Genomic DNA, 56,282 nt, shown 5'->3' on the forward strand with positions numbered 1-56,282 from the left:
GGCGATGTCGAGAATGTCGTAGCCGCGATAGTGCAGGTCGTTGCCGGTCTTGCCGACGGTGCACAGCGCCGTGTTGCCCGCGGTCACGCCGGACAGCGCGACGGACTTTTTCGGTTTGAACGCGCCTGCGTTTGCCGTGTTCGCGCTGTTGTCTGCTTCGCTCATCGGTGTGTCTCCAGATGCTTTGGGGGGTTGGGTTGACCGCGGCCTTAAACGCAAGGAATGGGCCACCGCTGCTGGCATACGCTAAGTGCCTGATTTGGCAAACGAGTTCTGTGCACCCTGGCCGTCGCCGTTTCACAAGCGAAATGGCCGCATTTCATTTTTGAAACGCAAGCGCGCATAATACGCGGACCTTCACCTTCGCACACACCCTTTCGCGAGTTGCAACCGTGAGCACCCCACCGTTCGACGCCGCCCCGCGCCCGCGCATCTGGGCGCTCAGCATCAGCCGCCTGCGCGATCTCTTTCTCGACATCGCCGGCGAATATGGGGAGCGCGCCGATTTGCGCATTGTCGCGCGAGGCTTCGAAGACGCCGTCCGCGAAATCGAAGCCGCCGGCGCGGGACGCCCCGACGTCGTCATTGCCGGCGGCTCGAACGGCGCGTATCTGAAGACGCGCGTCGCCGTGCCGGTCGTCATGATCACCCCAACGGGTTTCGACGTGATGCATGCGCTCGCCCGCGCCCGCCGCGACGGCGCGAAGGTCGCGCTGGTCATGCACGGCGACACGCCCGACGAAGTGCGCCGTTTCGTCGCCGCATTCGGGCTCGACGTGACGTTCGCCTCGCACCAATCCGCGCAGGACGCGGAGAGCGTCGTGCTGGACCTGCGCGATCGCGGCATCGACGTGGTGGTCGGCCCCGGACTCGTCACCGACCTCGCCGCGAACGCCGGCATGGGCGCGGTGTTCCTGTACTCACGCGCTTCGGTGCGCGCCGGCTTCGAGACCGCGCTCGAAGTTGCGCAGGCCACGCGGCGCGAAACGCTACGCCGGCAGCGGCTCGACAATCTGCTGCAACATCTGCGTGACGGCGTCGTCGCGCTCGACGCCGAAGGACGCGTCGAGGCGATGAACCAGCGCCTTGCCGCCGTGCTCGGCATCGACGCGGCGAATGCAGCCGGCCGGGCGCTGCTCGAACTCGCGCCGGATCTCGCCGGCAGCCTGCCCGACTCGGACGGCGACGCGTTCTGCACCGTGCGCGGCGCGAGCTACGTCGTGCATCGCGGACCGCTTGCGAGCGGCGGCGCGGCGGCGGGCACCGTGTTGACGTTTCAGGAGTCGCGCGCGGTCGAGCGGCTCGACCGGACGCTGCGCTCGCGTCAGCGCGTGCAGCAGTTCAGCGCGCGTTACCGGCTGGAAGAAATGGTGGGCGCCTCCGAACCCATGCAACGCGTGCGCGCGCTCGTGCAGCGTTACGCGAGGTCCGACGCGACCGTGCTGATTCTCGGCGAGAGCGGCACCGGCAAGGAAATGGTCGCGCAGAGCATGCATCAGTTGAGCGCGCGGCGCGACTTCGCGTTCGTCGCGATCAATTGCGGCGCGTTTCCGGAGGCCTTGCTGGAAAGCGAACTGTTCGGCTACGAAGAAGGCGCGTTCACCGGCGCGCGCAAAGGCGGCAAGGCGGGGCTGATCGAAGTCGCGCATCGCGGCACCCTGTTTCTCGACGAAATCGGCGAGATGCCGCTGTCATTGCAAAGCCGTTTGCTGCGCGTGTTGCAGGAGCGCGAAGTCGTGCGGCTCGGCTCGACGGAACCGACGCGCGTCGACATTCGCGTGATCGCCGCGACACATCGCGCGCTGACCGAGGGGATCGAAGCGGGCCGCTTTCGCGCCGATCTCTACTACCGGCTCAACATTTTGAGCATTGCGCTGCCGCCGCTGCGCGAGCGTCCAACGGATCTGCTGCCGCTCGCCGTCGAATTGCTCCTGCAAGCCGCGGCACGCGAGCCGAGACTCGCCGCGCGACTGCCCGACGCCGCTGCCGCCGAACGCGTTCTCGCCGCGCTCGCCGAGCCGTTGCAGCGTTACGCATGGCCGGGCAATGTGCGCGAGTTACAAAACGTGATCGAACGGATTGCCGTGGAGCTGGCGGAGATGGAGACGGACGCCGACCCGGAAACCGGCAGCGAAGCGCTCATCACGCGAGACATGTTGCGCAGCATCGCGCCGGAAATCGCGGAGCCGCCGCACTCGCGGGCGAAGAAAGCCGCATTGACACTACGCGAGCGCAGCCGTCATGTGGAAGCCGACGAGATCCGTGCCGCGCTCGCCGCGCATGACGGCGACCGCGATGCGGTGTGCGACGCGCTCGGCATCAGCAAGACGACGTTATGGCGGAAGCTGAACGCGGCGCGTTAGTCTTCTTCACGGCGGCTGCGCCATGCTTGCCGGCATTGGCCGCCGCGCGCGCGATGAACATGCTCGGCGTCATGCCGCAGCATCGCTTGAAATGCCTGCCGAAATGGCTCTGGTCGAAGAAGCCGACCTCGGTCGCGACCACGGAGCCGGGCACGCCTTCGAGCAGCAGCGTCTGCGCCCGCTGAATGCGCACGCCGCACAAATAGCGATACGGCGAGGAGCCGTATTGCTGCCGGAACACGGTCGCGAAACGCGACACGCTGAGCGCGGACAGCGCCGCGAGTTGAGCGAGGGTCACGGGCTCGTTGAAATGCGCTTCGATAAAAGCCCGCGCGGCATTGAGGCTGATGGACTGTTTCATGACGTCACGATGCTCGGGCGGGGCGCCGCCTCTTTGGCAAAACGCTGAATGGAAAATCGGTCGAGCGAAATCGGCGTGCTGCCTCTATCGACGAGCTCCGCCAACGTCTCGCCCACGCCCGGACCGATCTGAAAACCGGAGCCGCTGAAGCCGAACGCATAGAAGAGCCCATCCACCTTGCTGCTCGGACCGATCACTGGTTCGCTATCGGGCAGATAACTTTCGACACCGCTCCACACGCGAATCACATGCAGCGGCGCGAGCGCGGGCACGAGCCGGCGCATTTGCGCAAGCTGGCGCACGGTGTTGTGGGGCAGCACCGACGCGCGGCTCGTCGCAGCATCGGCCGGCCCCGCAGGCCCGCCGCCGACGATGATGTTGCCGCGCGGAATCTGCCGGAAGTAAATGCTCTCCTGCTTGATGGACGTAAACACGCCCATCGACGATTTGAAAATGTACGGCACCGGCTCGGTCACACACATTTGCGGCCCGCTCACGGCAAGCGGCGCGCCTTCGCCGAACTGTTCGGTGAGGCGCGTGGCCCACGCGCCCGCGCAGATCACCAGTTGTGCCGCGCGGTACACGTCGCCGCGCGCGCTCTCCACGCGAAAGCGGTCGCCGTCTTTTTCGACGTGCACGATCTCTGTATTCTCGATCACCTGCGCGCCGAGCCGCGCCGCCGCGCGTCCGAACGCGGGCGCGGCGAGGCGCGGATTCGCGTGGCCGTCGAGCGGCGAAATGGACGCCGCCAGCACTTCGCGTCCGAGAAACGGGAAGCGCTCGAACATAGCCTTGCCATGCAGCACTTCGAGCTCGAGCCCGTAAGCGCGCGCGTCGATCGCATACTGCTCGAAATGCTCGACGTCCTTCTCGTGATAGCACACGCGCGTATGGCCGACCGGCAGGAACTCCACGTCCTCGCCGAGCAGTTCCGCCGAACGCTGCCAGGTGCGCAGCGCGCGATTGGCCATGGCAAGCTGCGGCAGCGCGCGCCCCTGACGCCGAATGCCGCCGAAATTAACGCCGCTCGCCTGCTGTCCGGTGAGCCCGCGCTCAAGCAGGATGACCGAGCGATTGCGCCCGCGCAGAAAAAACGCGGTCGTCGTGCCCATGATGCCGCCGCCGATCACGATGACGTCGGCTTCGTTGCGCGCCGCGCTCATTGCGTGACCTCCTCGGTGAGCGCAACGGGCAGCGGCTTGACGGGCGCCTGACCGCGCAGCCGTCCCACGGAAGCAAGCGGCACGCACGCCGCCGCCGCGATGACTTCCGCGCCCGCATGACCACAATAACGTCCCTGGCAACGGCCCATGCCGACGCGCGAAAACGCCTTCGCGCGGTTGGCTTCCGTGGCACCGGCTTCGCGAACGACGCGGCGCAGTTCGCCTGCCGTGATCGCTTCGCAGCGGCAGACAATCGTTTCGTCGGGCAGGGCCGCCGCGAACTTCGCCGGCCATGGAAACGCCTCGCGCAAGCCCGCGGCAAAGCGCGAAAAGCGCGCGAGCTCGGCTCGCAAACCGTCCATATCGCCGATGCCGGCCGCTTGCACGCCGTGGTCCTGCAGCGCGGCAAGCGCCGCGAGGCGGCCCGCACGTTCGGCAGCGTCGGCGCCGCGCACGCGCGCGCCGTCGCCGGCCAGATACACGCCCTTTACGCTGCTGCGGCCGTCGCCGTCGATGGCGGGAAGCCACTGCTTTGTATCGTCGTCGAAAATGAAGCCACAGCCGGCGAGATCTGCGAGCTGCGTTTCAGGGCGCAAGTGATAGCCGAGCGTGACCGCATCGCAGGGGAATTCCAGGCGTTTGCCGCGAGGCAACGCGACTTTCACGCCGCTCACGCCCGTTTCCGGCGAGCCCTTTATCTCGAGCGGCTGCACGCCTCTATAAACCGGCACGCGCGCTTTCGACAGCACACGCGTCAACGCAAGGCCTTTTTTCAGCACGGCAGGAAGGGCGAGGAGACGCGGCAGCGCGGTCAGGCGCTGCATGAACCTGGACGTGTCAAGCACGGCGGCGATCTGCGCGCCCGCCTTCACGTATTGCGCGGACACGAGATAGAGCAGCGGCCCGCTGCCCATCATGACGATGCGCGAGCCGATCGCGCAGCCCTGCGATTTGAGTGCCACCTGTGCGCCGCCCAGGCTGTAGGTGCCCGCCTGATGCCAGCCTCTCACCGGCATGAGCCGGTCGGTCGCGCCGCTGCAAATGATCAGCGCGTCGAACGGCAGCGTGCCGTAGCGCGTCCCGCTGACCGTGTGTACTTCGTTCGCCGAAATATTCCACACAAGCGTTTCCGGCCGATAGTCGATGCGGCCCTTCAGCACGTCGAAGCTCTGATGCAACGCAGCCGCGCGCGCCGCCTCCGTGCCGTACAGCGTGTCGTAGCTGCGCGAAAAGCCGTCCGGTTGACGGCGGTAAATCTGGCCGCCGTCGCGCCGGCCTTCGTCGATCACCGTGGGGCGCAGGCCCGCCTCGACGCAGGCCTGTGCCGCGCGCACTCCGGCAGGCCCCGCGCCGACGATGATTACGCGCGTGGCCATACGCCCTCCCCCGCATCGGCGAGTCTCGTCACGATCGACATGCCCGGCGCAGCCGGCGTGCTGCAGGCGCGCAGGCGCTCGCCTTGCGCAGTCCAGACCCAGCAGTCCTGGCACGCGCCCATCAGGCAGAAGCCGGCGCGGCGGCCGTCGCCGAATTCGGAATCGCGCAGCGTGCTGCCGCTCGTGAGCAGCGCGACCATCAGCGTGTCGCCTTCGGCGGCCTCGCGCGTCACGCCGTCGACGGTGATCGGAAAAGTCTTGCGACCCGTTTCCGCGAGCCGCGCAAATCGCTGGTTCATGCGGGGATCGTCTCCAGATTCTGCAACCGGCTCAGCTCCGCCGCCGAGTGATGGCACAGAATCTCCGCGCCGGAAGGCAGCTTCTTCAGCGAGGGCGGCGTGACGTTGCATACGCCGTCGATACGCACCGGACAACGCGCGCGGAAGGAACACAGCTCGGGCACGGCGGCGCTCTCGCCCATCGCGGGCAATGCGCACGCGGCGACGTGCCGGCGTGCGTCGAGCCAGCCGGGTTTCAGTTCGGGCACCGAATCGACCAGCAAGCCCGTGTAGGGGTGATACGGCGGCGCGGCGAGCACGTCGCGCTGTCCCGCTTCCACGCGCTGGCCTGCGTATAGCACGATGACTTCGTCGCAAATTGCGCGCACAGTCGAAATATCGTGGCTGATGAACATGTACGACACGCCCAGCTCGCGGCGCAATTCGGCGAGCAGATCGAGGATCGCGGCGCCGACCACCGTATCGAGCGCGGACGTCACCTCGTCGCAGAGAATCAGCGCGGGATCGGCGGCGAGCGCGCGCGCCAGGTTCACGCGCTGCTTCTGGCCGCCGGAGAGCCCAGCCGGCGTGCGCGTCGCAATGGAGGCCGGCAGCTTGACCAGATCGAGCAGCGCGAGCATGCGCTTCTTCGCGGCCGCGCCGCGCAGATGGTGATAGAACGCGAGCGGCCGGGCGAGAATATCCGCGATCGAATGACTCGGGTTCAGCGCGGTATCGGCGTTCTGGAACACGATCTGAATCTGCCGGTACTGCTCGGGCGTGCGGCCGGATAGTTGCGCGGGCAACGGCTCGCCGTTGAACAGCACTTCGCCGCGCGCCCGGTCGACGAGACCCGCCACCACGCGCGCCAGTGTCGTCTTGCCCGAACCCGATTCGCCGATCACGCCGAGCGCGCTGCCGCGCGGGATGGTGAGACTCACGTCGTCGAGCACGCGCACGGCGGGCACGCCGTTACGGTCGATGCGGCCATAGCCCGCCGACAGTCCGCGGATTTCGAGGAGCGGCGGCACGGGTTCGGCGCCGTCCTTTGGTACACCGAACGATGCCTCCGGGCGGCGCGTCGCGGCCAGCAACTGGCGCGTGTAGGCATCCACCGGCGCATCGAGCACCTGCGCGACCGCGCCGTTTTCCTTCACCGCGCCGCCGTTGAGCACGACGATGCGGTCGGCCATCTGCGCGACGACGGCCAGATCGTGCGACACATACACGGCTGTCGTGCCGAGTTCGCGCACCACCTTCTTGAACGCCGCGAGCACTTCGATCTGCGTGGTCACGTCGAGCGCGGTGGTCGGTTCGTCGAACACGACGACAGCCGGGTCGGTGATCAACGCCATCGCCGCCATCAAACGCTGCAGTTGGCCGCCGGACACCTGATGCGGATAGCGCTCGCCGATCGTCTCCGGCGCGGGCAGCGCAAGCGCGCGAAAGAGGCCGATCGCCTTGGTGCGTGCGGCTTCCTTGCTCATCAACTGATGCAGCAGCGCGGGCTCCGTCACCTGATCCATGATCGTGCGCGCCGGATTGAAGCCCGCGGCCGCACTCTGCGCGACATACGCGACGGTGCGCGCGCGCAACGCGCGGCGGCCTTGCGCATCGAGTGCAAGCACATCCACGTCGCCGATTCGTACCGAGCCGCCGCTGATCGAGCAGCCCGCACGCGCATAGCCGAGCAGCGACAACGCGATGGTCGTCTTGCCTGAACCCGATTCGCCGATCAGCGCGAGCACCTCGCCCTTCTTCACCGAAAAGTCGACGCCCTTGACGATCTCCGTCACCGGCCCGTGCGCCGCGCCCGCGACGACACGCAGCCCCTTTACTTCAATCATGTCGTGCTCGGCCATCATGCGTCTCCGTGGCTACGGCTGCGACGCCGCAAGTTGTCGATCAGCAGGTTCATGCCGATGGTGAGCGTGGCGATCGCGACGGCCGGCATCAACACGGCAGGCGCGCCTTCGGACAGGCCGCCGATGTTCTCGCGCACGAGCGAGCCCCAGTCCGCATTCGGCGGCTGCACGCCGAGACCGAGGAAGCTCAGGCCGCTCAGCAACAGCACGATGAACACGAAGCGCAGGCCGAAATCTGCGAGCATCGGGTGAATCATGTTCGGCAAGACCTCGACACGCGCGATGTACAGCAACCCTTCGCCGCGGGCGCGGGCGACCTGCACGTATTCGAGTCCCATCAGATTCAATGCGAGGGAACGCGAGATGCGGAATGCGCCGGGAATGTAGGCAAGCGCCGCGACCGTCGTGAGCATCGGGATCGACGAACCGAATGCGGCGATCACGACGAGCGCGAGCACCTTGCTCGGAATGGAGATGAGCGCATCGAACAGGCGGCTCAGCCCCTCGTCAACCCATCTGCCCGAGACTGCCGCAAGCAGTCCGAAGAATGTGCCGACGGTGCTCGCGAGCATGGCCGCCGCGAGCGCGAGGCCGACCGTGTAGCGCGCGCCGTAGAGAATCCGGCTCAACATGTCGCGGCCGAGATAGTCGGTGCCGAGCGGATACGCCGCGCTGTAACGGCCGAAAATTTCCGTGGAGGTCAGCGCACCGCCTTTGTACGGCGCGACGAGCGGCCCGACGAACGCGACCAGCAGCCAGAACAGCACGATCACGAGGCCGAGCAGGCCGAGCACGGAAAAGCGCTGCACGAGCCGTTGCAGCGTGTTCAGGCGAACGGGCGAAGTATCGACAACCGGCGCTTCGGCGACGGCCTCGTCGCGGCTCACGTCGTACAGTTCGGTGCCCGCGTGCGGGACGGGGGGGTGGGTAGGTCGGCTAATCATCGACGCAGCCTCGGGTTGGATACGATTTGACACAGGTCCGCGATCAGCACGAGCGCGAGATACGCGGCGCAGAACACCATCACGCAGCCTTGCACGAGCGGCATGTCGCGGTTCGTCACGGCGTCGACCATCAGGCTCGCAAGGCCCGGATAGTTGAAGATGGATTCCACGATCACCACGCCGCCGAACAGATACGACAGGCTCAGCGCGACCGCGTTGGCAATCGGCCCGACGGTGTTGGGCAGCACATGGCGCAACACCACGCGCACCGGTGAGGCACCCTTGAGGATGGCCATTTCCACATACGACGAGTTCAACTGGTCGAGCACCGCGGCGCGCGTCATGCGCGCCATCTGCGCGACGATCACGCAGCACAGCGTCATGACCGGCATCGCGTAGATACGCAGCAGCGCGCCGAACGAATTCACCTCGGACAGATATGACAGCGCCGGCAGCCAGCGCAGCTTGACCGCAAAGATCAGCACCGCGATGGTCGCGACGAGAAACTCGGGCACCGCCACCGTCGAAAGCGTCAGCACGTTGAGCACGCGATCGAGCAGCGAGCCGCGAAACATCGCGGACGTAATGCCGATCAGAAGCGCGATCGGCACCGACACCACCGCGGTCAAGCCGGCAAGCACGAGCGAGTTCGGCAGGCGCGTAGCGATCAGCTCGCTGACGGGCAGATTGTTCGACATCGACGTGCCGAAGTTGCCGGTGACGATATGAAGGAGCCATTCGCCGTAGCGTTGCAGCGCCGGTTGATCGAGCCCGAACTGGTGCCGCAATGCGGCGACGGCCTCGGGCGTGGCCGCCTGACCGAGCGCCTGCTGCGCGGCGTCGCCGGGAAGCAGCCCCGTCACGCCGAACACGATGGCCGACACCAGCAGCAGCGTGAGCAGCGCGAGGCCGAGGCGCGCGGCGATGAGTCGTTGCGCGTGTGCTTTCATTGAAAGTCGCCTCCTTCTTGAAGCATGCGCGCCGCGTCGAAGCGGCGCGCCAGTGCATGTATTACGCGTATTGCGGGGACTGGCGCTCCGACCCGGCGAGCCGAAGCGCCTTCACTTCACGTTACGCCTCTAGCCAGACGTTTTCCGCGAAGGCAAAACCCATCAGACCGGCAAGCGGGATCGAACCGAGTCCCTTCAGCTTACTCGTATAGCCGTCGAGCGAGCTATGAAAGAGCGGAATACCGATGCCGCCGTTTTCGTGCACGAGCACCTGCATGTCGCCGTAGATCTTTTTGCGCTTCCCGTCGTCCGGTTCGCCGCGTGCGGCCACGAGCATCTGGTCGAATTTCGGGTTCTTCCAGTTGGCCTCGTTCCACGGTGCGTCGGATTTGAAGAACTGCGTGAAGAGCACGTCCGCGCTCGGGCGCGCATTGATGTTGCCGAAGCCGAGCGGATGCTTCATCCAGTGATTGGACCAGTAGCCGTCAGCGGGCACGCGGCTCACCTGCAGATTGAGGCCCGCGCGCGGCGCCGCCTGTTGCAGCAGCATGGCCATTTCGACGGACCCGTCGGCTGCCGGCGACGCATAGACCTGCAGCGGCGTCGAGCCGAGCTTGGCCTTCTGGAAATAGAACTTGGCCTTGTCGGGATCGAACGCGCGTTGCGGCAGGCCGGCGAGATAGTACTTGTTGGTCGGGTCGATCGGCTGATCGTTGCCGATCGCGCCGTAGCCGCGAAACACCGAGCGGCGGATCTGCTCGCGGTCCAGCAGGTACATCATGCCGCGGCGGAAATCGTCGTTGCCGGTGAGGCCGCCCTCGTCGCGGACAATCAGGTCCGTGTAGCCGCCCGTCTTCGTTTCGAGCACCTTGAAACCCGGCGCCGTCTTCAGGCGTTCAGCGGAATTCGGCGTGAGGCCGTTGATCAGTTGCACGTCGCCCGAAAGCAAGGCGTTCACGCGCGCCGATTCGTCGCCGATACCGATCAGCTCGATCTCGTCGAGATACGGCATGCCCGGCTTCCAGTACTTGTCGTTTCTCACGCCGACCGTGCGCACGCCCGGCGAGAATTCCTTGAGCTTGTACGGACCCGTGCCCACGGCCGTTTTGAAATCGCTCGTGCCGTCCTTGATGATGAGGAAGTGCGACGTGGCCAGAATCACCGGCAGGTCGGCATTCGCGCCTTCGAGCGTGATGGTCACTTCGTTCGGGCCGGTGGCCTTCACTTCCTTCACCTGATCGGCAATGGTCTTTGCCTTCGAAGCCGTCGCCGGGTCCTTATGGCGCATGATCGAATAGACCACGTCGGCGGGCGCGAGCGACTTGCCGTCGTGGAACTGCACGCCGCTGCGCAGCTTCACGACCCACACGGTCGCGTCCTTGGTGTCGATCGATTCGGCCAGCGCCATCTTCGCGCCGAGGTGCGAGTCGAGCTCGGTCAAGCCGTTGTAGAACATGTTGCAGCGCACGTAGTCGGTGCTGAGCGCGCCCTTCGCGGGATCGAGCGTGTCGGCTGCGGAAGCCGACTGCGTCGCCACGCGAATCTTGCCGCCCTGCTTCGGCCTGGCTTGCGCGAACGCCGCGCCGCTGGCCGCGAGCAGACCCGTGCCCGTCATCGACATCATCCCGGCCGCGGCCATCGCGCGCAGCACGTCGCGCCGCGAGGCGCCTTTCGCTGTCATTTGCTCGAGCCGGTCGCCGAGGTCATGAGCGCCATGTGGTGAGTTTTCCTTATTCATCGAACTTCTCCGCGAGGATGGGCAGTTGTGAGGGCTGCGTGGGGTTGATCGGCGACTGCAACAGCGGCACTGCAACGACGGATGCAACAGCGGGACTTCAGTAGAAAATGTCCTTGATACGGTAATACGTGCCCACGAGCGGCAGGAACCAGGGCTTACCGGTGTGTCCCGGAATGGCTGCCCACTCGGACTCGTCCCATGGGTTGCGATCCGCGCGGCCGTCCATCACATCGGCCATCACCTGGCCCATGTGCGTGGACATCTGCGTGCCGTGGCCGCTGTAGCCCATCGAAAAATAGAGGCCGTCGTGCTGCCCGGCATGCGGCAGGCGATCCGCGCTGATGTCGACGAGGCCGCCCCAGCAATAGTCGATGCGCGCCGTGGCGAGCGTCGGAAACATCGCGGCAAGACCCTGCTGCAAGATGCGCCCGCTCCTGGCGTCCGAAGGCCGTTCGGAGGCCGTGAAGCGCGCGCGGCCGCCGAACAGCAGGCGCGAATCCGGCGTCACGCGGAAATAGTTGTGCATGAGGCGCGTGGTCGTGTAGGCGCGCCGCTTCGGCAGCAACTGCGCGAGCAATGCGGGCGCGAGCGGCTCCGTCACGACGATGAACGAGCCGACCGGCGCAAGGCGCCGCCGGTACCAGCCGAACGGTCCGTGCCGCGAAGGTCCGGTTGCGATCAACACCTGCTTCGCGCGCACTTCCCCGCGCGTGGTGATCACGCGGTGTGCGCCGCTCTCTTTCACGATCGACGTAACGGCCGCGTGTTCATACAGCTTCGCGCCGCGCCGGACCGCGGCTTCGGCGAGTCCGACCGCGAACCTGCCCATATGCATCTGGCCGCCATGACGTTGCAGCAGGCCGCCGTAAAAGCTGTCCGACTGCACCTCGCCGCGAATGCGTTCGCCGTCGATCAGCTCGATGTCGGTGTCGACCGTGCGGCGAATGAGTTCCGCGGTCTTCTCCAGATGCGCGAGATGATGCGGCTTCGACGCCAGCTTCAGCTTGCCGGTCGCGACGTAATCGCAGTCGATCTGCTCTTCGCCGATCAGCCGCTCCACCGTATCGACCGCGTCCGAATACGCGCGATAACACGCGCTCGCGCGCTCGATACCCAGTTGCGCAGCGAGCGCGGCGAAGTCTTGCGCCACGCCCGTGTTCACCTGGCCGCCATTGCGGCCCGAGGCACCGCCGCCCACACGCCCCGCGTCCACCACCGTGACGGACGCGCCGCGCTTGCCGAGCGCCTGAGCCGCCGACAAGCCGGTGAAGCCCGCGCCGATCACCACCACGTCGGCGTGGCCGTCAACCGGACCTTCGCAGGCCGCGGCGAACGGCGGCGCGGTGTCGAGCCAGTAGGAATCGAGCTTCATCCTGTGCATGTCCATGGTTGCAGGGGCCGGCGACGGCGTGCCCGTCGAGCGCTTACAGGTCGGCTTGCCAGCCGCGTTACAGGCCGAGTTCGGCGGCCAGTTGCGGAATGTCGTTCACTTCGTAGTACTGGTAATACGGCGTCGACGGTTCATGGCCGCGGTTGATGAAGGCCTTGTGCTTGACGCCCATGTCGTGCACCGTCATCAGGTCGTAGCGCAGGCTCGACGACACGTGCAGCACGTCTTCCGGATTGCAGTTGAGCTTGTCGAACATGTACTCGAAGCCTTGCATGCGCGGCTTGTACGATTGCGCCTGCTCGGCGGTGAAAACGGCATGGAACGGCGCGCCGAGCTTGTCCACGTTGCTCTGGATCTGGTCGTTCGACGCATTCGACAGAATCACCAGCTTGTACTTCTTCGCAAGACGCGACAGACCTTCCGGCACGTCGGGATGCGGGCCCCACGTCGGCACGGCTTCGTAGATCTGTTGCGCGCCGGCTTCGTTGAATTCGACGTTCAGGCGCGCGCAGGCACGGCGCAGCGCATTGACCACCACCTCGCGATACGGCTTCCATGCACCCAGCACTTCGTCGCGACGATAGCCCGCGTAGAAAGCGACCAGTTTTTCCAGGTCGTCGGCCTTCAGGAGGTGGCCGTACTGCTCGCGCGTCATCTCGGCCATGCGGAAGCGGGTCAGCGTGCCGTAGCAGTCGAAGGTGATGTATTTCGGTTCGAATTCGATCATGGTGCAGTCCTATCGGGGTGGTGAACTCGCGTCGAGCTCATTGGCGAAAACAGCAACTAAAGCTTGTTCCTGTAAAGGATTTAATCAGCGCAAAAACATAGATGTTCCTGATTCGCGCGCTGCCGGTGACACAAACCATGCGTTTTGAGGCCATTGCGCAGCACAGTCTGCCGTGCTCCGGCGAAACCCTTATCGACCCTGTCCGCCCTTACCCGGTCTGGGTTTGCGGGCATCGTGAAGGGCGCGTGTCACTGCCGCAGATCGATCAGCACGCTCTTGAACCGCAGGTTGGCCTCGTAGGCCTGCGGCCCCAGATCCTTGCCGATGCCCGAGCGTTTGTAGCCGCCCGTCGGGATCATGAAGTCGGAGGTGCGGCCATAGCGGTTCACCCATACGGTGCCCGCCTCCAGACCGCGCACGAAGCGCAGTGCCCGGCCGAGGTCTGCCGTATGCACGCCGGCAGCAAGCCCGTACTCGGGATGCTGCGCGAGCGCGAGCGCTTCTTCTTCGGTGTCGAAGGTTTGCAGCGTGAGGACCGGGCCGAACACTTCCTCGCGCACGGCCTCGGACTGGGCCGTGACATCGGTGAGCAAGGTCGGCGTATAGAACGCGCCCGCGGCTGCACCGCTCACCTGCGCGCGCCTGCCGCCATGGCACAAGGTCGCGCCCGCACCCAGCGTGCGCCCCACAATGCTTTCGATGCGCGCCGCCTGCGGCTCGGAAATGATCGGCGACAGCGTCGTGCCGGCAGCCCAGGTCGCGCCCGGCCGCAGTTCGGCAAAAACCCTGCCGATGCGCTCGGCGAGCGGCTCAGCGAGGCTGCGCTCGACCAGCAGCCGCGAGCCCGCCACGCACACCTGCCCGGCGTTGCCGGTGATCGCGCCCGCGATGCGCCGCGCCACGTCGTCAAGACGCGGCGCGTCGGCGAACACGATCTGCGGGCTCTTGCCGCCCAGCTCCAGCGTGACCGGCTTGGTGCCGCTCGCGGCGCACGCCGCCATGATGGCCGCGCCGGTGCGCGTCGAGCCGGTGAACGTGACCTTGCTGATTTTCGGATGACGCACGAGCTCGTCGCCGGTTATGCGGCCGTCGCCCTGGATCACGTTGAAGATGCCGGCCGGCACCCCCGCCTGCACGGCGAGTTCGGCGAGGCGCAGCACCGAAAAAGGCGTCATCTCCGAAGGCTTGAGCACGACCGCGTTGCCGGCGGCGAGCGCGGGCGCGATCTTCCACGAAGCCATGACGAGCGGGAAGTTCCATGGCGCGATGGCGCCGATCACGCCGTATGGCTCGGCGATCGTCATGCCGAGATGATCGTGGTCGGTGGCCGCGACGTCGCCGCCCAGCTTGTCGGCGAACTCCGCATAGAAGCGAATGCCCTCGGCGGTGAACGGCACGTCCCACGCCACGGCCTGGGCGACCGGGCGCGTGGAGCCGAGCGCCTCCAGGCGGCCGAGCGCGGGCGCCTCGGCTTCCACCAGATCGGCAAAGCGGCGCATGATCTTCGCGCGCTCGCGCGGCGCCATGCGGGCCCAGCCGCTGGTACGGAACGCCTGCCACGCGTTCTCGACCGCTCGATCCACCATGTCGGCGTCGGCGACCGGCACGCTCGCGTAGACCACGCCGTCGGACGGCCGCGCCACCTCCAGGCGGCGCGCGCCCGCGTTGCCGTCCACATACTGGCCGCCGATGAAATGGCCGCTGCGAATCGCGACATCGTCAGGATTGAAGCTGTCCATGAGAAAGTGTCCTGAGAAAATGACCTTTGGATGGAAACCGCGCGCGGCGCAGCATCGCCGCCCGCTCGCCATGACAAAATCGTAGAGCCGCGCGCCTGGCATATGTCGCCGACAAAATTCGCCGCGCAGCAGAACCTGCCTGTAATGCGCGGCCAGACGGGGCGTTTTGCATCGAATTGCGCTGCGCCTCTCTGTGGCGCGCCGGATAGAAAGATCGTCCTAGTCACATCGCGCCCCGGATGACAAAGTGGCGCGTAAGCCTTTAGCCATTCAGGGAGCACGGCGTGCCCGATTCGATTACATACAGACGCTTTACCCTCGACGACGTCGCCGCCGCGCACGCGTTGACGGTCGAACTCAAATGGCCGCATCGCCCGGACGACTGGAAGTTCGTCGCGCAGCTGGGCGTGGGTTTCGTCGCCGAAGACGCGAGCGGCGTGATCGGCACGGCGCTCTGCTGGAAGTACGGCGCGGACCGCGCGTCGCTCGGCATGGTGATCGTGTCGCCGGCGCGGCAGGGGCTCGGCATCGGCAGAAAGCTGATGGAGATGGTGCTCGAAGAGCTCGGCGGCCGAATCACATTCCTGCACGCGACCGCCGCCGGCCAGCCGCTCTACGAGAAGCTCGGCTTTCGCGCGGCCGGCACGCTCGACCAGCATCAGGGCGCGGCGTTCCAGCCGCCGCTCGTGTCGTTGCCGGCGGGCGAACGTTTGCGCCCGCTCGGTTCCAGCGACACCGCGCGCCTCGTGGAACTGGCATCGCAGGCAAGCGGCCTCGATCGCGCCGAAGTGCTGCCCGCGCTGCTCGACAATGCCGACGGCATTGCACTCGACCGCGACGGCGAACTCGTCGGCTTCGCGCTCTTTCGCCGCTTCGGGCGCGGCTTTGCGATCGGCCCGGTGGTCGCGCTCCCCTCCGAGGATTCGAGCCGCGCGAAGGCGCTCATCAGCCACTGGCTCGCGCTCAACGCAGGCGTGTTCGTGCGTGTCGACACGCCCAGCGACAGCGGCCTGACCGACTGGCTCGAACAGCTCGGCCTGCCGCGCGTGGACACCGTCGTCAGGATGGTGCGCAATGCCGACCCGCAGAGCGTGACGGCCAACGCGACGCCGTATGCGCAGTACGGCATCATCAATCAGGCGATTTTCTGATCCGTCATGGCCCTACTCTATAAAGCCGACCCGGCGCGCGGCCGGCAATGGGCAAGACTCTTCGCCGAGAAGGCGCCCGATCTGCCGTTCCACATCTGGCCGGATCACGGCGATCCGGCCGCGATCCGCTATCTGGTGGCCTGGCAGCCGCCCGAGGACCCGACGCGCACGTTTCCCAATCTGGAAGTGGTGTTTTCGGTGGGCGCGGGCATCGATCAGTTCGACTTGCCCGGCGTGCCGGAGCATGTGCCCGTCGTGCGCATGATCGAGCCGGGGCTCGTGGAAGGCATGGTCGAGTACGTCACGCAGGCGGTGCTCACCCTTCACCGCGATCTCTTCGACTACGGTCTGCAGCAGCAACAGCAGGTGTGGCGCGAACTGCCGCTTACGCCCGCCGCGCAACGGCGCATCGGCGTGCTCGGGCTGGGCGTGCTCGGCACCGCCGTGTTGGAGCGGCTGCGTCTCTTCGGCTTTGCTTGCGCAGGCTGGAGCCGTTCGCCGCGCGAGATCGAGGGCGTGGACTGTTATGCGGGCGAAGCCTCGCTCGACGCGTTTCTCGCGCGCACCGACATTCTGGTCTGCCTGCTGCCGCTTACACCGGCCACGCGCGGCCTGCTCGATGCGCGCCTCTTCGCGAAGCTGCCGCGCGGCGCCTCGCTGATTCAAACGGGCCGCGGCGCGCATCTCAATCAGCAGGACTTGCTGGCGGCGCTGCAAAGCGGTCAGTTGCAGAATGCGATTCTCGACGTGACCGACCCTGAGCCTTTGCCCGCCGGCCATCCGCTGTGGACGCACCCGCGCGTACGCATCACGCCGCATATCGCCAGCGCGACGCGGCCCGAGACCGCCGTCGAGGTCGTGCTCGACAATCTGCGCCGCCATCGCGAAGGCCTGCCGATGCTCGGCCAGGTCGACCGCACACGCGGCTATTGAGCCGCGCAACGCCCGGGCGCACCTAGTCACACCCGGGCGCAAACCCGCGCAACGCCGCTTTCGGGCCTTCGCAGCACAAAATGCTAAGGGCATACATCAAAACGCGTCGCGCGCGCTTTTCAGGCAATTGTTTAGGTAAGCGGGCCATCGCCCCGGATCAGTAGTATGGAACCGTCAACAGCCCTTTCGCCGACGAGACCCCACCATGCCGATCCAATCGCTCATTGAAGCCGACCGCCAGCATCTGATTCACCCTGTCATCAACTACCGTGCGCACGAGGCGCGCGGCGTCACGGTGCTCGAATCCGCGAGCGGCGCGTTCCTGCGCGACGCCGCCGGCAACGAGCTGCTCGACGCCTTCTCCGGCTTGTGGTGCGTGAACGTGGGCTACGGCCAGGAGAGCATTGTCGAGGCCGCCACCGCGCAGATGAAAAAACTGCCTTACGCCACGAGCTATTTCCATTTCGGCTCCGAGCCGGCTATCGAGCTCGCGCAAAAACTCGCGGAAGTCGCGCCCGCGTCGCTGCAGCACGTGTACTTCACGCTGGGCGGCTCGGACGCTGTGGACTCGGCCATCCGCTTCATCACGCATTACTTCAATGCGACGGGGCGTCCGTCGAAGAAGCACATCATCGCACTGCAACGCGGCTATCACGGCTCGTCGAGCATGGGCGCGGGGCTGACCGCGCTGCCCGCGTTCCACCGCAATTTCGATCTGCCGCTGCCTAACCAGCATCACCTGCCGTCGCCGTATGCGTACCGCAACGATTTCGCCGACGACGCCGCGCTGATCGCCGCCTCGGTCGCCGCGCTCGAAGCGAAGGTCGCGGAACTGGGCGTGGATAACGTCGCCGCGTTCTTCTGCGAACCGATTCAGGGCTCGGGCGGCGTGATCGTGCCGCCGGTCGGCTGGCTCAAGGCCATGCGCGAAAGCTGCCGCAAGCTCGGCATTCTGTTCGTCGCCGACGAAGTGATCACCGGCTTTGGCCGCACCGGTCCACTCTTCGCCTGCCAGGGCGAGAACGTGGAGCCCGACCTGATGACGGTCGCGAAGGGTTTGACTGCCGGTTATGCGCCGATGGGCGCCGTGCTGATGTCAGACGAAATCTACCAGGGCATTGCCGACGGCGACGCCGAGGCGATTGTCGGCCATGGCCACACGTATTCGGCGCACCCGGTGAGCGCGGCGATCGGTCTCGAAGTGCTGCGTCTTTATCATGAAGGCGGGCTGCTCGCGAACGGCGTGGCCCGCGCGCCGCGTTTCGCGCGCGGCCTCGACGCCCTGCTCGCGCATCCGCTCGTGGGCGATTCGCGTCACCGCGGTCTGCTCGGTGCGCTCGAACTCGTCGCCGACAAGGACACCAAGGCGCAGTTCGACCCCGCCCTGAAACTGTCCGAGCGCATTGCTGTGGCCGCGTATGAAAACCGCCTGATTTTCCGTGCGTTCGGCGACAACATTCTCGGCTTTGCACCGGCGCTCTCGTACACCGAAGCGGACTTCGACCTGATGTTCGAGCGGCTCCAGAAAACCCTGAACGACGTGCTCGCGCAAGCCGACGTTCGGGCAGCGCTCAGCGGCAGAACCACGGTCAACCACCAGGCCAAAACTACTGCCACTGCATGCTAGAGTAGAGGGCGCCCTCAGTCCCTTTTCTCAACCGCCGGAGCCACAACGTAACGATGAGCAGCGACTGCAAGCTAGACCGTATCGACCTGCGCATACTTTCGCAGTTGCAGAAGAAAGGCCGCATTACCAACGTCGAGCTTGCCGATGCGGTCGGCCTTTCGCCCAGCCCTTGCCTGATTCGCGTCAAGCGGCTGGAGAAAGCCGGCTACATCGTCGGCTACGGCGCGCAGATCCAGCTTGAAAAGCTCGGTGACGTGCAGATCGTTTTCACCGAAGTCACGCTCGCCGACCATCGGCGGGAAGACTTCATCAAGTTCGTGAATGCGATTCGCGACGTGGATGAGATCGTCGAGTGCCATCTCGCGAGCGGCGGTTACGACTATCTGCTGAAGTTCGTCACGCGCAGCGTGAGCCATTATCAGAGCATTATTGAGGGCTTGCTGGAACGCGACATCGGCATTGAAAAGTACTTCAGCTACGTGATCATCAAGTCGCCGTTCGTGAAGAGCCACTATCCGCTCGAAACGCTGTTCTCGCAGAATCATCACTAGCCTTCACGAGGCTATCATCGGGCTATCAGGCGCCCGCCTCCGGCGGGCTCCACTGCGCGAACTCCTCGCTCAGAAAATCCACACACACCCGCACTTTCGCCGACTGCGCGAGCCGCGCCGGATAGACCGCCCACAGATTCGCCGGCTGTGTGGCCTCCGGCAACACCTGTTGCAACTGGCCGCTGTCGAGAAGCGGGCGCACGTCCCACATCGAGCGCAGCACGATGCCGCGCCCGGCCAGCGCCCATTGCACCGCGACCTCGCCGTGATTGGTCGACAACGCTCCGGTAACCTTGATGGACGCCGCCTCGCCGCGCACGGTCAGGCGCCACAAGCCGAACGGATGGTCGCGCTCCTTGATGGCGAGACACGCATGCGAGGAGAGATCGGCCAGTTGCCGCGGCGCGCCGTGCCGCGCGAGATAGTCGGGCGACGCACACAGCACGCGATGATTCGACGCGAGCCGCCGCGCGATCAGATGCGGCGCAATGTCGTCGCCGATGCGAATGTCGAGATCGAAGCCTTCACCGGCGACATCCACGAGCCGGTCGAATAGATCGAGCCGCACGCTCAACTGCGGGTAGTGCTCGGAAAAACGCGCGAGCGCGGGCGCGACGAAGCGGCGGCCAAAACCGAAGCTGCTTGAAATGCGTAGCTTGCCGCCCGGAATGCGGCGCGTGGTGGAGACGTCCTCGACCAGTTGGTCGACGTCGTCGAGAATCTTTTCGGCCCACGTGTAGACGCGCTCGCCCGCCTCGGTAATCGCGACGCGGCGCGTGGACCGGTGCAGCAGGCGCGTGCCGAGGGTAGTCTCGAGCACATTGATGCGCTTGCTGATATACGCCGCGGACACGGACAACGACTCCGCCGCCGCGCTGAAGCTGGCTTTGCGCGCGACTTCGCAAAACACGCGCAAATCGCCGAGATCGGGTGACGGGACAGCGTTCATAAGTGACTCGGAGATGCCCAGCGACGCTCAGGTTTATACACGAATCGTGCACAGTGGCTTAACTAAAGCAATCATTTTAAAGCCAAACAGCAGGAATAGAATAACTGTCATTACCCCCGTATCAGCCCCGAATGGAGGAGCACAACATGTCGAAGAAATATCGGATCGCAGTCATTCCCGGCGACGGCATCGGCGTCGAGGTCATGCCCGAGGCGCTGCGCGTGCTCGACGCGGTGAAGACGCGCTTTGGCCTCGAACTCGAGTATCAGCACATCGAGTGGGCCAGCTGCGAGTACTACGCGAAGCACGGCCAGATGATGCCGGACGACTGGAAGGCACAGCTGCAATCGGCGGACGCGATTCTGTTCGGCGCGGTGGGGTGGCCCGACACGGTGCCCGACCACGTTTCGCTGTGGGGCTCGCTGCTCAAATTCCGCCGCGAATTCGACCAATACATCAACCTGCGCCCGGCGCGGCTCTTTGCCGGCGTGCCCTCGCCGCTCGCGGGCCGCAAGGCGGGCGACATCGACTTCTGGATCGTGCGCGAGAACACCGAAGGCGAGTACTCGTCGGTGGGCGGCGTGATGTTCGAAGGCACGGAGCGCGAATTCGTGCTGCAGGAGTCCGTGTTCACGCGCCACGGCAGCGAGCGCGTGCTGAAGTTCGCGTTCGATCTCGCGCAACGCCGCGAGCGCAAGAAAATCACGGTTGCGACGAAGAGCAACGGCATTGCCATCAGCATGCCGTGGTGGGACAAATGCGCGGCCGGCATCGCGGCGCAATACCCGGACGTGACGTGGGACAAGCAGCACATCGACATTCTCTGCGCGCGCTTCGTGCTCAATCCGGACCGCTTCGACGTGGTGGTGGCCACCAATCTGTTCGGCGACATTCTGTCCGACCTCGGCCCGGCCTGCACCGGCACGATCGGTCTCGCGCCGTCCGGTAATCTGAATCCGGATCGCAAGTTTCCCTCGCTGTTCGAGCCGGTGCACGGCTCGGCGCCGGACATCGCCGGTAAGAACATTGCGAATCCGATCGCGATGATCTGGTCCGCCGCGATGATGCTCGACTTTCTCGGCAATCACGAGGGCAAGGAGCGCGAGGCGCACGACGCGATCCTGGCCGCCATCGAAGCCACGCTGGTCGAAGGCCCGCATACGGGCGACCTGGGCGGCAAGGCGAAAACCACGCAAGTCGGCGAAGCGATCGCAGCGAGGCTCGGTTGAACATGAGCACGGAAAACTATCCGATCGAAGTCCAGTTCCCCGACATCTCAGCGCATGAGCAGTCGTCCTCGGGCATTGCCTACGTTCATTCGTTCGATTCGGGCGTGGCCGGCCCGCACGTCATGATCAACGCGCTCACGCACGGCAACGAAGTATGCGGCGCGATCGTCGTGGACGAACTGCTGCGCCGCGGCTTGCGGCCGCGGCGCGGGCGGCTCACGCTCGCGTTCGCCAATGTGGACGCCTACCGGCGCTTCGATCCCGCCAAACCGGACGCGGCCCGTTTCGTCGATCAGGACTTCAACCGCGTGTGGACCGAGGCGGTGCTCGACGACGCGTCGCGCAACTCGAGCGAACTCGCGCGCGCACGGGCCATGCGGCCGGTGATCGACAGCGTCGACGCGCTGCTCGACCTGCATTCGATGCACGAAAAGAGCAAGCCGCTGATCGTCGCGGGGCCGCTGCAAAAAGGCATCGACCTCGCCGTGCGGCTCGGCACGCCCGCTACCGTCATCTGCGACGAAGGGCACCCTGAGGGCCGCCGCATGCGCGACTACGAAGGCTTCGGCGATCCGGCCAGCGCGAAGAACGCGTTGCTGATCGAATGCGGACAACACTGGGAGAAGAGCGCCGTCGCAGTCGCGCGCGACACCACCGCGCGCTTTCTGCTGCTCGCCGGTGTAATCGACCAAAGCGATCTGCCGGCGGACTGGCTCGCGCCCTTGCCGCCCGCGCAGCACATCGTGCGCGTGACGCAACCGGTCGTCGCGACGAGCATGGACTTCCGCTTTGCCGGGCCTTATACGGGGCTCGAAATCTTTCCCACAGCGGGCGCCGTAATCGGCTGGTCCAACGGCGAGCCCGTCACCACGCCTTACGACGACTGCATGCTCGTCATGCCTTCGTTGCGGCAATTGCGCCCCGGCGTGACGGTCGTGCGTCTCGGCAAGGTCGAAGAGACCATCGCCACCTCGTCGAACCGCGGCGCGTGATTCTCTGATTCCGCTAGCCCTTCATTCCGGTCTCATCTCCTGTCCTACCCGGCGCGCGTGGGCGCGCCGCGGCTTCTGCCCTCCTTTTTTCTTGTGTGCTTTCTCTTTGCTCTCCGCCTTGACGGGGACCGGCCTGGGTGTCGGGTAATCCCGCGTTGACCCGCCGCTCGGAAATTCCTAACAGTGGCGCCTGTTCGCCAAGAGAATCGACGTTCTGTATACGAACAATTAAATTGATGGCGATGCCCCGTCCGTCCGCATACCATGCAGGAATGAGGCGGATGAGGTATGAGGCGCAGGCATCGCGCGGCGCCGGACGCGCGATCGTAAGGTAAGACAAGGCTCGCTGCGACGAGCCTTTTTGCAGTCAGGAGACCCACCATGAATCGCAGCGATGCTGTGAACGTTCAGACCTTCCTCAACGAGCACCCGTTTTCGCCGTTTCAGTGGCTCGTCTTTTTCATGTGCTTCGTGATCGTGCTGCTGGACGGTTTCGACACGGCCGCTATCGGCTTTATCGCGCCGTCGCTGCTCGCGGAGTGGGGCATCCCGAAACCGGCGCTCGCGCCGGTGCTGAGCGCGGCGCTGTTCGGTCTGGCGTGCGGCGCGCTGGCTTCGGGGCCGCTGTCCGACCGGCTCGGGCGACGCTCGATGCTGCTCGGCTCGGTGCTGCTGTTCGGCGCCGCGTGTCTCGGCTCGTCGTTTTCGACAAGCATCGAGCAGTTGACGGTGCTGCGCTTTGTCACCGGCGTCGGGCTCGGCGCGGCCATGCCGAACGCGGTCACGATGATGGGCGAGTACTGCCCCGACAGCCGCCGCGCCACGGTTATCAATCTGATGTTTTGCGGCTTTCCGCTCGGCGCAGCGTTCGGCGGCTTTCTGGCGGCGTGGATGATTCCGCACTTCGGCTGGCGCAGCGTGCTGGTGCTCGGCGGGATCGCGCCGCTCGTGCTGTTCGTGCTGTTGATGATCAAGATGCCCGAATCGGTGCGCTATATGGTCGCCAACAATCAGCCGGCCGCGCGGATTCGCGCGGCGCTCGCGCGCGTGTCGAGCGCCGCCGCCCAGGCAGAGGCCTTCACGATGACCGAGAGCGCGCCGCAGACGGGCGGCAAGGGCGCGGCTGTGGTGCTGTCGCGCGGGTATATCGTCGGCTCGGTGATGCTGTGGATCACCTACTTCATGGGCCTCGTGATCTTCTACGCGTCGATCAACTGGATGCCGATTCTGCTCAAGGACGCCGGCCTGACGCCGCAACGCGCGACGCTGATTTCCGCGCTGTTCCCGCTGGGCGGCGTGGGCGCCGTGGTGTGCGGCGTGCTGATGGACCGCTTCAACGCGAACCGGATTATCGCGGCGTGCTACGCGCTGACGGCCGTGAGCGTGTACCTGATCGGCCAGGCCGCGGGCAATGTCGGCGCGCTCGTGTTGATCGTATTCGTGGCGGGCGTGCTGATGAACACCGCGCAATCGTCGATGCCCGCGCTCGCCGCCGCGTTCTACCCGACGCAAGGCCGCGGCACGGGCGTCGCGTGGATGCTCGGCATTGGACGCTTCGGCGGCATTGCGGGCTCGTTCCTCGTGGCCGAACTGACACGCCGTCACTTCACCTTTGCCGGCATCTTCGCGACGATCGCCGTCGCCGGCATCATTGCATGCATCGCACTGCTGATTAAACAGGCGGCGCGGCCGTATGCGTCGAATGCGGCGGTGTCGAAAGCGGAGTCGTTTGGGCATTGAGGGGGGTGGACGGCTTTCTTGACGACACCCGAAACGTTGGGCGCTGCGCTAACGTTTCGGGTGTTTTTCCGTAGGAGCTAACGTTCCTGGCCGACAGCCTTGCTATGTGGCCTAACTCGCGGATCGTCGCAAAGCGATGCACAACTGCCCTCACATATCGGCGTCAGCTCGACGATGACCTGGTGGAGATGGATCGCATTGCCAGGCCCCTTGGTAACCATGGCGTCCGTGAACGTCTTCTTGTCGATCAATATGTTCTGCCGCTTGACGCCGAGTTGTTCCAAATAGGCCTGCACAGTCTCCGCACGCGCGTCTTTCAATCGTTCAATATTGCGCTCGCCGATGTATGCCCCAGCAATTACGACGGCTTGAATTTGCACGTCAGGCCAGTTTTTTGCCTCAGCCACAGTACCGGCAATGGTGAGTCTGTCAGCATTGGAAAGCACGCTGGTGTTGAGCGGGAATTGTGCCCTTGCTTCCTCTCCGATAGTGCAAGCACTCGCCAGCCCACCGAAGCAGGTAGATAGGGCGAACGTGGCGGCCATGCTGGATCGGACAATACGCAATGCAGTCATTTGATGACGACCCTGTCGAATGTGGCGATATAGCCGGTGATACTGTCGGCGTTCCTGATCGCGGAGATGGGGTTCCGCATCGCGAATGCGCTCATGCCGGCTTCAGTATCGCCGTACATAAGGTCCTCCGAGTTAAAGGTGTCCGTATAGTGCGTGCATTCGTGGATCAACACCTTTACTTTTGAAGCGTGAAATAGTTCGCCATTTGAATCGCTGCAGAACTTTGAATAAATCGCTATCACTCGTCTGTCGGAGTCTGGCTTGCATACGCCGGCGCGATTAGCGCCATTGTCGGGCACGATCGCACACGTGAGCATCTTGTTAGCGTTGCTGTCCCAGCGCACGACTTTCTCGGCGACCAACTCCTGCATTGCTGCCAGTAAGCGCGGCAAGCCTACAGCCAATGTCGTTCTGATTTCTTCATCCGCGCGTGCAAAGTATATTCTGGCGCGAGCCTGCTCATTTTTATCCCATCTGCCAACCCCCGCAATGCGATCCTTGATCAACGCGACGCCGGCATCCCGCGCTCGCGTTACGACGTCGGCGAACTGTCTGTTGGTCATGTTCGGACAAATTCGATCCGTATTAATCGTGACGCGAACCATGGAATCGGGATCAGCGTTAGTGACTGCTGAATCGTGTACCGTTACCCATTCGGTGCCCTCTGACATGCTCATTTCTCCAATTGCAGCGTCAACGGCGACGCTGTTTGCGTCGAGACGCGCTGGGTCTTACCGTCCGAGTCGGTGATCCCCGCTACCTCCCTCCCATCGCCAGTAACAATCCGGTAGCGGAAACCCGGGAGAGGGCGGCCTGACGTATCAAGCAATGCGAATTGTTCGTCGAAACGCCGGGCGTCTACCGGTTGGCGCAACAGCGAGTTGGTTTTGCCCGCGCTGGCACCGTCGCGTTGCTTATGAATGAAACACCCGGCGTCGGCGCCCGCGACGACGCGATTGTTTCCGCATGGACATAACACCCGATCGCCTTCGCAAGCTACGGGTATGCCGTGATCGTTCATCTCTTCTCCCGTGCCATCGATTGGCCACGAGCCTTCGCAGTTGCCGCAGGTCGCGTGTTCGCCGTCCAGAGCGATCTTTTTCCCTTTGTCACTTATGTGTGCTTTTACCGCCAGAACGGTTCCACCCGTAGTGGTGAAATCGCCGGCACGGACGACTGGAATGCGCATGGGTGTCCTCCCGTAGATCTGTTCCGAGGAACGAAAAGAGCCGTCATGCCAGAGTAAGCAACGGCTCAACGATGTCTTGGCCCTGATTTCGATCCTCGTGCGCCACTCGTCCCGCGGAATATCGGATTGATCCGAAATTGGCCGACCTGCCAACGGGCGCGCGGTTTGCTGAATGCCATGCGAACCTTCGACAGGAGCGCATGACATGAACCCGAACTCGATGGACTACGCCTTGCCCCAGCGCCGCGTGCCGTTGTCAGCCGCGACCGACTCGGACCCGCCAGCCGGTGAAAACGACGACGACCTCGACGACGAACTCGACGAAACCGGCGCCGTCACCAACAGAAGCAATGGCAAAAGCGGCACGGACACCGAAGCGGAGCCCGACAAGAAATAGGCTCGGGGAGCGACGAATGGACGCGGGCAGTAGTCGGTCGCTGCCGCGTTAAACTGCGGCCTTTGCGCCGAACAGGATTCGTCGTCATGAAACGCCTAGTGGTATCCGCATTGCTTGCATCGTGCCTTGTGCAAATCTCCGCTCCCGCGGCAGCGCAAACGGTGAGCGACCAGTGCTTTGCGATCGGCGATATCGCCGGCCAGGTCGCTTCCTGGCGCGCGCACAAGAAGACTAAGGCCGAGGCGCTGAATCAGGCCGCGAAGTACTATCGGGACGATGCGGACCGCCGCACCTTCGCCGGCATCATCCAGAAAATCTACGCGCCGAACGCGCCGCGCATGACGCCGGATCAGGCGAGCATGGCGTTCACCTCGGACTGCGTCAACGCGCGCAAGCAGCAGGCGTCGGCGCACTAACGCCTTCGTCGGAACAGTCCATAGCGAGTCTCATCAGGCGGACCCAAACGCCCGAGCGGCAACGGTCCATGGTGCTCGGCCCTCCGCACAACTCGTGATGCGCCCGTCGACACGGGCGTGCCGCCAACGCCAGCCCCGGCTTGCCGGCCGCATGTCAACACCCTCAGCAGAAAATGCTGTAGCGGCTCGAAAAAAACCATACACACGCCGTACGCCGCTTTTTGAGGCGATTCATCGACTGCGCGACACGCGTAGTATCGGCTTGTCGCATCACCGCATGCATGCCGCCGCGCCGCCCGGCGTCACATCGACACTCTCATGCCCGACCCCTTCAAGGGAAAAACCAAGGAGCCACGCAATGTCTCTTGCATTGACGCGCAGTGAACTGATTCGCCCGCTCAATCTGATCGACGGTCAATGGATCGCCGCCGCGAGCGGCGCGCGCTTTGCCGTGACCAATCCGGCAACGGGCGAAACGATCGTCGAAGTGGCGAACAGCAGCGCTGCGGACGCGCGCGCCGCCACCGACGCCGCCGCCCGCGCGTTGCCCGCGTGGCGCGACCGGCTGCCGCGCGAGCGCGCCGAGATTCTGCGCCGCTGGCACGCGCTGATCGTGGCGAACACCGACGATCTCGCGAAGCTGATGTCGACGGAACAAGGCAAGCCGCTCGCGGAAAGCCGCGGCGAAGTCGCCTATGGCGCGTCATATGTCGCCTGGTTCGCCGATGAGGCGACGCGCATTTACGGCGACATCATTCCCCAGCAGCAGCGCGGCAAGCGCATGAGCGCCGTGAAGGAACCCATCGGCATCGTGGCCGCCATCACGCCATGGAATTTCCCGCTCGCGATGATCGCCCGCAAAATTGCGCCCGCGCTCGCGGCCGGTTGTACGGTGATCGCCAAGCCCGCAGAAGACACGCCGCTCACCGCCCTCGCGCTCGCCGCGCTCGCGCAGGAAGCGGGCGTGCCGGACGGCGTGCTGAACATGTTGTCGGCCTCACGCGAGCAAGGCATTGAAGCGGTCGCCGACTGGCTCGAAGACGCACGCGTGCGCAAAATCACGTTCACCGGATCCACGCCCGTGGGCAAGCATCTCGCGCGCGAATCCGCCGCCACGTTGAAAAAACTCTCGCTGGAACTGGGCGGCAACGCGCCCTTCATCGTGTTCGACGACGCCGACCTCGACGCGGCCGTGACGGGTCTCATGGCGGCGAAATTCCGCAACGGCGGACAAACCTGCGTGTGCCCGAATCGCGTGTATGTGCAGGCCGGCGTGTATGAGCGTTTCGCCGACCTGCTCGCCAAACGTGTCGCTGCACTGAAAGTTGCGCCCGCAACCGATCCGGGCGCGCAAATCGGGCCGATGATCAACGAACGCGCCATCGACAAAATCGCGCGTCACGTGGAAAACGCCGTAAAACAAGGGGCAACTGTCTTGACCGGCGGCAGACGCCTCACCGAAATGGGTCCGAATTACTATGCGCCGACTGTGCTGACGAATGCGCAAGACGGCATGCTCGTGTGTTGCGAAGAGACCTTTGGACCGGTCGCACCGCTTTTCCGCTTCGCCGACGAAGCAGAAGCCATCCGCCTCGCGAACGACACGCCGTTTGGTCTCGCCGCTTACTTCTATACGCAGGACGTGCGGCGCATCAACCGCGTGGCTGCCCAACTGGAAGCGGGCGTGATCGGTATCAACGAAGGCGCGGTGTCGAGCGAAGCCGCGCCGTTCGGTGGCGTGAAGGAATCGGGCTACGGCCGCGAAGGCTCGAAGTACGGGCTCGACGATTATCTGTCGATCAAGTATCTGTGCCAGGGCGGCCTGGATTCGTAGGCGGCTTTCTAGGCGGTTTCCATCGCCGGTCGGCGTGACGCCGCTGCGTTAGCCGCCGCAAACTGAGCAATCTCGGTGTCGGTTCCGGCAGCGCGTAGCCCGCCGCGCTAGCGCACGCGCTGCGGCTTCTGTTGTATGTGCGTGCTTCAGTACACGCGCAAAACCGCCAGTCTTTCGCCCAAAACACGCGCTTTGGCGACCCGCGTTTCAAGCTTGCAACGAATCCGTCCACGGCGGGGCCAAAAAACGGCCCCAATTTAACGGCGGCATTCGCTTTCGATACACCTGGACCAAATCCCTAAATTTGGGTTTGAGGCCGTGACCATGGCCGCAGACGCGATCTTTTGCGGCGGCAACAATGACCGGCCGATGATGCAGTTCTGATTCAAGTCGGTCAGATCTGCGCGCAGACTCTCTGACGAAAACGCATCCGAGCGGCTCAAAGCCCGATGCTTTCGTGAGTCCCGCACAGCTGGCCCACTCCTTGCCTTTATGTTTTCACGCAACCGGCGACACGGCCCGTGACCAGGTCGATGCCGACGGGGGCTTCTCGGAAGTACGCCCACGAACGGGCAGCGAGAAGAACAATCCGGCTGCGCAAGAAAAAACAAGGAGTGGTGGAAGATGCGATCTTTCATTCAAATTCAAACAGGGTTGCGGTGCGCAATTCGCATTGCGCGTCGGCTGATGGCGCGGCATCTCGCAGTCATCGTCAATTCGCCATTGCACGGCCTGGCTTACCGCCAGCGTGCCCAGCTTCCTGTGCTGCTGCCCATCAGGCAGCACGAGCCTCTGCGTATGAATTCCAGCGAGCCGCTTGCGGCTCTGTCCGGCTGCATTCTCATGCAGCGTCCGGACGTCATTTCCTGTAGCACCCTGTAGTCAGGCAGTAGGCAGTACTCCAACCGTCGTCATCCGACGACATATATTTAGCCATCCTAAGGGAGATAAACCATGAAATCGATCATCAACACCGCCAAGGCATTTGTTCGCGACGAAGACGGCGTGACGGCCATCGAGTACGGCCTGATCGCGACGCTCATTGCGCTCGTCATCATCACTGGCGTGACGAGCGTCGGCACGAACCTCGCCGCCAAGTTCGTCCTGATCGCCAGCAAGCTCCAGTAACCCGGGACGGTGCGGGCGGACAAACCGCGCGAGCGCATGTCCGCCGCCACCGCTCCCGACCTGTTGCCCGGCCGGCAAAGCCGTCTTCAACTTCAAACAGGAGTCGAAATGCAATCGATCATTCAAACCATCGGCGCGTTCGTCCGCGACGAAGAGGGCGTCACCGCAATCGAGTATGGCCTCATCGCCACGCTTATTGCGCTTGCCATCGTCGTCGGCGTGACCAGCATCGGGACGAATCTCGAAGCGAAGTTCATGGCGATCGCGGGTTATCTGACCTGATTCGCGCAAGGTGCCGATGGGCGTGCAGCGCTTGCGCCATCGTCCATCGCACCGCCCCTTTTTTAACCTTTGGCTGACTTACGAGAGCTTGCCATGCTGACTACCGCGAACGTTCTGCCGCCGATCGCACCGTGCGTCATCGCACTGGTGGTCGCCGCTGCAAGCACGGACCTGCAGTGCCGGCGTATTCCGAACCTGCTGGTCGGCGCGGGTCTCTTCGGTGCGCTTCTCGTGCAGTGCTGGCTGAAGGGAACCGGTGCGGGCGCCATGGCATGGCTCACCGGCGCCGTCGTCGGACTCGCACTCTTTCTGCCGTTCTACCTCGTGCGCGGCATGGCCGCCGGCGACGTCAAGCTGCTCGCCATGGTCGGCGCATGGATCGGCCCCTTGCTCGTGTTTTACGCGGCGCTCGCCACGTGCGTGATCGGCGGCGCATGGATGCTCGTGCTGATCGTGCGGCGTCATCAGCTCGGAAAGGTGTGGGCCAACTTGCGGGTCATTGCCCACCCTGCTCTACAAGGCCAGGGCTCGGCGAGGGATTCCATCGACTCGGTGGGCTCGGTGCCATACGGCGTCGCCATCGCGGCGGGAACCGTCGCGGTGCTGCTGACAGCAAGTGCATAGCTGAATCACAAGCAGAAGCCGGACGGCGATCCGGTCGACAGAAGCAACGGACATAACGCGCAGAACGGACACAACACAGCGCGGCGCACGAAGCGGCGCGCGGCACCGGGGAGCAGGAGATGAACGCAAACAGCACAGGCACGGAACGCCCAGCCGACACAATGCGTGACGACGCGGCGGCAGCCATCGACAGCATGGGCGCAGCACTGTTGCGCGCGCCGCGGACCCTCGCGGACACCGGCCTGCCTGCGCTTTTCGTCGCGCATCTGCTCCTCAAGTCGATCCTGCAGAACGGCAAGTCGTCGATGGGCGATCTGATGGCACGACACTGCCTGACAGCCGTGGTGCTCGAAGAAACCATCGGCTTCCTCGTTCGCGAGCACCTTGTGGAAATTGCACACCGCGGCGCAACCGACGTCGACGTGCATCTGCGCCTCACCGATGCCGGCCGCGAACTGGCGGCCCACGAGGCGAGCCGCTCCACCTATTGCGGCCCCGCGCCTGTCTCGCTGGACGCGTACGTGAGCGTGGTCGCGGCTTACTCGGTGAAGCGCATTCATATTTCGCAGTCCGACGTACGCGCGGCGTTCGCGAACTTCATCGCCGATATGTCGCTGCTGGATTCGGCAGTGGCCGCATTGAATGCTGGACGGCCCGTGATGCTCTACGGCCCCGCGGGCAGCGGCAAAACGTACCTTGCCGAACGCCTCGGCATGCTGTTGCGCGGCGCCGTGCCCGTGCCGTATGCGCTCTATGTCGCCGGCGACGTGATCCAGTTGCACGACCCGCTGATTCACAAGGACGCCGCCCCGGGCGCACTGCCCGCCGTGACCGACCGCCGCTGGCGCGTCTGCGAGCGGCCGGTGGTCATGTCGGGCGGCGAGCTGACTCTCGCGATGCTCGACCTCCAATACAACGCCAACAGCGGCTTTTATCAGGCGCCGCCGCATATGAAGGCGAACATGGGCCTTTATGTCATCGACGATCTGGGCCGCCAGCGAGTGGCGCCCGGCGAACTGCTCAACCGCTGGATCACCCCGCTCGATCGCGGCGTCGATCAGTTCGCATTGCAATCCGGCGCGCGGTTCGTGAGCCCGTTCGACGTGTGGCCCGTGTTCTCGACCAACCTCACGCCCGCCGAACTGAACGACAACGCCTTCTTGCGCCGGCTCGGCTCGAAGATCCACGTCGACGCGCTGTGCGTCGACGACTACCGGCACCTCTTCGACGCGCAATGCGCGTCGCTCGGTATCGCCATCGAACCTGGCGCGTTCGAGTATCTGCTGCACCAATTGCATCTGCGCAGCCGCACGCCGTTTCTCGCCTGCTATCCCGCGGATCTGCTCGGCGTGCTGCGCTCGTTCGCGCTCTATCACGGCGATGTCCCGACCGTCACCGAGTACCGGCTCACGCACGCATGGCACAGCTATTTCGGCAGCGCGCCGGAGCATGACCAGACGTATCCATCCCACAGCGGGCAATCCGACAAACGGTATGCCGGCGCTTGATCCACAGCTGCCCCAGCAACGCATGAAAGGAGTCTCACCATGAAAACCAGTCGCGCAATTGTGATGTTAGGAATGGCCCTGCTGGCGGGTCTTGCCGCTGTCGCCTTCGCCTCCCGATGGCTGTTGCAGACCTCGTCGTCGGCGGTGACGCCGGTCGCCGTCGCCACCGCCGAGGTGAGCCTCGGCCAGCCGCTGAACGCGAACATGATCCGCACCGTGAACTGGCCCACCGCGAGCGTGCCGCCCGGCGCGTTCAAGGATCCGAAAGCACTGGACGGGCGCGTCGTGCGCACGAGCCTCGAACCCGGCGAGCCGGTGATCGAATCGAAGCTCGCGCCGCAAGGCACGAAAGGCGGACTGTCCGCGGTCATCGGCGAAGGCAAGCGCGCCATCACGGTACGCGTGAACGATGTGGTCGGCGTGGCGGGATTCGCGCTGCCGGGCAACTACGTCGACGTCATCGTCAATACTCAGGAACCCGAAGCAAAGACGGCCGATCCGCAACAAAGCATCTCGAAGATCGTCCTCGAAAAGATTCTGGTGCTCGCCGTCGCGCAGCAGGTGAGCCGCGACGACACCCAGCCGAAGGTCGTCAACGCGGTCACGCTTGAGGTTACGCCCGACCAGGCGGAAAAGCTCGACCTCGCGCGCAGCGTCGGCAGCCTGTCGCTGGTACTGCGCAATCAGATCGACGACCGCCCGCTGCCCACCGGCGGCGCCACCAAGATCACGCTGCTCGGCAAGCCTGCTGCACCGGCACCCGCGCCCGTCGTCGCGGCCGCGCCCGCACGCGTGAAATACGTGCCGCGCCCGGCGCCGAAGCGCGACTGTGTCGGCGTGCTGTCGGGAGCGCAAGGTAGTCAGGAATGCTTTTAATCGAATACGCAATCACGCGACGCCGCGGCGTCTGACGCACGACGGTTTGCTCGCAGCGGGCTACGGGGAGATAACGAAATGAAATCGAATCAAGAGGCAGTGAAGAAGGACACCGCATTACGCGCCGCGTTGGTGACCACCGCGGTCTGCGCAGCGCTGCTCGCCGCGCGCGGCTTGCACGCGCAGGAAGCGGTCGAGAACGCGAAGGCCGCCGCCATACCCATCCCGCACGGACCGGTGCAGATGACCATCAGTATGAATCCGGCGCCGGCGCAGCCTGCCAACACGATGCAAAGCGCCGCTGCGCGCGGCCCGGCCTGCACGCGCACGCAGAGCGAGCAGAGCACGGTCGTGGTCCCCGTCGGCAAGTCGACGCTGATGCAGACCGCCGAACCGGTGCGCAATCGCACGCTCGGCAATCCGCTCGTTGCGCAGGCAACGATGGTCTCACCGCAGACGCTCTACGTCGTCGGCATGGCCGTCGGCACGACCAACATGATCGTGCAAGGCAAGAGCGGCGCATGCGAAGTCATCAACGTGGTGGTGAACGCGGACTCCGGTGGCCTGCAAACTTCGCTGTCCCAACTGATGCCCGACGAGCCCAACATTCGCGTATCGACGGTTGCGGGCGATCTCGTGCTGGCGGGCCGCGTCTCAAGCGCACAGGCCGCCGCCCAGGCGCAGGAAATTGCCAAGGCCTATGCGCGCAGCACGCTGCCCGCTGCCAATGGCGGCACGAACGGCAACGGCGGCGCGCCCGCCAAAGCCGCCACCGTGCTGAACATGATGAGCGTCGACTCGCCGCAGCAGGTGATGCTCGAAGTGAAGGTCGCGGAAGTCTCGAAGACCGTGCTCAACCAGTTGGGCTCGGCAATGAACATTCAGGGCGGCTTCGGCTCATGGAGCGGCGCGCTGATCAGCAGCCTGCTCTCGGGCGTGCAAAGCATCGCAGCCGTCAGCAAAGCCAACAACCGGCCGTTCAACGTGGCGGTCGACGGTCAGCACGGCGACGACCTCGTGAAGATTCTCGCCGAACCGAACCTCGTCACGCTGAGCGGCCAGGAAGCCACCTTCCTCGCGGGCGGCAAAGTCTTTATTCCGATTCCGCAGAGCAACCTGAACGGGGTGTCGACCATCATCCTGCAGGAAGAGGAATTCGGCGTCGGCCTGAAGTTCACGCCCACGGTGCTGGCGGGCGGCCGCATCAACCTGAAGGTCGCACCGGAAGTGTCGGAGCTGTCGTCCACCGGCGTCACCGTCGGCGCGACGAATACCAACAACCTCACGGTGCTGCCGCTCATCACCACGCGCCGCGCCTCCACCACCGTGCAGATGAACGACGGCGAAACCTTCGCGATCGGCGGCCTCATCAAGAGCAACGCGGCGGGTACGCTGAAGGCGATTCCCGGCGTCGGCGAAGTGCCGGTGCTCGGCGCGCTCTTCAGGAGCACGTCGTATCAGCAGGACCGCACGGAACTCATTTTCATCATCACGCCGCATCTCGTGAAGCCGCTGCAAGCGGTAGCGAATTTGCCGCTGCCTACGGACCGTCTGAAGACGCCGAACGAAGCCGACGTCTATCTGCTCGGCAACATGGAAGGCCGCGATCCCGCCGGCAGCAGGAAGCCCGCACCGCCCATGCCCGCGCCGACGCCGTCCCCGGCAATGGCTCCGGCACCGTCGCAACCGCAAGCCCCGGCTGCACAGCCGGCCAGCGAACCGCCCGTATCGGCGATGGTGCCGACGCCCGCTGCCATCGCCACGCCGCTGCCCGAGCCGCAAGTCAGCACGCCGGCTGAAGACAGCAAGCCCGCATACGAGGCCGCCGCCCACGCCGCCCAGGTGGAAGCGAACGCCGCGCAGATCGCCGCGCGCGAAACGCTGCCCGCCGACAAACCGCGCTCGCCGTCCGCCCGCGCTCACAACTAAACGCATCCCCGGAGAACATCATGACCAATCGCACCATTTCCTTCTCGCGCTGGGCTGCGTTACTCGTGCCGGCGTGCCTCACGCTCAACGGCTGCATGTCGACGACACCGGACTTCGACCGGCACTTCGGCGAATCCGTGAGGAGCTTCACCGCGGCGCAGATCATCGATCCGGACGCGGCCACGAAAAACCCGTCGACGCCGGGTGTCGACGGCAAGGCAGCCGTGGGCGCAATGGCGAACTACAGCGCGTCGTTCAAGGCGCCGCCGCGAACCGCCAATGCGTTCGTGATCGGCGTGGGCGGCAGCGGCCCGGGTGCTGCCGCCGACAGCGGGGGCATGGCTGCGCCCGCAAACGGCGAATAGCAACATGCGCCCGGCGGCGGTGCGAGCCGCTGCCGGACCGACCAGGCAACGATTTCCGCGGATGACAACATCATGATCAATATCCTCATCAACTCCGAGCACGCAGGCCGAATGTCCGAAGTCGTTCGCCTCGTGACGGACTGCGGCAATTGCACGACGACCCGCATGCTGGGCGCGCCCTCCACGTTGCTCGAACGCGGCGACAGTCTGGATGCATTCGATGTCCTGATCATCGACGCGTCGTCGCCCGAGCGCGCCGAACTCGACTCGGTCAACGTGCTCGTGCACCGCTATCCGCGCCTCACGTGCCTGCTGCTGTTGCCGCAGACCTCGCCCGACACGTTGATCGCGGCGATGCGCGCCGGCATCCGCGACGTGCTGAACTGGCCGCTCGACGCCCGCGCGCTAGGCGACGCCGTGCAGCGCGCGATGGCCCCGCACGCCGGCGACGCGCGCCACGAAACGCACATGGTGTCGTTCATTTCGTGCAAGGGCGGCGCGGGCACGAGTCTCATCGCGGCCAACGTGGGCCACGCGATCGCGACGCTGCACAACAAGCGCGTGTTGCTCGTCGATCTGAACCAGATGTTCGCGGACGCCGCGTTTCTCGTCAGCGACCAGGAGCCGCCGTCGACCTTGCCGCAGATGTGCGCGCAGATCGAGCGCATCGACGCCGCGTTTCTGGAGGCATCGCTCACGCATGTCACCCCCGGCTTTCATGTGCTTGCGGGCGCGGGCGATCCGCTGAAGGCGCTAGAAATCCACGAAGAGCAGCTCGAATGGATTCTCGGCGTGGCGGCGCCGCGCTACGACGTCGTGCTGTTCGACCTCGGCCAGAGCATCAATGCGCTTTCAATCGTGGCACTGGATCGCAGCGCGGAGATTCACATGGTGCTTCAGGCGAGCATGCCGTATGTGCGGGCGGCGCGCCGTCTGCAGGAAATGCTGGTCGCCCTCGCCTATTCGCCCGAGCGGTTGCGCCTCCTGCTCAACCGGCACCGCCGCCACGACGAGCGAGCCGCGAGCGCGCTCGAACAGGTGCTCGGCAAGCGCCCTTCGCATGTGATCGCCGACGACCCGCAAGCGGCGAGCGAAGCCGTCAATCTCGGCGAACCGTTGCTGAAGGTGGCGCGCAACAGTGCGCTCGCGCGCGGCGTGCAGGCGCTCGCACAAAGCATCGTCAATCAGTCGACGGGCGTCGTCCCGCAGAAGAAGCGCGACGAACCGCTGCTGAGCCGCCTCTTCGGCCGCTCCGCCACACAGCGGCAGTCGACGGCGTCATAACGTCAGCCAGGAGAATCTCATGTCACTACGCGAACAGATGTCGTCACAGGCAGTCCACGCATTGCCGGATCGTCAGCCGGGCCCGCGCGCGCCGCTCGGCCTCGCGCGCGCCGCCTATCAGACGCTCAAGCGCAAGGTCCACGAAGCCGTGCTCGACCGCGTCGAACTCGAACGCCTCGCCCGCCTGCCCACGGAACAGGTTCGCCAGGAAATCGGCGGGCTGATTGCGCGCATCCTCGAAGAAGACAAGGCGCCCGTCAACGATCTGGAACGCAGACAGTTGACGACCGACATTCACGACGAAATGTTCGGCTTCGGTCCGCTCGAAGCGCTGCTGCGCGACCCGACCGTGTCGGACATTCTCGTCAACACGCACCGCACCACCTATGTGGAACGCCGCGGCCGTCTCGAACTGACGGACGTCACTTTCTACGACGACGCCCATCTGATGAAGGTGATCGAAAAGATCGTCTCGCGGGTCGGGCGGCGCATCGACGAATCGAGCCCGATGGTCGACGCACGGCTGCCCGACGGCTCGCGCGTGAACGCGATCATTCCGCCCTCAGCCGTGGATGGACCGCTCATGTCGATTCGCCGTTTTGCGGTGAATCCGCTGCAGATGAGCGACCTGATCGCGTCGCAAAGCCTGACGCCGCCGATGGCCGAATTGCTCGACGCGCTCACGCGCGCCAAGGTCAACGTGCTGGTGTCGGGCGGCACGGGCAGCGGCAAGACCACGCTGCTCAACATCCTGTCGGGCTTCATTCCCGAGGGCGAGCGCGTTGTCACGATTGAAGACGCCGCCGAACTCCAGCTGCGCCAGCATCACGTGCTGCGCCTCGAAACGCGGCCGCCGAATGTCGAGGGACGCGGTGAAGTCACGCAACGCACGCTCGTGCGCAACGCGCTGCGGATGCGGCCCGATCGCATCATCCTCGGCGAAGTGCGCGGCGCCGAAGCGCTCGACATGCTCAACGCGATGAACACCGGCCACGAAGGCTCGCTCGCGACGATTCACGCGAACACGCCGCGCGACGCGCTCACGCGCCTCGAGAACATGATCAGCCTCGCGGGCCTCGCGCTGCCGCCCAAGAACTTGCGTCAGCAGATTTCGTCCGCCATCTCGGTGGTGGTGCAGGTCGCGCGCCTGAACGACGGGCGCCGCAAGGTCGTCAGCATTCAGGAATTGACCGGCATGGAAGGCGAGATGGTGAACATGCAGGAGATTTTCACCTTCCGGCGAACCGGCGTCGATCAGAACGGCGCGGTGCGCGGTCACTTCTGCGCGACCGGCGTGAGGCCAAGGTTCACGGAGCGCCTGCAGGCCTTCGGCATTACGCTGCCCGACCAGCTCTACGACCCGAGCCGGCACTTCGAGACGGCATGACGCCGGCGGCACGCGGCTCATTTTTGTGAGGCTTTCATGAATCCTATCTTCTACGCCTTCGCCATCCTGCTGTTCATCGCCGTGGTCCTCGGTATCGAGGGGCTGTATCAGTGGTGGAACAGCCATCACGGCCCCGCCGCGCGCCGCCTCGATCAACGCATCCAGGCGCTGTCGGCCGGCGCGCATGCGAGCAGCGAGCGCCTCTCCATCCTCAAGGAGCGCATGCTGAGCAATTCGGCGCCGCTCCATGCGCTGATGATGCGCGTGCCGCGCATTCATCTGCTCGACCGGTTCATCGTGCAGTCGGGCTTGAGCCTCACGGTGGGGCGGCTCGCGACGCATAGCGTCGTGGCACTCGTGGTCGTGCTGCTCGCGGCGAGCTTCGCTCCGGTGCAACTGCCGGCGCTCATCACGGCGCTCGTCGCCTTTGCCGCCTTTGTCTTTCCGACGCTGCGCATGCTCCGCGCCCGCAGCAAGCGCCTGCGCCTTCTCGAGCGCCAACTGCCGGAAGCCGCGGACATGATCAGCCGGGCACTGCGAGCAGGGCATTCGTTCTCGAGCGCGATCGGCATGCTCGGCAACGAGTTCGCGGAGCCCACAGGCGGCGAGTTTCGCATTGTCTTCGACGAGATCAACTACGGCGTCACGCTCAACGAAGCGCTTCTCAACCTGGCGACGCGCGTGCCGGTGCGCGACCTGCGCTTCTTCGTGATCGCAGTGCTGATCCAGCGCGAAACCGGCGGCAATCTCGCGGAGATTCTCGACGGTATCGCCTCGCTCGTACGCGAACGGCTGCGCCTGTTCGACCAGGTGCGCGTGCTGTCAGCCGAGGGACGCCTCTCGGCGTGGATTATCGGGCTCCTGCCGTTCGCCGCCGCAGGCGGAATGAATCTGCTGAACCCGAGCTTTCTCTCCGTGCTCTGGGAAGATCCCGCCGGCCTCAAGGTGATCGAAGCGGTGCTCGTTTCCATGGTGTTCGGCGTGCTGTGGATGCGGCGAATCGTGCGGATTCGCGTGTGAGGCCGGCATCGCGTGACAAGAACAGATAAGGGGGAATCATGATGCAAACGCTCGATTCAGCCAACATGCTGCTGTTAGGCGGCGTGTTCTTGGCAGCCTTTGCCGCTGTCGTTGCCGTCATGTGGTGGATGACGCCGAGGGACATGCAGCGCCGCATCGAACAGGCGGGCGGCGTGTCGCTCGCGCCGGAGGCACCGTCCCCGGTCGCATCGGGATGGGCCGAAAAAATCGCGGACATGTCGCGGCCCATTTCGCAGTTGTCCATTCCGAAGGAAGGCTGGGAAGACTCGCCGCTGCGGCTGCGCCTTATGAACGCGGGCTGGCGTTCGTCGACGGCAGCTGCGCTCTACTTCGCGGCGAAAACGGTGCTCGCGCTGCTGCTGCCTTTGCTCGGCCTCGCCGCGTTGATGCAGATGCCGTCCGTCAACGGACAGTTTGCCGTGAGCGCACTCATTCTCGCGATGCTGGCGGCCATCGGCTACTACGTGCCCAACGCGGTGCTGGCGCGCTGCCGTGCGCGGCGGCAGCGCGCGATTGTCGAGGGCTTTCCCGATGCGCTCGATCTGCTGACCGTCTGCGTCGAAGCGGGCCTCGGCATGGACGCCGCGCTAATGCGCGTGGCGGGCGAAATGCAGCTCGCGAGTCCCGAAGTCGCCAGCGAATTGCAACTGATGTTGCTGGAGCTGCGTTCGGGTTTCACCAAAGAGAAGGCGCTGCGCAACTTCGCGTTACGCACGGGCGTCGACGACATCGACACGTTTGCGTCGATGCTGGTGCAGGCTGAACGCTTCGGCACGAGCATCGGCGCTTCGCTGCGCGTCATGTCGGACACGCTGCGCACGCGCCGCAGAATGCGCGCCGAAGAACGCGCCGCGAAGATCGCGTTGAAGCTGCTGTTTCCGCTGATCTTCTGCATCTTCCCGGCGCTGATGACGGTGCTGATGGGGCCCGCGTTCATTCACATCTACCGCGTGCTGCTGCCGACGCTCGGTACGTGAACGACATCTATCGGGAACAGCGCCGCGCATGAAACGCGAAACCGCGGCGCGCACAGGGGACACGAAATGAACCATAAGACAAGGCATTTTCCGGCTTCGGCGGGCGCGCGCCCGGCTGGCGCCGAGCTGCCGCATCGTCAGTCACGCGGCGCGGAAAACGGCACAGGACGCCGTCAACAGCGGCTGGTCGCGGCGCACGCAGGACGCACGCTGCTTGCGTTGCGCAGACGCGGGCCGCGCCGCGAAGCGGGGGTCGCGGTGGTCGAGTTCGGGCTCATTCTGCCGCTTCTCTTGCTGCTCGTGTTCGGTATGGTCGAATTCAGCATCGCGCTGTACGACAAGGCGGTCATTACCAACGCGAGCCGGGAAGCGGCACGCGCCGGCGTCATGTACAAGGTGCCGGTGCTGACGCCCGCGCAGATCACCACCGTCGCGCAGAACTATGCGTCGACGTATCTGATCACCTTCGGCACCTCGACGCCGGTGAGCGTGGCCGTCGATCAATCGGCGGGCACGACGACGGGCCAGCCGCTCAAGGTCACGCTCACCTATTCGTACAGCGGCGTCGGACTCGGCTCGATCGTCACTCAACTGGTGGGCACGGTGCCGCTCACCGCCGTCACCACCATGAACTACGAATAGCGAGCGAAGACGCAGCGGCGAGCCGATGGCCGCTGCCTGACGCAATCCACACGCGATGGAGGTCCAACATGCAAGCCAGAAAAAGCCATAGGGCGGCGCGCGAGCGCCAACGCGGCGCGGTCGCCGTGATGACCGCACTGTGTCTGACCGCGCTGGTCGGCACAACGGCACTCGCGGTCGATCTGGGCCGCGCGTGGGTCGTGCGCAACGAATTGCAGAATGCCGCCGACGCCGCGGCGCTCGCTGGCGCGGGTTCGCTCGGGCCGAATTACAAGAGTCCGGACTGGACGCAGGCGGCGGCGAAGGCGCAATCCGCGATCACGTTGAACAAGACCGAGGGCGTTGCGCTTGTGACGGCCCAGGTGCAGACCGGCTACTGGAACGTGAAGGGCACGCCCGCGGGCATGCAGGCGCTGCCGGTCCCTGCGCCGGGCGCCTACGACCGGCCCGCGGTACAGGTCACGGTGAGCCGCGCGGCCGGGCAGAACGGCGGACCGCTGTCGCTCGTGCTCGCGCCGGTTCTCGGCATCACCACCATGCCGATCAGCGCGACGGCCGTGGCGGTCATCTCGGCACCGGGTTATGCGGGGCCGGGAGCGCTTTTTCCGCAGGCTATTTCGCAGTGTCTTTACTCGGCGTACTGGAATGCGACGACGGGACAGCCGGTGAACGATCCTGCGACAGGCCAGCCTCAGGAGTTCAAGATCGGCTCCGCCTATAACTATCCCGGGTGCGCGGCAGGCATGGGCTCCGGACAGTGGACGTCGTTCCAGCTCAACGTTCAGGACGTGACCTCGATTCGCAATCTGATCGCCAACGGCAACCCGACGCCGCTGCAAATCGGCGATATGACGTGGATCCAGTCAGGCCTGAAAAACTCGATCTACAACAATGTGCCGTACCCCGCCGATGTGCTGCTGCCGGTCGTCGCGTCGTTGGGCAGCGGCACGACGGGTAGCACGGTGCCGATAGTCGCGTTTGCGCCTTTTCACATAGACAACGCGGACAACGGCAGCAATCCGTATATTTCCGGCCACTTCATCGCCGGTTATAAAGCAGCGTCGGCGAGCGGCGGCTCCGGCTCGGCGACGTATTACGGTGCCGTCACTGCGCCGAGCCTCGCTAACTGACGCCTTTCGCCTCACCGTCGCCGCCTCGCCACTCGCATCCGCAGCGAACCCACCTGCCGGGAACGTTCGCTGCGGGTAACCAGCAAAGCGCCCGCCATCGCGACGACGCAAGCTGTTCGCAAGCCGTTCCAAGCGGGCGCCAGTCAATTTTTTCAACGCTTCATGTAAGCCTTTCATGTGCGTATCCCCGCGCGTCTCGCGCGGGTTTTTCGCACGACGGCAGGAGTCGCGCTATGCAGAACGCAGAACAGAATCCCACGCAAAAACAGCAGAACGAAATGGCGGCAAAAAGTCCGGCGCAGACGCCCGCGACGGGCACCGCCTCCCCGGACGCGCGCACGCAGGCGAAGGAATTCGGCAGCTCGAGCAACGCGGGCTCGGCTGAGCCGACGCCGCGCAAGAGCAACGCGTCGAACCTGCCGCCCATCGACCTCGACGCCGTCACCGCCGACTCCCCCGACCCGCTGCACCGCGCGAAGAGCCGCACGGTTTCCGTCGACACGGCGAACACCGCGGGAACCGACAACACCGTCGACACGGACGCGAAGAACCTGGAAGCGAGAAAAAACGCGTCTTTGTGGCACGACAACGTGATTTCGTCGAACGCGACACTGGAGAACCATGTGCCGGCGCCCGCGGCGGGGCTCGGCGGCATCGACAGCCGCGAAGGCGGCAACCTGCCGCTCGTCGCCGCGCGCGACGGCTGGCGGGTGACCTATCGCGGCACCGTCTACATCGAGCGAAGGAACGGTGCGCTCGCGGAGCACGTCATTCAGTTCGATGCCCTTCGCCCGGGCGACGAGAGCGGCACTTAACCGGTGCACAACTGAACGCAAGCGCGTATTGCCGCGGATAGGGGCGCATCAGCATCCGCATAGACGGCGCAACGTCACGAGGCACGGCACTTGCGCAGCTCCTTCGCCGGACACATGGAGCCCTTTCCGCATGGAAGGACAACCTGTCGCCTGCCGGCGCGCAAGTTCGGGAAGGGCACCATGGATCTCGTCGGGCACAGCGATCGGAGCCGCGCGAGCCGCGTGCGCGGGCGGCGGCATTCACGCGTTCTGTCGCGCTACGCGGGCCGGCCCATTCGTCTCATCTGGCGCTATGTCGCGCGCCGCAAAGTGGCGCACGCCGTCGTGCTCGGGAGCGTCGCGGCCGCAGTCGGCTTCGCGCTCGCTTCGCAATACGGCATTCGCAATCTGATCGACGCGCTGCCGCACGGACGCGCTCATCCGCGCACCGTCGTGTATGCATTCGCCGTGCTCGTCGCCCTTATTTTCGCGGACAACCTGATGTGGCGCGTCGCCGGCTGGGTCTCGTCACGCGCGTTCGTGCGCGTGACGGGCGACATCCGCGAGGACATGTTCGGCTATCTGATGGGCCACGCACCCGGCTTCTTCGCGGACAAACCGCCGGGCGTGCTGTCGAGCCGCGTGTCGGCCACGGCGAACGCTGTGTATGTGATCGAGAACACGGTCGCGTGGACCGCGTTGCCGCCGACGCTCACGGTGATCGGCGCGATCGTCGTGGTCGCGACCGTCAGCTTGCCGATGAGCCTCGCGCTCGTCGCGGTGTCCGCGCTGCTCACCGCGTGTCTCTTCTGGCTCGCGCGCAAAGGCACGTCGCGGCACGAGGCGTTCGCGAGCCAGGCCGCTTCGGTGGACGGCGAACTCGTCGACGTGATCGGCAATATGGGACTCGTGCGCGCATTCAGCGCGGTGCACGCGGAAGTGCGGCGCTTCGACAGCCACCTCGAAGCCGAAGCGCTAACGCGCAGGCGCAGTCTGCTGTATCTGGAGAAGCTACGCATTCTGCACGCGCTCGTCACTGCGTTGCTGTCGGCCGCGCTGCTCGGCTGGACCCTTTGGCTCTGGACGCAAGGCAGAGCGAGCACCGGCGACGTCGTGCTGGTCGGCTCGCTCGGCTTTGCGATTCTGCACGGTTCGCGCGATGTCGCCGTCGCCTTTGTCGATTTGACGCAGCACGTGGCGCGTCTCGCGGAAGCATCGCAAACCTTGCTGATGCCCTATTCGATGCCGGAACCGCCGAAAGCGATACCGCTCGTCGTGCGCGAAGCGACGATCGACTTCGAGAATGTTTCGTTTGCCTATCCAGGACGCCGGCGCGTGTTGAGCGACCTGACGCTGCATATCGAAGCCGGCGAGCGCGTCGGGCTCGTGGGGCCGTCGGGCGCGGGGAAATCGACGGTGCTCGCGCTGCTGCAGCACTTTTACGAGCCGGCCAGCGGGTGTGTGCGCATTGCAGGCCAGGACATCTCGTACGTGACGCTGGAAAGCCTGCAGAGAGCGATTTCCGTCGTGCCGCAGGACGTCGCACTGTTTCACCGGTCGCTGCTGGAGAACATCCGCTACGGGTGCCCCGATGCAACCGAAGCGGATGTCCGGCGCGCGTGCGAGGACGCGAGCTGCATGGACTTCATCGCCGCATTGCCGGACGGCCTGAATGCGATAGCCGGCGACCGCGGCACGAAGCTGTCGGGCGGACAGCGTCAGCGCATCGCAATTGCACGCGCGATATTGAAGGATTCGCCCGTGCTGCTGCTCGACGAGGCGACCTCGGCGCTCGACACCTCGTCGGAAATCGTCATTCAGGCTGCGCTTGAACGTCTCATGAAAAATCGCACGGTGATCGCAATCGCACACCGGCTTTCCACGTTGCAGTCGTTCGACCGGATCATCGTGCTCAATCGCGGCCGCGTCGTGCAGGAGGGCACACCCGCGCAACTGGCCACCGTGCCGGGCATCTATCGCGACACGCTCGCGCGTCACAACCGGCGCGCACCGCCGCATACGCTGAATTGAACTGCACTGCACGCAGGCGCCTCGCCGTGTGCGCAAAAGACAGACTCGCACCACTAGCCGTCCATGCGCTCGCCTTCTTTTCTGATCAACTCGATCAGGCGTTGCGCAGGCATCCGGTAGCACGTCTGCTGCTGCACGCCCCATTCGGAACGCTCGGTTTCCACGAGCAGCACGAACTTGCCGTCCGGGCTCGCTTCAAGGTGCTGCATGTTCAGCATTTCCTCGCCGGCTATGTCGGTTTCCTGCCCGAGCGTCATGACACCCTTTGCGCCATATCCCATGCCACGCCTCCATGCCGCGCCATCCAGCCGCTATTGCGAACGATCGCGGGTCTCGCCTGCTGCCGGCATCGTCCGAAGGGAGGGCAGCAAAGCGCGTACCGCCGCGGCATGTCGCTGCATGTCGCCGCGATTGACGGATAATCGCCGCTGCGTCCGCACACTTGCTGCACTGCACGAGGCGCTTCATGGTTTACCGCACTACTGCCCTCGCGTGGCCGAGGTCAGCATCGGGAACACTTCGCAACGAACACAAAAAGACTTCACATGCGCATTCCACCCGTCAAAGCCATCATCGCGTTCGAGAGCGTGGCCCGCACCGGGAGCGTCAATCGCGCGTCGGAGGAACTCGGGCTGACGGCTTCCGCAGTGAGCCATCAGATCAGCAATCTCGAGTCGGTCATCGGCCAGGCGCTGTTCTATCGCTCCGGACGCGGCCTCGTCCTGACGCCGACGGGCGAGCGCTATCTGTCGGACGTGACGGGTTCTCTCGCGGACCTGAGCCGCGCCACCGAACGTGCGTCGAGCCGCACCGAGGTCGAAATTCTGCGCGTGCATTCGAGCCCGAGCTTCGGCCTCATGTGGCTGCTGCCGCGGCTTGCCTCGTTTCAGGAAGCGAACGGCGACATCCAGCTGAACCTTGCCTGCTCATACGAGGATGTGTCGTTCACGAGCGGTTACTACGACATCGACATTCGGCACGGCTACGGGAACTGGCGCGACCTGGAAGTGCGCACGCTGCGCAACGAGTTCATCGCGCCGCTCGCGTCGCCCGCTTATCTGCGCAACCACCCGGTCGACACGCCGGAAGATCTGCTCGCGCATCGGCTGATCTATTCGGAGACGCCGCTCGTGCAGTGGCAGCAATGGTTCGGGCGCACCGGCGTTTCCGCGAAGCAGAAGACGTTCGACTTCTCTTTCGACCGCTCGTACATGTCGCTCGAAACCGCGGCGCTCGGGCTCGGCATCGCGCTCGAAAGCCTGATGCTCGCCTCGGTTCGCATCAGGGAAGGCGCGCTCGTGCCGGTGTTCGACCAGTCGCATGCGGTCGAAGTGGGCGCGCATCATCTGGTTTATCCGCCGCAAAATGCGGATTTGCCGCGCGTGGTGCGGTTCATCGCGTGGATCGAGCGCGAAATCGGCCACAAGGAGCGCGCGGCCTGAAAAACGCGTGCGCATCGGCACCAGGGTATTCCATCATCGTCATCGTTGCACCTGCTTGCGGGCCGCGCGCCAGGCGCCGTCCAGCAAGCGTGTCGCCGCCGCGCGCGAACACCTGAAAATTTCTCAAGCATAGTTGAGCCGTACCGCGTTGATGCGGGTAGCGGCCTGCCGGACACTTGCGCCATCACATCAACACTCAGGAGACACGTGATGCTGCTCGAGAACAAGGTGGTTATCGTAACGGGCGCTGCGTCGCCGCGCGGAATCGGCAAGGCGACCGCGAAAGCGCTGGCCGCACAAGGCGCGCATGTCGTGATCCTCGATCTGCGCGAGGAAGACGCTAAAGCCGCCGCCGCGGATCTCGGCGCCGGACATCTCGGGCTTGCCTGCGACGTGACAGACAAAGCCGCGTGCGTGAAGGCCGCCAAAGCGGCGCTCGAACCCTATGGCCGCATCGACGGCCTCGTCAACAACGCGGGCATCACGCAACCGGTGCGTACGCTCGACATCAGCGCCGAGGGCTTCGACGCGATTGTGGACGTCAATTTGCGCGGCACGCTGTACATGTCGCAAGCCGTGTTGCCCGCAATGAAGGAACAGAAAAGCGGCAGCATCGTGTGCATGTCGTCGGTCTCGGCGCAGCGCGGCGGCGGCATTTTCGGCGGCCCGCACTACAGCGCGGCGAAGGCCGGCGTGCTCGGTCTCGCACGCGCGATGGCCCGCGAATTCGGCCCCGACAGCATTCGCGTGAACTCGATCACGCCCGGCCTGATCCAGACCGACATTACCGGCGACAAGCTCACGCCCGAGATGCGCACGGACATCATCAAAGGCATTCCGCTCGGCCGTCTCGGCGATGCCGCGGATGTCGCGAATGCCTGCCTCTTCCTCGTGAGCGACTTGTCGACGTATCTGACGGGCATCACACTCGACGTGAACGGCGGCATGCTCATTCATTGACGGCGTCGCCTCAAGGCGACGCCGTGTTCGTGGCACTCGGGGCCAACGCAGGCCAACACAGGGCCAACCCCGAGGCACATGGAAGGAGACACAACATGAAATCGAAATACACTGCCTCGGCGATCGACGGCGAAATGCCGGCCGCCGCGGATTCGACGAGCTTCGAGTCGCGCACCTACGCGAAAGTCAGCCGTAGACTGATTCCGTTTCTGATGCTGTGCTATCTGGGCGCGTATCTGGATCGTGTCAACGTCGGCTTTGCCAAGCTGCAGATGCTCAACGACCTGCGCTTCAGCGAAACGATCTACGGCATGGGCGCGGGCATTTTCTTTCTCGGCTACTTTTTGTTCGAAGTGCCGAGCAATCTGATTCTGCATCGTGTCGGCGCGCGCAAGTGGCTCGCACGCATCATGCTCACGTGGGCGGTGATCTCCGCGTCGTTCGTGTTCGTCAAGACGCCCACCGCGTTCTACGCGCTGCGCTTTCTACTCGGCGTCGCCGAAGCGGGTTTTGCGCCGGGCGTGATTCTGTACCTCACGTACTGGTTTCCCGCCACGCGCCGAGCCAAGGCGCTGTCCATCTTCTTCATGGCGATTCCGCTTGCCGGCATACTCGGCGGTCCGCTGTCGGGCTGGATCATGCATTCGCTTCAGGGCGCGATGAACATGGCCGGCTGGAAATGGCTGTTCCTGCTCGAAGCGCTGCCCTCGCTTGTACTCGGCGTGGCGATCCTGCTGTATCTGGACGACGGCATCGCGAAGGCGAAGTGGCTCACCGAGTCGGAAAAGAATCTGCTGGCACGCAACGTCGCGAGCGACAGCGCACACACCACCGCGCACATATCGATTCGCTCGTTCATCGGCGACCGCCGTTTGTGGCTGATGGCGGCGATCTACTTCTGCGTTGTGCTCGGCCAGTACGGCCTGACCTTCTGGCTACCGACGATCATCCGCAAATCGGGCGTTGCCGATCCGCTGTGGGTCGGCGTGTTCACCGCCGTTCCGTATCTGTGCGCGATCGTGGCGCTGCCGCTGATCGGCATGAGCGCGGACCGTCGCCGCGAACGCCGGCTTCACCTCGCGATTCCGATGCTGATCTCCGCCGCCGGCTTTGCGATTCTGCCCACGCTCGGCAGCGTGCCTGCGTCGATCGCCTGTCTGAGCATTGCGGCGGCCGGCATTCTCGCGTCGTCGTCGCAATTCTGGTCGCTGCCCACGGCGCTGTTAGGCGGTATGTCGGCTGCGGCGGGCATCGCGGCGGTCAACTGCTTCGCCAATCTCGCGGGCTTCTTTTCGCCGGCCATCGTCGGCTGGCTCAACGACCTGACAGGCCGCTCGACCGCCGGGCTCATCTTTATCTCGGCTGCCGTCACGCTCGGCGCGTGCCTGGTGTTCCTCGTGCCTGCGCGTTCCGTGAACCGCTGACCGCTTACCAACATTCCGACTGAATTCAGGAGAGCAAATGAATAGTCCATCCAACGCGTCGACGGCAGCGCTTGCCGAACGCGCATACCGTATCCGCAAAAACGCGCTATTAATGGGCGAAGTGCAAGGCCAGGGCTATATCGGCCAGGCGCTCGACATCGCAGACGTGCTGGCTGTCGCGTACTTCGGCGCCATGCGTTACCGCCCGGAAGATCCCGAATGGGAAGCGCGCGACCGCTTCCTGCTGTCCAACGGACACTACGCGATCGCGCTGTATGCGGCGCTGCTCGAAGCCGGCATTCTGCCCGCCGACGAACTCGACACCTACGGCAGCGACGACAGCCGTCTGCCCATGTCCGGCATGGCAAGCTACACGCCGGGTATGGAAATGTCGGGCGGCTCGCTCGGTCACGGCCTGGCCATCGCGGTGGGCCGCTGTCTCGGCCTCAAGCGCAAGGGCTCGAACTCGCTCGTGTACACGCTCTTTTCCGACGGCGAGCTCGACGAAGGCGCGATCTGGGAGGGCATCATGTCCGCGAGCCACTGGAAGCTCGACAACCTGATTGCCATCGTCGACGTGAACAACCAGCAGGCCGACGGACCGTCCACGCAGATCATGGCGTTCGAGCCGCTCGTCGACAAGCTGGAGGCGTTCGGCTGGTTCGTGCAACGCGTGGATGGCAATGACATCGGCGCGGTGGCCGCCGCGTTCGACGCGGCCCGCCAGCATCCTCACGCACAACCGCGCATGATCGTCGCCGATACGCGCATGGGTTGCGGTGTGCCGTTCCTCGAAGAGCGCGAGAAGAATCACTTTATCCGCGTCGACGCGCACGAATGGCAACTCGCGCTCGAAGCACTGGAAAAAACGAAGTCGCAAGCAATCGGGAGTCAGGCATGACCAACGCCACTTTGAACAAACCGCGCCTGAAAACATCGGCGATGATCGCCTCGATTGCGGGCGAAGGTCAGGTCACGCGCTCGGCGCCGTTCGGTCACGCGCTCGTCGAACTGGCGCGGCAGAAGGCCAACGTGGTCGGCATGACAGCCGACCTCGGCAAATACACCGACCTGCACCTCTTCGCGAAGGCGTTTCCCGAGCGCTACTACCAGATGGGCATGGCCGAGCAATTGCTGATGGGCGCCGCTGCCGGCCTCGCGCACGAAGGCGCGCAACCGTTCGTGACGACTTATGCCGTGTTCGCGACGCGCCGTGCGTATGACTTCATGCACCAGGCGATTGCCGAAGACAATCTCGACGTCAAAATTGTCTGCGCGTTGCCGGGTCTCACCACGGGCTACGGCCCGAGCCACCAGGCCGCGGAAGATCTCGCCCTCATGCGCGCCATGCCGAACATGACCGTCATCGATCCGTGTGACGCACTCGACATCGAGCAGATGGTGCCCGCCATCGCCGCGCACAACGGCCCGGTCTATGCGCGCCTCTTGCGCGGCAACGTGCCCGCGGTGCTCGACGAATACGATTACACGTTCGAGCTCGGCAAGGCGAAGATGCTGCGCGACGGCGCAGACGTCTTGGTCATCTCGTCGGGCATCATGACGATGCGCGCGCTCGAAGTCGCGAAGGCGCTGGAGAGCGAGCGCATCGGCGTCGGCGTGCTGCACGTGCCGACCATCAAGCCGCTCGATACGGAAACGATCGTGCGCGAGGCGAAGCGCTCGGGCCGGCTCGTCGTGGTCGCGGAGAATCACACGACGATCGGCGGCCTCGGCGAAGCGATTGCGGTCGAGCTGATGCGCGCGGGCGTGTCGTGCCCGTTCCGGCAGGTCGCGTTGCCCGACGCGTTCCTCGCGGCCGGCGCTTTGCCGACGCTGCATGACCGCTACGGCATTTCTACGTCGGCGATGTCGGCGGCGATCAAGGGCTGGCTCGCCTGATTCGTGGAAACAGCATGAAAACAGGGCGTGGCGCGCCGCTGTGCAGCAGCACGGCCCGCAGCGCGCCACGCCGACAAGCTTCATAATGCGATCATTCGAAGCCAGATATTCGCGCCACAATGATCGACACCCACACTCCAACCAGTTCCTCGCCCCGCCTGACGAGCCTCTCGCACGGCGGCGGCTGCGGCTGCAAAATCGCGCCCGGCCTGCTCGCGGACCTGCTCAAGCGCAGTGCGCCGCTGCCGTTCTTCCCCGACCTGCTGGTCGGCAACGATACCGCCGACGACGCCGCCGTCTACAAGCTCAACGACGAGCAGGCGATTGTCGCGACCACCGACTTCTTCATGCCGATCGTCGACGATCCGTTCGACTTCGGCCGCATTGCCGCGACCAACGCGCTCTCCGACGTCTATGCGATGGGCGGCAAACCGCTGATGGCGCTCGCCATCGTCGGCATGCCGATCAATGTGTTGCCGCACGAGGTGATCGCGGCGGTGCTCAAGGGCGGCGAATCGGTGTGCGCGGACGCCGGCATTCCGCTCGCGGGCGGGCATTCGATCGACTCCGTCGAACCCATCTACGGTCTCGTCGCAATCGGCGTGGTCGATCCGCGGCGCGTGAAGCGCAACGCGGGCGCGAGAGCCGGCGACGTGCTGATTCTCGGCAAGCCGCTCGGCGTCGGCGTGCTGTCGGCCGCGCTGAAGAAAGACCGGCTCGACGCGAGCGGCTACGCCGCGATGATCGGCGCAACCACCCAGTTGAACCGGCCGGGCGCCGAACTGGCCGCGCTCGAGGGCGTACATGCGCTCACCGACATCACGGGCTTCGGGCTGCTCGGCCACACGCTCGAACTGGCGCGCGGCTCGAACCTGACCGCGCGCGTGCGCTACGCCGATTTGCCATGGCTGCCGGGCGTCGTCGAGTTCGCCGAAGCCGGCGTGTTCACGGGCGCGTCTGGGCGCAACTGGGATGCGTACGGCAAGGACATCACCTTGCCGGCAAGCTTGCCGCCGGCCGCGCGCACTTTGCTCACCGACCCGCAAACGTCCGGCGGCCTGCTGGTGTCGTGTGCACCCGACGCCGTCGCCGACGTGCTCGCGCTCTTTCACGCCGACGGTTTCGGCGAAGCCCGCGTGATCGGCGAGATGGTGGCCGGCGCGGGGCGCGTGGAAGTGGTCTAGAGCGAGCCGGCGGGCGGCGAGCCGCGCTGAAAGCATTCAGAAAGTCGCGCCCTGCTGGCGTGCGCGGCGCGTGCGATAATCCATGTCTTTCCGGCGCGCGTTTGCGGCCCTTTTTTAAGCCGTTCAGGCCGGTCTGCGCTGCTTTGTACTGCTTTCTACTTTTGCGGCCCGTATTCACGAACCGCATTTGCGCCCTTTTTTGCGCTTCATGTTTCCGTTCGCTGTTGCGTTCGCTTTGCGTTCTGTTTTTCTGCCGGTACACCCTTGAAGAACCTACTCGTCAGCCTCGACCAAGCAGGTGATTTCGATGAAATCATCGACGTCCGCACGCCTCTCGAGTTTGCCGACGACCATATTCCAGGGGCGATGAACGCGCCGGTGCTGAGCAACGAGGAACGGGTGATCGTCGGCACGATGTACAAACAGGTGTCGCCGTTCGAGGCCACCAAAGTGGGCGCGGCGCTCGTCGCGCGCAACATTGCGCGGCATCTGGAAACCACCTTTGCGGACCGGCCGCGCAACTGGCGGCCGCTCGTCTATTGCTGGCGCGGCGGCAAGCGCTCCGGTTCGGTAACGACGCTGTTCAACATGATCGGCTGGCCGGCGCGTCAACTGGACGGCGGCTACAAGACCTATAGGCGCGCCACCGTCGAGGCGCTCGCCACGCTGCCGGCGCAGTTCCGCTATGTCGCGTTGGTCGGCCCGACCGGCAGCGGCAAGACGCGGCTCCTCGCGGCGCTTCACGAGGCCGGTGCACAGACGCTCGACCTGGAGGCGCTCGCCGCGCACCGCGGCTCGCTGCTCGGCGCGTGGGCGGGTGTGCCGCAGCCGTCGCAAAAGGGCTTCGACACCAGGCTCGTGAGCGCGCTGCGCGGCTTCGATCCGGCGCGTCCCGTGTTCGTCGAGGCGGAGAGCCGCCGCATCGGCGCCATTACGCTGCCGCTCGCGCTGCTCGATACGTTTCATCACGGCGTCTGCATCGAAGTGGCGACGAGCCGCGAAGACCGCTCGGCGTTTCTGCTTCACGACTACGCGCATCTGTTCGACGACCCGGCGTCGCTGAAGGCGCAACTGCAGCGCCTGATCGGCTTGCATAGCCGCGAGCGCGTGGCCGGCTGGCAGAAGCTCGTCGACGAAAACCGGCGCGCCGAACTCGCGAATGCGCTGATCGAATTGCATTACGATCCCGCCTACGCGCGTAGCAGCCACCAGCATTTCGTGCACTTGCCGCAGGCGCTGCAAGTGCAGTTCCGGCCGAACGACGCCGACGTCGTCGATCAGGCCAGGGCGCTTCTCGCGCAACTCGAGAAACGTTCATTTGCGCTCGTCTGACTCAACATCCACGTTTAAGAACAACATGCAATCAACCCTTCGCCAGCCCCGCGTCGCGCTTGGCTGGATCGTGTTCATCGCGATCACCGTCGTCGGACTCTTCTATGTGAAGTGGTTTCCCTATTACAACCGCGCGTTCGTCGCCGCGAGCCAGCATTCCATCGGCAAGTCGATCCTGATGGGCACCGCGGCGAGCGCGCCCGAAGCGTCGTGGCACTCCGCCATCGACTACGCACTCGCTTACGGCAAGGCGATCTGGCAGGCCATGGTGCTGGGCCTGCTGCTCGGCTCGGCGGTTCAGGCGCTGATTCCCCCGCAATGGGTCGCACGCGCGCTCGGCCGCAGCGACTTCAGCAGCGTCGTGAAAGGCGGCCTGATGTCGTTGCCGGGCATGATGTGCACGTGCTGCGCGGCACCAGTCGTCGCAGGACTGCGCGCGCGTCAGGCGGCGCCGGGCGCGGCCATCGCATTCTGGCTCGGCAATACCGCGCTGAATCCGGCCACGCTGATTTTCATGGGCTTCGTGCTCGGCTGGCAGTGGATGGGCTTGCGGCTCGCGCTCGGCCTCGTCATGGTGTTCGGCCTCGGCTATCTGGTGAACCGCATGGTGACGCCGAAGGAGGCCGAGGCGTCGCGCGAAGCGATCGCGCAACTCGTCGCCGGTGATGCACCGGGCACCGCCTTCACGCGCTGGGTCAAGATTCTCGGCACGATGACCTTGCGTCTCGTGCCCGAGTACATCGTGCTCGTGCTGATTCTCGGCGCGGCGCGCGCGTGGCTCTTTCCGCACATCGGGCCGGATATCGACAACAGTGTGCTGTGGATCGTCGCGTTGTCCATCGCCGGCACGCTGTTCGTGATTCCGACGGCGGGCGAAGTGCCCATCATTCAGGCGATGCTGTCGTTCGGCATGGCCGCCGGCCCGGCCGGCGCGCTGCTGATGACGCTGCCTTTGATCAGTGTGCCGTCTTTGGCCATGCTCGGGCGCTCGTTCCCGAAGCGTATTCTGACCGTCGTAGCATTGGCCGTGGTGATCTGCGGCGTGGTGAGCGGCCTGCTCGCGGCGGCCTTGAGGTTCTGAGGTTTCGAGGTTCTGATGAAAAGGCTTGCGGTGTTTACGCTCGCGTCGTGGTCGGCGGCGGCGCTTCTCTATTTCGGTCAACACTCCGTGGCGCTGATGGCCGTGACGGGAGTAGTCGTGCTGGCGAGCTTTGATCTGCTTCGTCCGTGAGGCGGGATCAATAGCAGGTTTTGGTAGCCGGTTGCGGGATGGCGGCCGTGCGCGAGCACGGCCGCTTTTTTTATGCAGTCCGTAGCATTCCAGCTCAGTTCGAACGCAGCGCCGCGGCTTCGAGCGACATGCGGCGACGCGCGCCGATCAACGCGGCAATGCCCGTGCCGATGCCCAACGTGAGCAGACACGCGGTCGGCACCAGCATCGGCGCAATCTGGCTGTGCGCTGCCTTGCCCACGTAAGGCATGAGGTTCTGCCCGGCGAAGCCGCCGAGATTGCCGATCGCGTTGATCGCCGCGACGCTTGCCGCGGCGCGAGCGCCCGAGAAAAAGCGCGGCGGCAGCGACCAGAAGCACGGATACAGCAAGGGAATGCACGCCCCGCCGAAGCAGAGCGCCGCGAAGCGCAGCGTCGCCGTCGGCAGCACGAGGCTCGACGCGAAGCACACCACGCCGATGCCGGCGACCACACTCATCGCCTTCAACACCACGCGCTCGCGCTTGAGCTTGCCCGGCAGCCACAACAGCAGCAGCGTCGCGAGCGCCCACGGAATCATGTTGAGCACGCCGTTGAGCGACGACGACACGCCGTCGCTCTTCAGTAGCGTCGGCATCCAGTAGGTCACGCCGTAAAGCGACGTCGACATCAGCATGTAGGTCGCCGCGAACATCAACACCTTCGGATCGAGCAGCGCGGCCCAAGGGTGCGTCGCCTTGGCATTGTCAGCGGCCTCGCGCTTGAGCGCGGCGATCACCACGTCCTTCTCCTGCTGCGAGAGGAACGGTGCGTCGCTGACCGAATTCGGCAAGTATCTGAGCGCGACGAATGCCACGATCACCGCCGGCAGGCCCGTCGCGATGAACACCCACTGCCAGCCCGCGAAGCCCCACGTGCCGCCGAGCGTCAGCAACAGCCCGCCGATCAGCGAGCCGAGCATGTTCGCAAGCGAGCTGCCGAGCGTGAAGAAGCCCAGCACCTTCGTGCGATAGCTCTGCGGAAACCATTGCGTGAGGTAATAGATGACGCCCGGATAAAACCCGGCTTCAGCGACGCCCAACGCGAAGCGGAACGAATAGAACACCGGCAGCGAACGCGCAAACGCCATCAGGACGGTGACGACGCCCCACGTCATCATGATGCGCGCGAGCCACGCGCGCGCGCCGAAGCGATGCAGCGCGAGCGTGCTCGGCACCTCGAACAGCAGATAGCCGATGAAGAACAGCGACGCGCCCAGCCCGTATGACGCCTCGGTCATGCCGAGCGCGTGCACCATCTCCAGCTTGGCGAAGCCGACGTTCTGCCGGTCGATGAACGAAATCAGGAACATGACGATGAGCAGCGGCATTAACCGCCACGCCATCTTCTTCATGACCTGCTGCTCGAATGCGAGTTCTGAGGACATGGTTTCTCCACTTGCCGCGTCCCACGGCGAAAATTGATACAGTCATATATATGATTGTATGAATTGCACGCGCACGCCATGGGGTGATACCCGCATAGCGCGGGGCGACTTGCGGATGTGGATAGGCGGGGCGTTTTCGCGGAGAGGCGCGCCGCAGCGACGTCTAGCGGATTTCGACCTGATACTGGAACGTATCCGCCGCGCCGCGCGTGCTGCGCCATTCGAACGGCGCGCCGGCGAAGTCCGACGCCACGCGGTGAACCAGAATCACCGGACTGCCCGTTTTGATGCCGAGCAGGCCGGCGGTTTCGGCGGTAGCCTGTTCGACACGGAGGACTTCCATCGCCGACGCCACCATCTGCTTGCAGAGCCGTTCGTAGAGCGGGTACAGCAGGTCCTCGAACTGGTCGAGCGGCAAGGTGGCGAGCGCTTCGAAACGCGCGCGCGGCAGCCAGATTTCCTCCGCGAGAACCGTGCGGCCTTCGATCATGCGTACGCGCGACAGATGAATCGCCTTCTCCGAGGCCTTCATGCGCAGCGCGTCGCGAATCTCTTCGCCCGGTTTGACGATCTCGCGCTTCAGCACGCGCGCGGTGGGACGCACCGGCTGGCCGTCGCGCGAGACGAAGCGGAAAAAGCGGAACAGCGACGAGTCGAAGCGTGGCCGCCGCACGAACGTGCCCTTGCCTTGCGTCCGCGTGAGCACGCCGTCGCTCACCAGCAGGTCGATCGCCTTGCGCACGGTGCCGGTTGACACGTTGTAGAACTGGCCCAGTTCCGCCTCGGTGGCGATGGCCTCTTCGGGCGCCCATTCGCCAGCGGCAATGCGGCTGACGAGATCGTCGCGCAACTGCTGGTAGCGGGGTAGCCGGTCGTCCGGCCGCGACACGAAAGACGCCGTATTCATGAATTCATACAGTTATACACAGG

54 protein-coding genes and 1 pseudogene are annotated in these 56,282 nt (G+C 65.0%); 36 read left to right on the forward strand and 19 right to left on the reverse strand.

Translation table 11 applies throughout. The annotated features are described in order from the left end of the window. Positions 1–165, reverse strand: a pseudogene (locus HV711_RS25885) (2-methylcitrate synthase); the annotation flags it as partial. Between the two features lie 227 nt (positions 166–392). On the opposite strand from HV711_RS25885, the gene prpR reads away from it, so the two are divergent. Next, positions 393–2,363 (forward strand): propionate catabolism operon regulatory protein PrpR, encoded by a 1,971-nt coding sequence (gene prpR, locus HV711_RS25890; protein ID WP_035478873.1) that lies wholly within the window; start codon positions 393–395, stop codon positions 2,361–2,363. On the opposite strand, the gene HV711_RS25895 is transcribed toward prpR, so the two are convergent. The 11 genes from HV711_RS25895 to HV711_RS25945 all read right to left on the reverse strand — a co-directional run bounded on the left by HV711_RS25895 (position 2,320) and on the right by HV711_RS25945 (position 14,894). Further along, on the reverse strand, positions 2,320–2,724 hold the full coding sequence (locus tag HV711_RS25895) for a helix-turn-helix domain-containing protein (RefSeq protein ID WP_013591619.1): 405 nt from the start codon (positions 2,722–2,724) through the stop codon (positions 2,320–2,322). The two genes, prpR and HV711_RS25895, sit on opposite strands and share 44 nt — an antisense overlap. Continuing rightward, the gene (locus HV711_RS25900) at positions 2,721–3,887 is read right to left on the reverse strand and encodes an NAD(P)/FAD-dependent oxidoreductase (protein ID WP_028362540.1); all 1,167 of its coding nucleotides are present in this window, start codon (positions 3,885–3,887) and stop codon (positions 2,721–2,723) included. Before HV711_RS25900 ends, HV711_RS25895 begins: the two co-directional genes overlap by 4 nt. Further along, positions 3,884–5,263 (reverse strand): FAD/NAD(P)-dependent oxidoreductase, encoded by a 1,380-nt coding sequence (locus HV711_RS25905; RefSeq protein ID WP_035478870.1) that lies wholly within the window; start codon positions 5,261–5,263, stop codon positions 3,884–3,886. Before HV711_RS25905 ends, HV711_RS25900 begins: the two co-directional genes overlap by 4 nt. Next, positions 5,248–5,562, reverse strand: coding sequence for a (2Fe-2S)-binding protein (locus HV711_RS25910; protein WP_013591616.1), 315 nt, complete (start codon positions 5,560–5,562; stop codon positions 5,248–5,250). The genes HV711_RS25905 and HV711_RS25910 overlap by 16 nt, the downstream gene beginning before the upstream one ends. Beyond that, positions 5,559–7,403 carry an ABC transporter ATP-binding protein gene (locus tag HV711_RS25915; RefSeq protein ID WP_035478867.1) on the reverse strand — a complete coding sequence of 615 codons (1,845 nt, stop codon included), beginning with the start codon at positions 7,401–7,403 and terminating at the stop codon, positions 5,559–5,561. Before HV711_RS25915 ends, HV711_RS25910 begins: the two co-directional genes overlap by 4 nt. Continuing rightward, the gene (locus HV711_RS25920; RefSeq protein WP_028362536.1) at positions 7,403–8,350 is read right to left on the reverse strand and encodes an ABC transporter permease; all 948 of its coding nucleotides are present in this window, start codon (positions 8,348–8,350) and stop codon (positions 7,403–7,405) included. Before HV711_RS25920 ends, HV711_RS25915 begins: the two co-directional genes overlap by 1 nt. Continuing rightward, a complete protein-coding gene (locus tag HV711_RS25925) occupies positions 8,347–9,300 on the reverse strand; it encodes an ABC transporter permease (protein WP_013591613.1) in 954 nt (317 codons plus the stop codon). The genes HV711_RS25920 and HV711_RS25925 overlap by 4 nt, the downstream gene beginning before the upstream one ends. Positions 9,301–9,421: 121 nt before the next feature. Beyond that, entirely contained in the window at positions 9,422–11,038 is a 1,617-nt protein-coding gene (locus HV711_RS25930) for an ABC transporter substrate-binding protein (protein ID WP_035478864.1), read from the reverse strand. A 97-nt stretch (positions 11,039–11,135) separates the two neighbouring features. Then, positions 11,136–12,410 (reverse strand): NAD(P)/FAD-dependent oxidoreductase, encoded by a 1,275-nt coding sequence (locus HV711_RS25935; RefSeq protein ID WP_035478861.1) that lies wholly within the window; start codon positions 12,408–12,410, stop codon positions 11,136–11,138. Positions 12,411–12,486: 76 nt separating this feature from the next. Continuing rightward, complete coding sequence (locus HV711_RS25940; protein WP_013591610.1) at positions 12,487–13,155, reverse strand: haloacid dehalogenase type II; 669 nt, start codon at positions 13,153–13,155, stop codon at positions 12,487–12,489. A gap of 248 nt (positions 13,156–13,403) precedes the next feature. After that, entirely contained in the window at positions 13,404–14,894 is a 1,491-nt protein-coding gene (locus tag HV711_RS25945; RefSeq protein WP_035478858.1) for an aldehyde dehydrogenase family protein, read from the reverse strand. 284 nt (positions 14,895–15,178) lie between these two features. Between HV711_RS25945 and HV711_RS25950 the strand changes: the two genes are divergently transcribed. The 4 genes from HV711_RS25950 to HV711_RS25965 all read left to right on the forward strand — a co-directional run bounded on the left by HV711_RS25950 (position 15,179) and on the right by HV711_RS25965 (position 19,156). Beyond that, entirely contained in the window at positions 15,179–16,045 is an 867-nt protein-coding gene (locus tag HV711_RS25950; RefSeq protein ID WP_028362533.1) for a GNAT family N-acetyltransferase, read from the forward strand. Between the two features lie 6 nt (positions 16,046–16,051). After that, positions 16,052–16,978, forward strand: coding sequence for a 2-hydroxyacid dehydrogenase (locus HV711_RS25955; RefSeq protein WP_035478855.1), 927 nt, complete (start codon positions 16,052–16,054; stop codon positions 16,976–16,978). A 205-nt stretch (positions 16,979–17,183) separates the two neighbouring features. After that, positions 17,184–18,605 carry an aspartate aminotransferase family protein gene (locus tag HV711_RS25960; protein ID WP_035478852.1) on the forward strand — a complete coding sequence of 474 codons (1,422 nt, stop codon included), beginning with the start codon at positions 17,184–17,186 and terminating at the stop codon, positions 18,603–18,605. A gap of 53 nt (positions 18,606–18,658) precedes the next feature. After that, positions 18,659–19,156 (forward strand): Lrp/AsnC family transcriptional regulator, encoded by a 498-nt coding sequence (locus HV711_RS25965; protein ID WP_013341808.1) that lies wholly within the window; start codon positions 18,659–18,661, stop codon positions 19,154–19,156. Positions 19,157–19,181: 25 nt separating this feature from the next. Here HV711_RS25965 and HV711_RS25970 read toward each other — a convergent pair whose 3' ends face one another. Further along, the gene (locus tag HV711_RS25970; RefSeq protein WP_035478849.1) at positions 19,182–20,105 is read right to left on the reverse strand and encodes a LysR substrate-binding domain-containing protein; all 924 of its coding nucleotides are present in this window, start codon (positions 20,103–20,105) and stop codon (positions 19,182–19,184) included. Positions 20,106–20,251: 146 nt separating this feature from the next. Here HV711_RS25970 and HV711_RS25975 point away from each other — a divergent pair, with 146 nt between their 5' ends. The 3 genes from HV711_RS25975 to HV711_RS25985 all read left to right on the forward strand — a co-directional run bounded on the left by HV711_RS25975 (position 20,252) and on the right by HV711_RS25985 (position 24,066). Further along, positions 20,252–21,334: a tartrate dehydrogenase gene (locus HV711_RS25975; RefSeq protein ID WP_035478846.1), complete on the forward strand. Its 1,083-nt coding sequence runs from the start codon at positions 20,252–20,254 to the stop codon at positions 21,332–21,334. Between the two features lie 2 nt (positions 21,335–21,336). Next, entirely contained in the window at positions 21,337–22,326 is a 990-nt protein-coding gene (locus tag HV711_RS25980; RefSeq protein WP_035478843.1) for a M14 family metallopeptidase, read from the forward strand. Positions 22,327–22,707: 381 nt separating this feature from the next. Beyond that, a complete protein-coding gene (locus HV711_RS25985) occupies positions 22,708–24,066 on the forward strand; it encodes an MFS transporter (protein ID WP_013591602.1) in 1,359 nt (452 codons plus the stop codon). A gap of 77 nt (positions 24,067–24,143) precedes the next feature. Here the strand turns inward: HV711_RS25985 and HV711_RS25990 are convergent, their stop codons facing one another. From HV711_RS25990 to HV711_RS26000, 3 genes are read right to left on the reverse strand one after another with little or no spacing between them, the layout of a single operon-like run. Beyond that, complete coding sequence (locus HV711_RS25990) at positions 24,144–24,611, reverse strand: OmpA family protein (RefSeq protein ID WP_244142742.1); 468 nt, start codon at positions 24,609–24,611, stop codon at positions 24,144–24,146. Between the two features lie 26 nt (positions 24,612–24,637). After that, a complete protein-coding gene (locus tag HV711_RS25995) occupies positions 24,638–25,312 on the reverse strand; it encodes a M35 family metalloendopeptidase (RefSeq protein ID WP_035478840.1) in 675 nt (224 codons plus the stop codon). A gap of 2 nt (positions 25,313–25,314) precedes the next feature. Further along, positions 25,315–25,830, reverse strand: coding sequence for a PAAR domain-containing protein (locus tag HV711_RS26000; RefSeq protein ID WP_035478837.1), 516 nt, complete (start codon positions 25,828–25,830; stop codon positions 25,315–25,317). 205 nt (positions 25,831–26,035) lie between these two features. Here HV711_RS26000 and HV711_RS26005 point away from each other — a divergent pair, with 205 nt between their 5' ends. From HV711_RS26005 to HV711_RS26095, 19 genes are all read left to right on the forward strand, one after another. After that, on the forward strand, positions 26,036–26,227 hold the full coding sequence (locus tag HV711_RS26005) for a hypothetical protein (protein WP_014972923.1): 192 nt from the start codon (positions 26,036–26,038) through the stop codon (positions 26,225–26,227). Between the two features lie 86 nt (positions 26,228–26,313). Beyond that, entirely contained in the window at positions 26,314–26,643 is a 330-nt protein-coding gene (locus tag HV711_RS26010) for a hypothetical protein (protein WP_028362525.1), read from the forward strand. A gap of 358 nt (positions 26,644–27,001) precedes the next feature. Continuing rightward, complete coding sequence (locus HV711_RS26015; protein ID WP_014972921.1) at positions 27,002–28,477, forward strand: NAD-dependent succinate-semialdehyde dehydrogenase; 1,476 nt, start codon at positions 27,002–27,004, stop codon at positions 28,475–28,477. Positions 28,478–29,101: 624 nt separating this feature from the next. Continuing rightward, positions 29,102–29,359, forward strand: a complete 258-nt coding sequence (locus tag HV711_RS26020; RefSeq protein WP_244142743.1) for a hypothetical protein — start codon at positions 29,102–29,104, stop codon at positions 29,357–29,359. Positions 29,360–29,431: 72 nt separating this feature from the next. Then, positions 29,432–29,605, forward strand: coding sequence for a Flp family type IVb pilin (locus HV711_RS26025; protein ID WP_013591596.1), 174 nt, complete (start codon positions 29,432–29,434; stop codon positions 29,603–29,605). Between the two features lie 108 nt (positions 29,606–29,713). Continuing rightward, positions 29,714–29,887 carry a Flp family type IVb pilin gene (locus HV711_RS26030; RefSeq protein ID WP_028362523.1) on the forward strand — a complete coding sequence of 58 codons (174 nt, stop codon included), beginning with the start codon at positions 29,714–29,716 and terminating at the stop codon, positions 29,885–29,887. 93 nt (positions 29,888–29,980) lie between these two features. Then, positions 29,981–30,511: an A24 family peptidase gene (locus tag HV711_RS26035; protein WP_035478832.1), complete on the forward strand. Its 531-nt coding sequence runs from the start codon at positions 29,981–29,983 to the stop codon at positions 30,509–30,511. Positions 30,512–30,630: 119 nt separating this feature from the next. Beyond that, on the forward strand, positions 30,631–32,019 hold the full coding sequence (locus tag HV711_RS26040; protein WP_035478829.1) for a DUF8689 domain-containing protein: 1,389 nt from the start codon (positions 30,631–30,633) through the stop codon (positions 32,017–32,019). A gap of 39 nt (positions 32,020–32,058) precedes the next feature. Further along, the gene (cpaB, locus tag HV711_RS26045; protein WP_035478825.1) at positions 32,059–32,895 is read left to right on the forward strand and encodes a Flp pilus assembly protein CpaB; all 837 of its coding nucleotides are present in this window, start codon (positions 32,059–32,061) and stop codon (positions 32,893–32,895) included. 78 nt (positions 32,896–32,973) lie between these two features. Beyond that, positions 32,974–34,824, forward strand: a complete 1,851-nt coding sequence (locus tag HV711_RS26050; protein WP_035478823.1) for a type II and III secretion system protein family protein — start codon at positions 32,974–32,976, stop codon at positions 34,822–34,824. 20 nt (positions 34,825–34,844) lie between these two features. Beyond that, complete coding sequence (locus tag HV711_RS26055; RefSeq protein ID WP_035478820.1) at positions 34,845–35,189, forward strand: hypothetical protein; 345 nt, start codon at positions 34,845–34,847, stop codon at positions 35,187–35,189. 72 nt (positions 35,190–35,261) lie between these two features. After that, positions 35,262–36,473, forward strand: a complete 1,212-nt coding sequence (locus HV711_RS26060) for a CpaE/TadZ family protein (protein WP_014972914.1) — start codon at positions 35,262–35,264, stop codon at positions 36,471–36,473. 19 nt (positions 36,474–36,492) lie between these two features. Next, a complete protein-coding gene (locus tag HV711_RS26065; RefSeq protein WP_013591588.1) occupies positions 36,493–37,860 on the forward strand; it encodes a TadA family conjugal transfer-associated ATPase in 1,368 nt (455 codons plus the stop codon). Between the two features lie 36 nt (positions 37,861–37,896). Continuing rightward, entirely contained in the window at positions 37,897–38,880 is a 984-nt protein-coding gene (locus tag HV711_RS26070; protein WP_035478817.1) for a type II secretion system F family protein, read from the forward strand. Between the two features lie 41 nt (positions 38,881–38,921). Beyond that, positions 38,922–39,878 carry a type II secretion system F family protein gene (locus HV711_RS26075; protein ID WP_028362516.1) on the forward strand — a complete coding sequence of 319 codons (957 nt, stop codon included), beginning with the start codon at positions 38,922–38,924 and terminating at the stop codon, positions 39,876–39,878. Between the two features lie 66 nt (positions 39,879–39,944). Next, the gene (locus tag HV711_RS26080) at positions 39,945–40,520 is read left to right on the forward strand and encodes a TadE/TadG family type IV pilus assembly protein (protein ID WP_035478814.1); all 576 of its coding nucleotides are present in this window, start codon (positions 39,945–39,947) and stop codon (positions 40,518–40,520) included. A 68-nt stretch (positions 40,521–40,588) separates the two neighbouring features. Beyond that, complete coding sequence (locus HV711_RS26085; protein WP_035478812.1) at positions 40,589–41,650, forward strand: TadG family pilus assembly protein; 1,062 nt, start codon at positions 40,589–40,591, stop codon at positions 41,648–41,650. Between the two features lie 233 nt (positions 41,651–41,883). Continuing rightward, entirely contained in the window at positions 41,884–42,465 is a 582-nt protein-coding gene (locus HV711_RS26090; protein ID WP_035478809.1) for a DUF3005 domain-containing protein, read from the forward strand. Positions 42,466–42,645: 180 nt separating this feature from the next. Beyond that, complete coding sequence (locus HV711_RS26095) at positions 42,646–44,475, forward strand: ABC transporter ATP-binding protein (RefSeq protein WP_035478806.1); 1,830 nt, start codon at positions 42,646–42,648, stop codon at positions 44,473–44,475. Positions 44,476–44,528: 53 nt separating this feature from the next. Here HV711_RS26095 and HV711_RS26100 read toward each other — a convergent pair whose 3' ends face one another. Further along, on the reverse strand, positions 44,529–44,756 hold the full coding sequence (locus HV711_RS26100; protein WP_013591581.1) for a hypothetical protein: 228 nt from the start codon (positions 44,754–44,756) through the stop codon (positions 44,529–44,531). A 264-nt stretch (positions 44,757–45,020) separates the two neighbouring features. Between HV711_RS26100 and HV711_RS26105 the strand changes: the two genes are divergently transcribed. The 9 genes from HV711_RS26105 to HV711_RS33835 all read left to right on the forward strand — a co-directional run bounded on the left by HV711_RS26105 (position 45,021) and on the right by HV711_RS33835 (position 53,947). Next, positions 45,021–45,917, forward strand: a complete 897-nt coding sequence (locus HV711_RS26105) for a LysR substrate-binding domain-containing protein (protein WP_035478802.1) — start codon at positions 45,021–45,023, stop codon at positions 45,915–45,917. 210 nt (positions 45,918–46,127) lie between these two features. Next, positions 46,128–46,877, forward strand: a complete 750-nt coding sequence (locus HV711_RS26110; RefSeq protein WP_035478800.1) for an SDR family NAD(P)-dependent oxidoreductase — start codon at positions 46,128–46,130, stop codon at positions 46,875–46,877. 95 nt (positions 46,878–46,972) lie between these two features. Continuing rightward, positions 46,973–48,301, forward strand: a complete 1,329-nt coding sequence (locus HV711_RS26115) for an MFS transporter (RefSeq protein ID WP_035478798.1) — start codon at positions 46,973–46,975, stop codon at positions 48,299–48,301. Positions 48,302–48,338: 37 nt separating this feature from the next. Further along, positions 48,339–49,202: a transketolase gene (locus HV711_RS26120; protein WP_035478795.1), complete on the forward strand. Its 864-nt coding sequence runs from the start codon at positions 48,339–48,341 to the stop codon at positions 49,200–49,202. Next, positions 49,199–50,200: a transketolase family protein gene (locus HV711_RS26125; RefSeq protein ID WP_035478793.1), complete on the forward strand. Its 1,002-nt coding sequence runs from the start codon at positions 49,199–49,201 to the stop codon at positions 50,198–50,200. The genes HV711_RS26120 and HV711_RS26125 overlap by 4 nt, the downstream gene beginning before the upstream one ends. Positions 50,201–50,319: 119 nt before the next feature. Continuing rightward, a complete protein-coding gene (gene selD / locus HV711_RS26130) occupies positions 50,320–51,384 on the forward strand; it encodes a selenide, water dikinase SelD (RefSeq protein ID WP_028362507.1) in 1,065 nt (354 codons plus the stop codon). Between the two features lie 264 nt (positions 51,385–51,648). Next, positions 51,649–52,716: a tRNA 2-selenouridine(34) synthase MnmH gene (mnmH, locus tag HV711_RS26135; RefSeq protein WP_013591575.1), complete on the forward strand. Its 1,068-nt coding sequence runs from the start codon at positions 51,649–51,651 to the stop codon at positions 52,714–52,716. Positions 52,717–52,741: 25 nt separating this feature from the next. After that, a complete protein-coding gene (locus tag HV711_RS26140) occupies positions 52,742–53,797 on the forward strand; it encodes a permease (protein WP_035478791.1) in 1,056 nt (351 codons plus the stop codon). 15 nt (positions 53,798–53,812) lie between these two features. Continuing rightward, positions 53,813–53,947, forward strand: coding sequence for a hypothetical protein (locus HV711_RS33835; RefSeq protein WP_013591573.1), 135 nt, complete (start codon positions 53,813–53,815; stop codon positions 53,945–53,947). Positions 53,948–54,041: 94 nt separating this feature from the next. Here the strand turns inward: HV711_RS33835 and HV711_RS26145 are convergent, their stop codons facing one another. Then, on the reverse strand, positions 54,042–55,352 hold the full coding sequence (locus tag HV711_RS26145) for an MFS transporter (RefSeq protein WP_035478788.1): 1,311 nt from the start codon (positions 55,350–55,352) through the stop codon (positions 54,042–54,044). Positions 55,353–55,515: 163 nt separating this feature from the next. After that, positions 55,516–56,259 (reverse strand): GntR family transcriptional regulator, encoded by a 744-nt coding sequence (locus HV711_RS26150; RefSeq protein ID WP_035478787.1) that lies wholly within the window; start codon positions 56,257–56,259, stop codon positions 55,516–55,518. Between the last annotated feature and the right edge of the window lie 23 nt (positions 56,260–56,282).

This window comes from Paraburkholderia phenoliruptrix, from assembly GCF_902859825.1.
Classification (GTDB): Bacteria; Pseudomonadota; Gammaproteobacteria; order Burkholderiales; family Burkholderiaceae; genus Paraburkholderia; species Paraburkholderia phenoliruptrix.

What these genes read in the sequence shown, in the direction of transcription:
- HV711_RS25925 (WP_013591613.1), bottom strand. Translation starts at nt 9,300, where the DNA reads ATGAAAGCACACGCGCAACGACTCATCGCCGCGCGCCTCGGCCTCGCG.
- HV711_RS26035 (WP_035478832.1), top strand. Translation starts at nt 29,981, where the DNA reads ATGCTGACTACCGCGAACGTTCTGCCGCCGATCGCACCGTGCGTCATC.
- HV711_RS26080 (WP_035478814.1), top strand. Translation starts at nt 39,945, where the DNA reads ATGAACCATAAGACAAGGCATTTTCCGGCTTCGGCGGGCGCGCGCCCG.
- HV711_RS26070 (WP_035478817.1), top strand. Translation starts at nt 37,897, where the DNA reads ATGAATCCTATCTTCTACGCCTTCGCCATCCTGCTGTTCATCGCCGTG.
- HV711_RS25930 (WP_035478864.1), bottom strand. Translation starts at nt 11,038, where the DNA reads ATGAATAAGGAAAACTCACCACATGGCGCTCATGACCTCGGCGACCGG.
- HV711_RS26030 (WP_028362523.1), top strand. Translation starts at nt 29,714, where the DNA reads ATGCAATCGATCATTCAAACCATCGGCGCGTTCGTCCGCGACGAAGAG.
- HV711_RS25965 (WP_013341808.1), top strand. Translation starts at nt 18,659, where the DNA reads ATGAGCAGCGACTGCAAGCTAGACCGTATCGACCTGCGCATACTTTCG.
- HV711_RS33835 (WP_013591573.1), top strand. Translation starts at nt 53,813, where the DNA reads ATGAAAAGGCTTGCGGTGTTTACGCTCGCGTCGTGGTCGGCGGCGGCG.
- cpaB (WP_035478825.1), top strand. Translation starts at nt 32,059, where the DNA reads ATGAAAACCAGTCGCGCAATTGTGATGTTAGGAATGGCCCTGCTGGCG.
- HV711_RS26105 (WP_035478802.1), top strand. Translation starts at nt 45,021, where the DNA reads ATGCGCATTCCACCCGTCAAAGCCATCATCGCGTTCGAGAGCGTGGCC.
- HV711_RS25895 (WP_013591619.1), bottom strand. Translation starts at nt 2,724, where the DNA reads ATGAAACAGTCCATCAGCCTCAATGCCGCGCGGGCTTTTATCGAAGCG.
- HV711_RS25995 (WP_035478840.1), bottom strand. Translation starts at nt 25,312, where the DNA reads ATGTCAGAGGGCACCGAATGGGTAACGGTACACGATTCAGCAGTCACT.
- HV711_RS26050 (WP_035478823.1), top strand. Translation starts at nt 32,974, where the DNA reads ATGAAATCGAATCAAGAGGCAGTGAAGAAGGACACCGCATTACGCGCC.
- HV711_RS26120 (WP_035478795.1), top strand. Translation starts at nt 48,339, where the DNA reads ATGAATAGTCCATCCAACGCGTCGACGGCAGCGCTTGCCGAACGCGCA.
- HV711_RS25905 (WP_035478870.1), bottom strand. Translation starts at nt 5,263, where the DNA reads ATGGCCACGCGCGTAATCATCGTCGGCGCGGGGCCTGCCGGAGTGCGC.
- HV711_RS25990 (WP_244142742.1), bottom strand. Translation starts at nt 24,611, where the DNA reads ATGGCCGCCACGTTCGCCCTATCTACCTGCTTCGGTGGGCTGGCGAGT.
- HV711_RS26010 (WP_028362525.1), top strand. Translation starts at nt 26,314, where the DNA reads ATGAAACGCCTAGTGGTATCCGCATTGCTTGCATCGTGCCTTGTGCAA.
- selD (WP_028362507.1), top strand. Translation starts at nt 50,320, where the DNA reads ATGATCGACACCCACACTCCAACCAGTTCCTCGCCCCGCCTGACGAGC.
- HV711_RS25975 (WP_035478846.1), top strand. Translation starts at nt 20,252, where the DNA reads ATGTCGAAGAAATATCGGATCGCAGTCATTCCCGGCGACGGCATCGGC.
- HV711_RS25980 (WP_035478843.1), top strand. Translation starts at nt 21,337, where the DNA reads ATGAGCACGGAAAACTATCCGATCGAAGTCCAGTTCCCCGACATCTCA.
- HV711_RS25915 (WP_035478867.1), bottom strand. Translation starts at nt 7,403, where the DNA reads ATGGCCGAGCACGACATGATTGAAGTAAAGGGGCTGCGTGTCGTCGCG.
- HV711_RS25910 (WP_013591616.1), bottom strand. Translation starts at nt 5,562, where the DNA reads ATGAACCAGCGATTTGCGCGGCTCGCGGAAACGGGTCGCAAGACTTTT.
- HV711_RS25955 (WP_035478855.1), top strand. Translation starts at nt 16,052, where the DNA reads ATGGCCCTACTCTATAAAGCCGACCCGGCGCGCGGCCGGCAATGGGCA.
- HV711_RS25945 (WP_035478858.1), bottom strand. Translation starts at nt 14,894, where the DNA reads ATGGACAGCTTCAATCCTGACGATGTCGCGATTCGCAGCGGCCATTTC.
- HV711_RS26020 (WP_244142743.1), top strand. Translation starts at nt 29,102, where the DNA reads ATGCGATCTTTCATTCAAATTCAAACAGGGTTGCGGTGCGCAATTCGC.
- HV711_RS25985 (WP_013591602.1), top strand. Translation starts at nt 22,708, where the DNA reads ATGAATCGCAGCGATGCTGTGAACGTTCAGACCTTCCTCAACGAGCAC.
- HV711_RS26000 (WP_035478837.1), bottom strand. Translation starts at nt 25,830, where the DNA reads ATGCGCATTCCAGTCGTCCGTGCCGGCGATTTCACCACTACGGGTGGA.
- HV711_RS25900 (WP_028362540.1), bottom strand. Translation starts at nt 3,887, where the DNA reads ATGAGCGCGGCGCGCAACGAAGCCGACGTCATCGTGATCGGCGGCGGC.
- HV711_RS25935 (WP_035478861.1), bottom strand. Translation starts at nt 12,410, where the DNA reads ATGAAGCTCGATTCCTACTGGCTCGACACCGCGCCGCCGTTCGCCGCG.
- HV711_RS26110 (WP_035478800.1), top strand. Translation starts at nt 46,128, where the DNA reads ATGCTGCTCGAGAACAAGGTGGTTATCGTAACGGGCGCTGCGTCGCCG.
- HV711_RS26090 (WP_035478809.1), top strand. Translation starts at nt 41,884, where the DNA reads ATGCAGAACGCAGAACAGAATCCCACGCAAAAACAGCAGAACGAAATG.
- HV711_RS25970 (WP_035478849.1), bottom strand. Translation starts at nt 20,105, where the DNA reads ATGAACGCTGTCCCGTCACCCGATCTCGGCGATTTGCGCGTGTTTTGC.
- HV711_RS26055 (WP_035478820.1), top strand. Translation starts at nt 34,845, where the DNA reads ATGACCAATCGCACCATTTCCTTCTCGCGCTGGGCTGCGTTACTCGTG.
- HV711_RS26005 (WP_014972923.1), top strand. Translation starts at nt 26,036, where the DNA reads ATGAACCCGAACTCGATGGACTACGCCTTGCCCCAGCGCCGCGTGCCG.
- HV711_RS26140 (WP_035478791.1), top strand. Translation starts at nt 52,742, where the DNA reads ATGCAATCAACCCTTCGCCAGCCCCGCGTCGCGCTTGGCTGGATCGTG.
- HV711_RS26025 (WP_013591596.1), top strand. Translation starts at nt 29,432, where the DNA reads ATGAAATCGATCATCAACACCGCCAAGGCATTTGTTCGCGACGAAGAC.
- HV711_RS26040 (WP_035478829.1), top strand. Translation starts at nt 30,631, where the DNA reads ATGAACGCAAACAGCACAGGCACGGAACGCCCAGCCGACACAATGCGT.
- HV711_RS25940 (WP_013591610.1), bottom strand. Translation starts at nt 13,155, where the DNA reads ATGATCGAATTCGAACCGAAATACATCACCTTCGACTGCTACGGCACG.
- HV711_RS26115 (WP_035478798.1), top strand. Translation starts at nt 46,973, where the DNA reads ATGAAATCGAAATACACTGCCTCGGCGATCGACGGCGAAATGCCGGCC.
- HV711_RS26085 (WP_035478812.1), top strand. Translation starts at nt 40,589, where the DNA reads ATGCAAGCCAGAAAAAGCCATAGGGCGGCGCGCGAGCGCCAACGCGGC.
- HV711_RS26015 (WP_014972921.1), top strand. Translation starts at nt 27,002, where the DNA reads ATGTCTCTTGCATTGACGCGCAGTGAACTGATTCGCCCGCTCAATCTG.
- HV711_RS25960 (WP_035478852.1), top strand. Translation starts at nt 17,184, where the DNA reads ATGCCGATCCAATCGCTCATTGAAGCCGACCGCCAGCATCTGATTCAC.
- HV711_RS26065 (WP_013591588.1), top strand. Translation starts at nt 36,493, where the DNA reads ATGTCACTACGCGAACAGATGTCGTCACAGGCAGTCCACGCATTGCCG.
- HV711_RS26060 (WP_014972914.1), top strand. Translation starts at nt 35,262, where the DNA reads ATGATCAATATCCTCATCAACTCCGAGCACGCAGGCCGAATGTCCGAA.
- HV711_RS26100 (WP_013591581.1), bottom strand. Translation starts at nt 44,756, where the DNA reads ATGGGATATGGCGCAAAGGGTGTCATGACGCTCGGGCAGGAAACCGAC.
- HV711_RS26075 (WP_028362516.1), top strand. Translation starts at nt 38,922, where the DNA reads ATGCAAACGCTCGATTCAGCCAACATGCTGCTGTTAGGCGGCGTGTTC.
- HV711_RS25920 (WP_028362536.1), bottom strand. Translation starts at nt 8,350, where the DNA reads ATGATTAGCCGACCTACCCACCCCCCCGTCCCGCACGCGGGCACCGAA.
- HV711_RS26095 (WP_035478806.1), top strand. Translation starts at nt 42,646, where the DNA reads ATGGATCTCGTCGGGCACAGCGATCGGAGCCGCGCGAGCCGCGTGCGC.
- HV711_RS26145 (WP_035478788.1), bottom strand. Translation starts at nt 55,352, where the DNA reads ATGTCCTCAGAACTCGCATTCGAGCAGCAGGTCATGAAGAAGATGGCG.
- HV711_RS26150 (WP_035478787.1), bottom strand. Translation starts at nt 56,259, where the DNA reads ATGAATACGGCGTCTTTCGTGTCGCGGCCGGACGACCGGCTACCCCGC.
- HV711_RS26125 (WP_035478793.1), top strand. Translation starts at nt 49,199, where the DNA reads ATGACCAACGCCACTTTGAACAAACCGCGCCTGAAAACATCGGCGATG.